Source organism: Verrucomicrobium sp. BvORR034, assembly GCF_000739635.1.
In the GTDB taxonomy this organism is placed as follows: Bacteria; Verrucomicrobiota; Verrucomicrobiia; order Verrucomicrobiales; family Verrucomicrobiaceae; genus Verrucomicrobium.
Window position 1 is genome coordinate 1 of record NZ_BATQ01000075.1, and the last position, 57,671, is coordinate 57,671.

Consider the following 57,671-nt stretch of genomic DNA (forward strand, 5'->3'; position numbering starts at 1 on the left):
GTGGCATTGTGCGGAAGCGGGCAGAGGGCTTTGATTACAACGAGGCCCCCTCCGCTGCATCACCCGACATGGATCGCCGCAGCGACGGTGGTGGCCAGCGTGGCCGCGGTGGCGAGGGTCGTGGCCCCCGTCAAGGTGGCGGTGGCCAGAGACGCGGCAGTGGTGGTGGCGGCGCGGGCGGCCAAGGGCGTGGCCGTGGGCAGGGGCAGGGGCAGGGCGAAGGTCAGGGGCAGCGCGATGGCCAGTCGCGACGTGGTGCGCGGTAGGGGGTGAGGTGGGAATCCACCGATGGATCAACATGATGGCGTGTCGATAGTGCGCCATCATGATTGTGTGAGGTCAGATAAATGGGGGCGCTGAGCCGACAGTCGCGGCCCGAAGGGCCTGTAGAGCCCAGCCCAGGTACGGAGGCCGCGAAGCGGTCGCAGGGCCTGGGTATAGGGGTAGTTGGGAAGTTGCGCCCTGAAAGTGGCGCGAGATTCTTTCTGTCGGCCCCAGGGTTGAGCTTCAGAGGCTTCATCTGAATTTCCGATGCCCGCCATCTGAAAATGCGATTGGAGCATTTCATGAAAAAACGGCACTATGCGTTGTGTGACAACTGCCTCAGTTGATCGCTCTTCAGTGAAGTTCCCCAACACCACCCTTCCTCGCCATGGAATTCTACCACCTCCGCACCTTTCTCACCGTTGCCGAAGAAGGTCATCTCACCCGGGCGGCGGAAAAGCTCATGACCAGCCAGCCGGCGTTGAGCGCTCAACTTCGAGCGTTGGAGGACGAGGTGGGGATGAAGCTTTTCGATCGTACGTCAAAGGGGATGGTCCTAACTTCGGCGGGAAAGGCTTTGCAGGATCAGGCTCGTCGGGTGGTGGATGCCGCCCGGGATTTCAGGGCTCAGGCCGATTCGCTCAGGGACACCATCTCTGGCGAAATGGTGCTGGGGTTGAACAACCGACCGGAGATCCTGCGCCTCATGGAGATTCTGCACGAGCTTACCTCGAATCACCCGGAGTTGCGCTATGAAATGCTCTGCGGCAGCAGCGGTGTCATTCTTCAGGGGCTGGATGAGGGCAGCATTTCCATCGGCTTCTTTGAAGGGGAGTGCAACAATCCCAAGCTCACCTGGCATCAGGTTGATACTGTCGAGCTCTGCCTCGCTGCCCCCGTTGCGTGGGCGGAAGAGCTTTCCAAGCCGGACTGGAAAAAGCTGGAGGCCAAGCCGTGGATTTTTGTCTCCCGCATGTGTTCTTACTTCCTCGCCATCCAGAGCATCTGCAATGAACAGGGCCTGAACATTAGCCCACGTTTTCGTGTGAACGAATGTCTCACGGTTCTGAATTTGGTGGCCGACGGATTGGGCGTTACGCTTACCTCACGCAACCAGATCGATTCACCTGATTTCAAAGGCCGCATCGTCGCCCTTCCTCATTTTCGAGCTTCCGTGCCACTTTGCATCGGTTACCAGACCGCCCGGGCCAATGACCCTGCTGTTGCCGTGGTGCGAGATACTGTCCTGCGTGTTTGGAGCACTGCGCGAAAGGTGCCCATTCCAGAACTGGAGATCATCCATGAGCCTGCGTCCGACGGACCTCCGCCCACGCCACGCCGAGTGACCACCCGCCCTCGCACGCTCAATTCCAACCGCAGACGATCATGATTACCGCCGCGCCCATGCCTTTCGACACCACTTCGAAAGATTTGCTTCAGCGGGGCTCAACTCCGGGGAATCTCCCCAGTGCCAAACGCATCCGTTCCTGGATGCTGGACTCCGCTCAAGGCATCCTTCTCAAGGGCTGGCGGGGGCATGCGTGGGTCACCATGGAAGGCGATCCATGTGATCACTTGCTTGGTCCCGGTATGGAGATCCAGTTCTTTGGGCCAGGATTGCTGGTGGCGGAGGCGCTGGAAGTGACGACCCTGTTTGACTGGACGCTGGAGAGTTGATCGCTTCGGGGCAGTGGCTTCCGGTTTGATGTGGGAGGAATTGTGAAATTGCTTCCTCGAACCCATGGGGATGTGGAAACAACCACGCCCGCGCCCCGCTCACGGCTGCTTCACCACCCGGCCCGCTACCACCTCCCGCTTTCCGCGATCGATCGCGAAGAGGAGCCCCTGACCGGGATGCTGCCAGGCAAAGGCCTGACCGGGGAAGGTGGTGGCAAGGGTTCCTGTCCAGATGAGTTCCGATCCCGCCTCGGGAAAGGCGATCTGGTACAACTCCCTGGCGTCGTGCCCGGTGATGAAGAGCTGTCCCTCGGGGCCAAAACCGCCGCCGGAGCTGCTGTTTCCGCCGAATTTGGCCACTAGAGCGGCCGGGAACACCCAGCCTTCCAGTCGCCTCCACTGGTCGTCAAACTTGATCACCTCGGTGAAGGACGGGTCCTTGCCGGGCTCGGCCCCGGTCTTGGCGTACTGGGCAAAGCAGGCATACCAGAAGCCGTCCTTGAAATCCACCCAAGTCAGCGAGCCGACAAAGTGGCCAAAGCTGTGGCTGCCCACATGCTTGAGGGTGGCGGTGTCCCATATCTCCACGGAGCTGACGGTGGGCACAGAGGGGAAGTTCGAATGCGCGCAATAGAGTTTTCCATCCCGCACGATGCCAGCATTCAAATGCGTGAGGGGGCCGCCTTTCGGACCCTCCCAGCGGGCGACGCGCTCGCCATTGTCCAGACGGTATTTTCCGATCGTCCGGTTGTCGATGACGTAGAAATGGGACTCGTCCACCGCCACCCCCTGCTTGGCCTCGGCAGCGGGGACACGGCGTATTTCCTCAAACTTCCAGGGTGTGGCAGGGGGTTCCTGTATCTGTCCCTGACCCTCTGCCACTGCCTGGCCGCACCATGCTGCCACACCAACCATCAGGAGGTGGAAAGACCATCGGGTGAGTGCTGTTGATCGGAGCATGGTGCAGCGGGTCTGAGAGGCCAGAGAGTGACCTTGGATTACTTGCGATCCTCTTTGGAGTAGGCCTCCCATGCGGACTCAATACCGGCGGATTTGGCGTCGCCTTTGTGGAAGATCAGGCGGTGACGGAGCTTGAGATGCTCGTCCTTCTTCAGCTCCACCGTGCCGTCTGGCTGGGTCTTGTCGAGGCTCTGGGTGCCAAATGGGTTCGCGGTAAAGAGACCGTAGTCACGCACGTGCCAGGGGGTGGGGTAGCGGAAGCTGGAAGGGTGGTTGAGCATGGCCACGCCAAGAGTTTCCCCTTCGACAGGTCCGGAGTAGTCGCACCATTTCGCACGCTTGGCCCATGCGTCGGTGTCCTTGATGCCCTCGCTGTTGATGATGGTGCCGCCCGGGGTGCCCTGGCCGTTCTTCACCGCCATGCTGGTGGGAACGCGGATGCTGAAGCCGGAGTCTTTCTTGTCACCCAGTTTCACCGGTCCCTCGGAGGCGATGAAATCAATGTCAAAGTCAATCACCCGGGTATCGGAAGTGACGCTGAAGGTGATGGTGTGTTGCTCTTCCATGAGCTTCTTGCCATTCACATCCAGGATGTCACTCACCGCGGTCACCACGGCGGATTTGTCACCACCTTTGATTTCCTTGTACTCGCGGTGTTTGATCGCGCCCAGTGCCGCCAGGCGGGCTTTCGCCTTGTCTGCCTGCTTGGGGTTCTTGAGCTGTTCTTCAAAGGTGGCTTTCTCTGCCCAGGTGTCGAATCCTGCGGTGTCCTCCAGACCGAAGCAGATGCCGCGATGGTGAGGGTGGTCATGCTGCTCCCCGTCCACTGTTTTCATCGGATAGGAACGGGTCATCTGCTTTCCCGTGGGGCCGAACACCGGGGCCAGGTAGGGTTTGTTTCCCTGATCCACCACGTACTCGGCAAAAGGCTTGCCCTCGTGCTGGATGACCAGGCCGCCGGACCCAGTCTTCTGGATGGTGAACGAGGTATCGGCCGCAGAGAGTCCACCGGCCAGCGACAGCGCGATGGCGAGTGAAAGCGAGAGGGCAGGGGATGAAGGGAGAAACCTGGGACGCATGCTCACTCTACGTGGAAAATGCTCTGAGTTTGCAGCCGGATGGAAGATGCCGCACCGAACTCCATGAGAGAAGATTCACAAAGGTCAGAAGCGATCACAAAACGACCACGACTGCGCGAGGCGGCCGTGGTCGTCGAAGGGTGACAGTTCTGTGCGGCCTATTCCGCGCGGCCCCCGCGGGGCACCACCACGCTGCGGGTCTGGGGGCGGGCCATGATGCCACCTTTGGAGGGCATCTTGGAGGCGATCTCCTCCTTGGCGCGCTGGATGTCCTTCCAGAGCTCGCGGGCTTCGGGGGAGTTCTCCGGCAGAGCCGCGAGGCGGGCATACCGGTGGTCCAGATCTTCCTTGTAGCTGTGCAGGGTGGAGAGCCGGTTTTCGAGGTCGGCAATCTCCTGGCGCATCTCGTCCTGGACGTTCTCGAGCTGGGCGCGGTGCTGGGCGGCATGGCGCTCGGCGTCCTGGTTGATGACGCGCATCTCCTCGAACCGCTGGCGTTCCGCCTGTTGCGCAGATTGGAGGTCTTGCAGCGCCTGTTTGAGCGGACCCTCCTGCTTGCGCAGGGTGTCGAGCCGCTCCTGGGAAGTCTGCTCGATGGCCTGGGTTTGTTTCAGGCGGGCCTGGGCATCCACCGTTTCCTGCTCAAATTTGCGCAGGCGGGCCACCAACTCATTGGACTGCTGTTCAGACTGCTTGATGCGGGCGAGCATCTCGGCGTGCTTCACCTCCGCCCCTTCGAGCCGGCGGTTGTGCTGAACAAACTCCTCATGTTTGGCCGTGATTTCGTGGAGCTGCTTGTTGGCAGAAGCGAGGGCGTCGCGGGAGGCTTGCAGCTGCTTGTCCAGTGCCAGTCCTTCAGCACGCTGGCGCTGTTTGGCGGCCTCAGACTGCTGCATGAGCGTCTGGAGCGCCTTCTGCTGGGCGGTGAGGGCGGCGTCAGTGCCTTTCTCATCCTGGCGCAACATGTCCAGCCGCTTCTCCAGCGTGTTGTACTCAGCCTTGCGTTCGTCGAACTTGCAGTTCAGCGTCTGCAGGGCGGCGTGGGCCTCCTCGGCCTGCTTGAGCTGCTGGCGGGCAAGGGAGAGTTTTTCCTCGGTCCCGGAGAGGGTCACGATGCGCTGCTCCAGATCCTTGCGGCGGAGTTCGGCATTCGTGTACTTCGTCTCTGAAGTCTTGATCTGGTCCTCGCGGGCCTGTACCAGCACCTGCAGCTCTGCGGCACGGGCCTTGGCCGTGGCGGCCTCGTGCGTGAGGCTCTGCACCTGGGCGTCCAGCTGCTGGCGCTGCACATTGAGCGATTCGATCTCGCTGATCCGGGAGTCGCGGGTGGCATTGAGCCGCTGCACTTCCACCTGGGCATCCGTCTGCTGGGCGGCCAGTGCCTGCAGAGCCAGCTTGAGGTTCTGCTGGAGGGATTCGGACTGCTCCAGGGACTTGCTCACCATGGCGAGGTTGTTCTCGCGCTGGCGCACCATGTTCACGCTCTCCTGGTGCCGCTTGTCCAGATCGGCCAGGCTGGCCTGACGTGCCTTGACCTCAGCATCGAGATTGCCATTGTTTTGCTCGAGAGTCTTGCCTTCCAGGCGAAGTTTCTCGTTGTGCGTCCGGGTTTCGTTAAGAGACTGGATCGCGGTGGCCACTTCCTGCTCGCGCAGGGTGATGCTGGTCTGGAGCTCACGTTGTTGTTTCTCCAATCCCACGATGGTGTTCTCCATCCCCTGACGCTTCGTTTCCAGGGACCCTATTTGAGAATCCAGGTCTGCGAGGTGGCTCTGGGCGTTGGTGAGGGAGTCGGAGGTGCCGGCCAGTGCCGCTTCCTGCTCACGCAGATGCTGCACGGTGGCTTCAGCTTCTTTGACTTTGGCTTCGACGAGTTTGTGAGCCGAGGTGGAGCGGTGCAGTGCCTCTTCCTGCTCCTGAAGCACGGCCTCAATTTCCACGCGCTGGCGGTCCAAATTTGCAATCGTCTGATCCAGACGTTGTTGCTCCACCTTGTGGTTGGTGATGGTGGCGGCAAGTTCCTGCGCCTCGCTGGTCAGGTCTGCCACCCGTGTCTCCATCGCACTGTGGTCCTCCCGCCGGGCCGCCAGGGAATTGATCGCCAGGTCGTGCTCAGAGCGGAGGTTGACCAGCGCCTGCTGGAGGCGGGTCTCCTCATCCCGGTTGCGGGTCACGCCGTTCTCCGCATCCAGCTTCAGGGACTCTGTCTGGTGAAGCTCTTCACTGGCCCGGGTGACATCAGCCTGCAGACGGGTGATCTGCAGTTCCGTCTCGACCCGGCTGTTCTCCAGTTCTTCCATCTCCTGCTGGAGAAGGTCGCGCCGCGTTTGCAGCTTGGCCACGTCACCCCGCAACTCTTCGCGAATCGAATCCGCTTCCTTGTTCTCGGCAAGGACTCGGGCCAGTTGTTGTTTCTGCTCCATCAGCCGTTCCAGCTCGGCCCTCGCCTGCTGTACTTCCGTCTGGGCCGTGTGGTTCTGCTGTTCAAAGCCCACCAGCGTCTGCTGCAGGGACTGGCGCTGGGTCTCGAATGACGTGATGGCCATCGTCAGCGTGGAGAGCTGATCCTGCGCGTGAGCGATGGAGTCGTTCGTGGTAAGCAGCAGATGCTGCCGCTCATCGAATTCTGCTACGGCAGTCTGCAATTCCGCAAGTTGCTCCTCCGCCGCGACAATGGCGGCTTGGGTCTCGGACAACTGCTGGTCGTTCCGCGAAATCTGGGCCTGGGTGGCAGTCTGTTTCTGCTCCAGCTCCTGAATGGTGGTCTGCAGCGCAGCGCGTTGATTCTCCCAGCCGGAGAGGTCCTTGCGGACAGCTTCGAGGCGCCCCTGGCTTTCCATGAGGCTTTGGTTGGTCTGGGCGAGGAGCCGTTGTTTCTCCTCCAGGTCGGCCACATCTGCCGCGAGTTGTATTTTGCGGGCCTCGCTGTCTTGGAAGAAGGAGTGCAGACCGGTGATCTGCATCTCGCGCTCCTTCACACTCGTCAGAAGTTCTGTGTGTTTGAGCTCGAACCCTCCTACGGCCTGCTCCAGGGTCGTCAGCTTGGTCTGCCAGCCGGTCACTTCGCCGTGGGCAGTTTCCAGATCATTCTGGGCTTTTTTAAGAGCAACGGTCACTTCTTGCAGCTTTTGTTGCTGGGATTCAAGCGACTGGCTTGTACTCTGTAATTCCTGCAACCGGAGTTCCGCGTTCTGCAATTCGGCCTGCGTGCGGGTCAGGCGCTCCTCGTTCTCTTGAATGTCCTGCACGAGGGTGGCATGACGCCCCTCTGCACCGCTGATGGTCTCATGCAGGGTCTGACGTAGAGATTCACGCTCCGCCGTCTCGTTGCGGACGATGTCGAGGTCACTTTGGGCGGATTGAAGCGCCTGGGTGATCTCGATCAGCTTCTGCTGCTGGGCTTCCACTCCAAGGGTCGTGCTTTGCAGCTCCTGAAGGCGCTGCTCCACGGTTTCAAGATCCGCTTGAGCGCGGCTGAAGGCGCTTTCCTTCTCACCGATCTGCTGTTGCAGCGTCTGGTGGTGGCTTTCCACCTTGGTCACGCTCTCTTGCAGTGCCTGGCGCTGTGTCTCCCAGCCGGCAAGTTCAGCCCGCACGATCTCCAGCTCAGCTTGGGCTTCGGTCAGATCTTCACGGGATTTTTTGAGGGCACTTTCCTGCTCCGCTTGTGTGCTGAGGGCGAGGGTCAGCTCCGCAAGGCGAGCTTGCGCCTGCTGGATCTCGCTCTGCGTGCTGGTCAGGCTCTCTGACGCCTGGCGCGCCTTTTGTTCAAGATCGGCGACCGTGGCCTGGCGGGCATCCAGTTCCGCGAGTGTTTGTTGGACCTCGCTCTTGCGCCCTTCGGCCGTGGTGATCTCTGCCAGCAGTCCTTCAAGCCGGGACTGACCTTCGCGAATGGCAATCTGGGTGTCAGACAGCGCTTGCTGTTGTTGTTCCTGGGACTGGACGGCGTCCTTCAGTTCCTGAAGACGCTTTTCCGCGTCGGCGATGCCAGCACCTTTGGCCTCGCGCTGTTGCTCCAGACCATTGATCTCCAGTTGCAGCCGTTGCTGCTGGGCTCGTTGCTCACTGAGGGAGGCCTCCAGCTTTTGTGCCGTGGCGGCATGACTTTCCTGTAGCTCCCGGGCAGAGTGGTCCTGCAGTTCACGCATCTGCACCTGTAGCGCATTGAGTCTGGCGGCCGCTTCTGCCCCCTGGCGTTGCAGTTGCTCCAGTTGCCCAATCTTCTGCTGCTCCTGTGCTTCCAGGGACTTCAGCCGCTGGATCACGTGTTCCTGTTTGGAGTGGATCTCCAAATGGAAGGGCTCTTGGGGTGCGACCTTTTGAGCAGGCTTGAGCGTGGTGCCAAGAGGGATGACGGGAGCCGTCTCCTTAACTGGGGGAGGGGGGGTGTTGGACCGCTGCGTGGGAGGGTTCGCACTCTGCGGCATGAAGAACCGGCCGCGCAGGAGACCAAAGGCGAGGTCATCGCCATGATGGAGCATCTGAGACTGAATCCGTTGCCCGTTCACATAGGTGCCAGCTTCGGACCGCAGGTCACGGAGCACGTAGCTGCCCTGGTGCGATGGCTCCAGCACCGCGTGCTTTGAGGAAATGGTGGCGTCGTCTACAACGACATCGTTGTCCTCCGAGCTACCCAAAGTGATGAGGCCCTCCAAGGGCACGTTGATTTCACGTTCATCTTCAAGGACAAATACGAGGGTGGCCATGGCGGAATCGGTGGAGCTGCGGCAGACGTGACTCAATCCGGTGAATTGTACTAGTTTTGCAAATTATCTCACGGGAGAGAGGGAAATGTGAATGGAAGGGGCACGGAGAACTTGCGAATCAGCCGTGGGGGCGCAGCTGTGTCTTAGAGGTGCTTTCGGGACCACCGATCATGGCGGGAAGATCGCCAAAAGTCCAGCACTAGGAAGCGACATGTTGGGTTTATTGAGACGACAGATCCACCTTAGAGCTTATAGCCACGGCAGATCGTCACCTCTCCCCGACGGAGTGTATCGAAAATTGGATTCTGTAGAGAAACTTTCGCGAACTCGAATGCCAGATTTTAGGCATGTTTCATAAATGATTCTCGCAACGGCACGACCTTTTTGTCCAGCTGGTGGGTCGCATGGATGTGGCGCACTGTGCCACTGCGGGCCCGCATGAGAATGGAGTGCGTCTCGGCACGGTGTCCGATGAGCTTCACACCCGGCAGGAGGGAGCTGTCGCTGATGCCTGTGGCGCAGAAGAGGGCGCTTTCGCCCATGACGAGGTCCTCCACAAAGAAGACCTTTGTCAGCTCCTCGCGAGTCACGAGCTCGGCCACCTCGGCATGGTGCTCCTGGTTGTGAAACCACATGCGCAGCTGCATGTCGCCTCCCAGGCACTTCAGGGCTGCGGCGGCGAGCACACCTTCCGGCGAGCCACCCATGCCGATATAGAGATCCACTCCCGAGTCGGGGAGGGAAGGGGCGACCGCCGCTGTGATGTCGCCATCCGAGATCATGCGCATGGCGGCACCTGCCTCGCGGATCTCGCGGAAGATCTCGCCGTGCCGGGGCCGGTCCATGGTCACGACGACCAGATCGCTGACGCGCTTCCCCAGCACCTCAGCCACAAAGCTGAGCACCTCTTTAAGAGGCATGTCCAGGAAACTGCGGGTGCCTTGTTCTGCCAGGGCCTTCTTCACGGCAGGACCGTAGGCGATCTTGTGGCAGTAGAAGCTTGGGAGGCTCTTCATCACGTTGGGCGCTCCATCCGGCACCTGGGCGGCGGCCATGACCGAGATGCTGTTGGGCAGGCCCTTGGCGATGTTGGTCGTGCCATCGATCGGGTCCAGGGCAATGTTGAAACGCGGGCTGCCATTGCGCCAGGTGCCGAGCTGCTCCCCGACGAAAATCCCGGGCGCATTGTCCTTGATGCCCTCGCCAATCACGACCTCTCCCCGGATGTCCAGGAGATCGAAAACACCTGCGATGGCGGCGCAGGCCGCGGCATCGGCCTTCTCCTTCTCCCCACGCCCCAGCCAGTGGATGGCCTGGAGGGCCGCGTTCTCCGTGGCACGCACGAATTCGAACTCCAAAATCCGTTCCAGGTCGAGAGAACTACGGAGAGGCGGAAGGTCGGTGGGCTGCATGGGGCGGAAGGAAAGCTGCGGCTGACTAAAGCACAGATGTGCACCGACGCAGATGCCCAATCTCAGCTTTCTTGTCACGCAGAAGCGGGATACCTGATGCGGGCCTCAGAACCTGTGTGGATCAAAATCTCCTGGGGCGGCAGGTGATGTCAGGCAGACTGAGTGAGATGCGGCTTGGCAGGACGATAGCCTGCTACGGTCCTCCCGGCGGTGTGGGGTTGGCTCTGAGTCCTTGGGCGTTCAGCGAAAGCTATTGAACAGCGGGAATGGATATTTGGAATTTCGATTCATCGACCACATCGGGATTCAGTGCCCCATTTGTAACAATATCCAAATTCTCCCACGCCAGTTCTTCCACTGCATTTTCATTGCTCAAGATCTGCGCTCTCGTAACAGGACGCTTCGGCGCGCGACTGGGCGTTCCATTCATTTCCCCTTCGGATACAGGTAGCCAAAACCAGTGATGGAATCAATCATGTTCTCTTTGATGACGATGTCGGGGGCATAGAAACCGATTCGTCCGACTTCCTTGCCATCCTGCAGGTCCTTGGCCGTCTTCAATGATCTCTGCCACACGTTTTCCAACGGCCCGCCCGGTTCGGCTTCCTCACCCCGCTTGATCGTGAATGTGGCGTTGTTTGAGATGACTTGAACTCTCGTAACCGGCATTCCGTGCCAGTTGTCCCCGGAGTATTTGGGATCGTAAGCTTCCCGGACCAGCGTGATGCGAGTCTTCGCCTCGGTGACGACGATCGTGATCACGCTTTCTTCAATGACGACCTTTTTGACCTTCAAGAGGGTGACATCTGCATCCGAAGCGGCACGAGCCGATGCTGTCAGAAAGACAAGGGCTGCAAGAACGGAGGCTGGCAACAGTTTCATGGGGAAAGGTTGCTCAACGATGCTCTGCAATTTGTCAGGTGATTGTAAAAATTGTCTGTTCGTCCGGGCGCGTCGAGAAAGGAACGCAGGGATTGCAGCCGCGACGCTCTCACTGGAGTAGCTTTAACGCGGGGCTACGCGGATTGGCTATTTGATCGACCAAGCCTGGTGAAGGTAGATCGTGTAGGCACCAAAACCTTCGTCAACGACAATGCCTTCGATGCGGAGTCGATTGCCTTTCTTCAGCGACGATGCTGTGGTGGTGGCGCTGATAAGGTGGGCGTGGGCGTGGATGGGATTGGCGGGGTGCGCCGAATCACCTGCTTCCTTTGGGGACACGATCTCCACAAGCGGAACCTCCCGCTCGATGGTGACGACAACATCGAGCAGTACGAATTGTCCGATGATCTTGTCTATCGCGTCTGGAGACCCCTCCATTTGAAGTAGCTGTGATGCCGTCAAATGGACCTTCGTGGGAAACTGAAGATCAACCTTATCGGATGCGGGTTCTCCCAAAGCAACGACGTGGGGCACCATCAGAAGGATAAGGACCAGGAGCGGCTTCATAGTGCTTGCCGCGGATGAGTTTGACCACGGATATGAACAATTTACTCATTGTCTTTTACCACGCCAACTCCTTCGTCGACTTTGAGACCGTTGGCCACGATGTTGTCGCGGACCCGGTTGTCGCGGCCGCCTTCAAGCCGGAGGGAGAGGGTGCCTTTTTTGGCTTCTCCCTCACGATCATCACGAATGACACAACCCGAGACCAGTGTGCGGGTGCAATCCTTCAACCAGAGCCCGATATTATCGCAGTCGAAGATGCTACAGTCCGTGACGGTAAAGCGGTCGCACTTCTCCAGCAGGACGGCGGCTGGCTTTTGCCAGACTCCCTTCACCAGAAGTCCGTTCAGCTTGCAGTCGGCTGAGTTGCGGAAGGTCAGGCCATTCAGATCCTTGGACCAGTTCCCATTCACCACGTAGCGGGGATTTCGGTCGAAGTCGTTGGGCCCCACCACCACGCACTGGCTGTTTTCCACCAGGAGGTCGTGTTCAAAGCCTTCCCAAAAGGTGTTGCCCGTGATGTTCACTCCGCGGGCATTGTCCAGATGGATGTTCACCATCACATCACTGAAGACATTGCCCGTGATGGTGATGTGTCCTTCCTGGGTGGGGGTGTTGTTTTTGAGGCTGGTGACGCCCTTGCCCAGTACCCGGATGTTGGCGCTGCCGGGTGACTTGCTGTTGTGCTGGATGGTGCAGCCGGTGATGGCCACCTCGTCCGTGCTGCCTTCGGAGGAGTCGATCAAGATGTTGGCCGTGGGCGCGGTGTCCGCGGTCATGTTGCTCTCGATGTCGCAGGTGCCGATATGGACATTGCGCACCTCGCCGCCTTTGAAGACGATGCCGCCCTGGGCGTTGTAGCTGATGTGGCTGCCCACGATGTTGGACTGGTGCAGATTCACATGATCGTAGAAGATCCCGCAGCCGGTGTTGTGATAGATGTGGCAGTTGGCAATCAGGACATTGCGGTTGCGCGTCGTGAGCCGGATGCCATGGCGCACGCGATGGATGTTGGTCTCGCTCACGGTGAGTTGCATGACTCCCGTGGCCTGAATGCCATGGGCCTCGGCATGGGTGCCCGTGAAGCCGACCCCCCGCACGATGGGCATGCGTTGGTTTTGCCAGACATTTTCCTGGAAGCTTTTGGGATCTGCGGAGCCCGTCAGGTGAGTGCCGACAAAGTGAAGTGCTGGCCCGCCCGCCGTCATGACCAGACTGCCCGTGCCATCGCTGACGAGCGAGGTGAATCCGGTCTTATCCAGATCCACCGTGATGGTTTTGGTCAGACGGTAGTTGCCCTTGGGCAGCACGATCGAGCCCAGCCCGCTGTCCACCGCCTTCTGAATGGCAGCAGTGTCGTCGGCCTTGCCATCACCCACCGCTCCGAAATCACGCACCGTCTTGCCACCCTCCGCCTGGAGGAAGGGAGCGACCGCCAGCAGGATCAGACTGGTGATCAAGAGACGAAAAGAGGGGACAGTGTGCGGCAGCTTCATGGGGCGGGTGATGGAGAGCCTGTACCTACGGAGAATGCAGGGGAGTGTTGCATGCGATAGGGGACGGTACTGGTATTTTTGTCATCACTGGAAGAGTCGCCATCTCAAGTTCCGGTCTTGTCATGCGGTGGAGGAACAGCTTATGCTCGCGAGCATGAAGACGCTTTCGGCAGGTGGTGTATTGGCAGCAGTGCTCTCATGCATGGGCATGGTTCCGATCCATGCATTGGAGGTTGAGACGGACTTTGACGGAGCGTCGGTGAGAGTGCTGGGCCTGGATGCCGCCACTCAGGAAGTCAGGTTTATGCCGGGTGGACAGGCGGAACGTGGCTGGCCCTGCTGGTGGTACTTCCGGGTTGCCGGTGTGAAACAGGACCAGCCGCTGACGTTGAAGTTGTCGGGAAGTGATGCAGTGGTGGCCAAAGGGGCTGGCGGACCTTTGACGAAGCCCCTTTCCTCATCGTGGGCCATGCCTGTGCGTGCGGCATGGTCGATCGATGGCAAGACCTGGCTGCAAACGGAGCCAGGCAAGAAGGGGGCCGACGGCCAGATGGAGTATCAGATTCCGGTGGCCACGGCTTCAGCCAATGGGCGAGTTCTGGTCGCGTGGGGACCTCCGTATTCTCCGGCCAAGGCAGAGGAGTGGGTGCGGCAGACCGGCTCAGAGCATCGGGTGGCAGAGGAGATGGAGCTCTGCCGTTCCCGTGAGGGACGTCGCGTGCCCATGCTGAGGATCAGTGAGGGGGACCGGGTGCCGGAGCGGCGCTTCGGCGTGTGGGTGCACGCCCGCCAGCATGCCTGGGAGTCCGGATCCAGCTGGGTTTGCCAGGGGTTCGTGGAGTGGGTCATGAGTGCCGACGTTGGCGCCGCCTGGCTGAGGCAGAATGCCGAGATTTACGTGGTACCCGTGATGGATGTGGACAACGCCGCCACTGGGAACGGGGGCAAGGATGCGCTGCCGCAGGATCACAACCGCGACTGGAGCGAGAAACCCAACTGGAATGAGGTGGCCGCCGCCCAAAAGATCCTCAAGGGACTGGCTGCAGAGGGAAGACTGGATGTGTTCCTGGATCTGCACAACCCGGCTCCCGGAGATTTGAAGGCCTTCTTCTACGCTCCTGCCTTGGAGTTGCTCAAACCGGAAGCGAAGGCTTTCCAGGCGGATTTCCTGAAACTCGCCAGAAAGGAGATCGAACCCGTGATGCCCATGCTGGCAGAGCCCAAGATCACGGCTTCATCATACCACCCCCTGTGGCGGCAGATCAGCGGCAACTGGGTGCAGGCCAACGGCAATGCGAAGACTGTGGCACTGTGTCTGGAGACCCCCTGGAATACGGCGGCCAGCACCACGGAGGGGTATCGAAACGTAGGGGCGGCTCTTGCAAAGGCGCTCCGGGCCCATCTCCAGGAGCGTGGTCAGTAGTGGCTACCTCAGCTCAGTACTTGTCCAGCTCCTGGGCGCGGAACAGCTCCTCTTTGGTCATCTCGTGCGGAGTATGGCGGTGCTGGTAGGTGATGCCCACAACGAAGACGACCACATCCGCCACGAGAAAGAACATGGCGATGATCAAGGCATTGCGCTTGATGACCTCATCCAGCCGCTTGTTGCGATTCACGGAAATTTCCTCCGCCCGGCTGAATCGCGACTGATAGAGGCGGCGCCAGCCCCTGGGATCGCGGGCGATGCTGAAGGTCCAAAGGAACAGCCCCGTGAAAACAATGCACGCAAGCTGATAGGCGAGGGGGAAATTCTCCACCTCGCCACCCGGGACTACTGCCAGCACCGCCTCATTCAACATTTTCAATTTTCAATCGAGCAGAAAGAAAGTTCCAGCATGAACTTTCTATCAACGAGATGAAAATTGGTCCTCATCCGGGCTGCCACCCAGAGTCACGGACACCTGGGCGTCATTGGCGGCCAGGTGAGTGAGGCAGTGATAGACGTCCTCCACATCGGCCTGTAGCGGGGCGGCAATGGCGGTGGCGGTGCCGCTGCCTGCCTTGGTAAGCTGTTCACGCACCTGGGAGAGTAGGGTGAGGAACACCCCAGCGGCCTTTTTGCCCGCCTCGACGCCCGGCTGATGGTAGGCATTGATGTTTACCAGGCTGGCATAGAAGGAGACCGCGCGGTCATAGAGGGCGATGATGGCTCCCACGGTGAAGGGGGTCACCTCAGGAATGCTGATGGTCACGGACTCACGCCCGTTCTCAAACAAGGCCTTCCGCGTGCCACGCAGGAAGCCCTGCAGGAAGTCACTGCAACGGGTGCCTGGTTCCACTTCGACCTGAGCTGCGTCTGAGCCCTTGCGCACTTCGATGAAGGTGGCGAAGAAGTTGTTCACCCCATCGCGAAGCTGCTGCACATACGCGTGCTGGTCGGTGGAGCCCTTGTTGCCGTACACCGCAATGCCCTGATTGACCTTGTTGCCATCCAGATCCAGTTCCTTGCCCAGCGACTCCATGACGAGCTGCTGGAGGTACTTGCTCAGCAGGACCAGACGGTCCTTGTAGGGAAGGATGACCATGTCCTTGGCGCCCTTGCCGCCGCCGGCGTGGTGCCACATCAGAGCCAGCAGCATGGAGACGTTCTGCGCCACCGGGAGGGAGCGGGTCTTCTCATCCATGGCAGCAGCGCCAGCCAGGAGGGAGTCGATGTCCACGCCCTGCAGGGCCATGGGCACGAGGCCCACGGTGTGCATCACGGAGGTGCGACCGCCCACCCAGTCGGTCATCGGGAAGATCTTCAGCCAGTTGTTCTGCGTGGCGTAGGCTTCCAGCTTGCTGCTGATGTTGTTGGCGGCGGTGCCGGTGACAGCGACCGCGTGCTTGGAAAAATTCAACCCAGCTCGCTCATAGGCGGCCCGCGCTTCAAGCATGCCATTGCGGGTTTCTGGCGTGCCACCGGACTTGGAGATCACCACGGTGAGCGTCTCGGCAAGACCTTCTCCGATCTCGCTGAACACGCGCTGGATGCCTTCCGGGTCGGTGTTGTCAAAGAACCAGGTCTGCAGCGGGGCGGTCCAGGAGTCCACCAGGGCGTCACGCATGAACTGCGGACCCAGGGCGGAGCCGCCGATGCCGATCACGAGCAGCTTTGTGAACTTTCCGCCTTTTTCTGTGGTGATCTCGCCAGCGTGGATCTTGGCGGCGAAGGCTTTGCTCTCGGCGATGTCGTCTTCGATGCCTTTTTGCAACTCCGGGGTGGGGGCGAGTTTGGCATTGCGGAGCCAGTAGTGCCCCACCATGCGACCTTCGTCGGGATTGACGATTTCACCCGCCTCCAGCTTCTTCATGTCGGCCACCGCCCGATCTGTCAGGGGAGCCATTTTGGTGAAGAAGTCATCGCCGAAGTTCATTCGGCTGATGTCGAGCGTGATGCCCAGGTCAGAATAGCGGACGAAGTTGGATTGAAAACGCTGCCAGAGACTCATTGGGGCCGATGTAAGCAGGATTGCAACCGGGTGCAAGGGCGAATGGAAGCACTGCTTGACCCCGGAAGGCATCTGGTGAGAATTGGAGCATGAAAGCACTCTTCTTTGCGCTTCTGCTCACCACCCTCACCGCCATGTCTGCCTTTGCTGATGCCCCCTACCGCCATGTTGTCTTGTTCAAGTTCAAAGACACTGCTTCCAAAGAGCAAATCAAGGCAGTGGAAGAAGCATTCCGCGAGCTGCCGAAGCAGGTGAACACCATCACCGACTTTGAATGGGGCACCAACGTGAGCCCGGAAGGCAAGGACGAAGGCTTTACCCATTGTTTCTTCGTGACTTTCAAGGACAAAGCGGGCCTGGAGGTGTACCTGCCCCACCCGGCGCACAAGGAGTTTGGCAGCAAACTCAAGGGCCTCATCGACAAGGTGTTGGTGGTGGATTTTGTCGCGCAGAAGTAACCTGAATCTCCGGCGGTATCGACGCCGTCAGGTTTGAGCATTTGGAGGCGGGTCCGAAAGGCCCGCCTTCTTTGTGACTTTGTGTGCGAATGGAGGAACTGGAGCAGGCGGGAGCGAGTCAAGAAAGACTCCTTCATTGCCCGGATGAAATGATTTCATGCGGGAGGGGAAGGCGGCTCGGCAGTTTGAGAAGAATCAGCCGCGAAGTTGCCTCATGGTTACTACGTCGGGGCCTGAATGCTGAGAAGTCGGATTGGCCGACAGTTCAGGATTGATGTCCTGACGAAGAATCTGGACCAGACGGATGAGATCCTCCTCGGTGATGTCCACAAAGGAGTCGAGTGTCCGGAGGGCCTGCACGATCTGTTCGTGAGTGGGGGCTGGTGTCGCGACGATGGTATCGTCCCTTAGAAGGGTCGTGGGGGACGGCACGGTCACGGCGGGACGGTTGAACAGCGCGGGGTAGCGCCGCCAGGCGAACAGCGCGTTGAACAGAATGGCAATGGTGACCATGGTCACGGCATTCGCCAGGACGGGAAAGAAAACAAACTTGTATCCGAGTGCTTGAACGGCCGGACCGCCCAGCACCGCCGTCAGAGCGGTGGCACCGCCTGGTGGATGGATGCACTTGAAGACATGCATCGCCAGAATGGCCAATGCCACAGCCGCGGCTGCGGCCGCATAGTGATTGGGGATCGACCGGGCGCACAGCACGCCGAAGAAGGCGGAGAATCCGTGTCCGGCAATCACAGGCCACGGCTGGGAGAGGGATCCATGCGGCACGGCAAAGAGGAGCACTGCGCTCGCCCCCATGGAGGCAATGACCGCCGCTGCACCGGAGAGATGGAGCGTTGATTCCGTGATGATGAGCAGGAGGATAATGGAAATAAATCCGCCCGCGGCGGAGACGGCTTTCTCCCGTGGGCTGACTGGGTTGAGCTCGACACCAAGGAATGCTTTGAAGAATGACATGGGGAGTTGAGGAAAAGAAAGAGAGTCGGGTGAAGGGTCCTCGTGAACCCTGATTTGCCGGTAGCCGTATGTGCGGCTCAGGCGGCGGGTGAGTTTGTCCCGGGAGGTGATCCTTGCTTCCAGCAGGCACTGCGGAGAAGTCCCCACTCAAACACCCGCTCACCCTGAAGGTGAAAGCCCGTCTGGCGAATCAGCGGATCGGGACAAGTCAGGCTGCGGGCCGGAAGCCTTGTGACCGTACGGAAGAACCAGTACATCAATCCCAGAATAAGACGGCTCCGGAACCGCCGCCAGCCGGCGGGGGCCTCCTGAAAGTCGGCCACCAGCCATAGTCCAGCCGGGGTGGCAGAGGAGGCGATGGATGGCACAAGTTGCTGGAGTTGCTCTGGACGAAAACAGTCCAGGAAGAAGTGGGTGACGATCAAGTCGTACGTCTTGCGGGGCGGTTGCCACGCCAGGGCATCGGTGTGAATGAAGGTGACCCGGTCCGGTGTCAACTTATGGCGTTGCAGCGCCTTCCGGGCCTGCTCAATCATCCCGGCACTGGCATCAAGGTAGGTGACATGAGTTTTAGGAAACTTCTTCAAGCACTCCACCAGGAACCGGCCATGACCTTCGCCCAGCATGAGGACATGCTGGGGTGTGGGCACCTTCTCCAGGAAGGCGCAGCGGCAGCGGTGGAGTTTGCGGCCTGCGAGGAGGTTTTCCATCCATCGGTAGGCCGGGGCCAGGGTGTCAAAACTCATGGTCAGGGAGTGGGCGGGCCCGGGGCAGCCACCGCGAGCGGTGCCACCAGAGGCCGGCCAGGAGGGCGCCTGCGGAGTAGGCAATGACATCTCGGTAGTCGCTGCCCGAGTGGGGCATGAACCGGGGGCCGATGAACTCGCAGAAGATCGACCAGAGCACGAGGTGAAAGACAATCTCCCCTCCCGTGGGCAGGGCATGAGCCTCCCGCAGCCCGAGCCGCTGGTGCAGCCAGAGAACGGGAGGGAGGGCGCAAGGGATCACCCAGAGATCATTGAAGTGATACTGGATGAACTCAACGCTGACGTTGGGTTTGATGAGCCAACGGTTGACCGCATAGGCGGTGCACCCGGCCAGGAAGAGGGGATCGAGGAGGTAGCGGAAGCGGGGCATTGCTCCAGTCTTTACAGGAGCGCGAGCATGGTCCAGCCAGTGACAGCGGCGATGATCAGTTTGATGAGGAGGGCTTTGATGAGAAGCATGGTATCTGTGGGTGGGGGGTGGAGCGTGGTTTGACTGAAAAAGGGGAAAGGGTTGGAGGCTGTCAGTTGGCGGACTGGCGGCTGGAGAGGTGATGCTCTTCCTCATGCAGCCGCTGGCGGGCGGAAAGGATGGCGGACCGGCCCAGGTAGCCAATGGCGTGATCCGGACGAAGCCGGTCCACCACCGGCATGCGGCCGATGTTGTGGGCCAGCATACGGTTCAGGGCATCGTAGAGCGGCTCGTCAGGATAGGTGACGGTGAGCGGGCGGGAACCGGCCTCGCCCGCAGTAAGGCCGGGATTCTCCGTTGCATCCGGGAGGGCACGGAGAAGATCCCCGCGGGTGACGATGCCAGAGAGCCGGCGCTCCTGGTCGAAGACGAAGGTGGCCTGATGTCCGGCCAGCACGGGGTCTCCGCTGGCGATGCGTTCAGCGAGGTCTGTGAGCTTCATATGGGCTGGCACAGAAGGCACCTGCGGATCCATAACATCCTTTACGCGGGCCAGCTCAAAGGGGTCGATGCTGTACTCACAGGTGATGTGCTGGCCGCGGCGGGCCAGCTTCTCTGTGAGAATGGAGCGGCGCAGCCAGAGGACCGTCACGGCAAAGGCCGCGATGCTGCCAGCCAGGAGGGCGGGCAGGACATTGTAGTCATGAGTGAGCTCCACGGCGAACACCATGGCCGTGAGGGGCGCCCGCATGGTGCCACCCATCATGGCGGTAAGGCCGACCAGCGCCCACAAGGACAGGTCACCGCCCGGAATCCACTGGCCGAGGAAGGCTCCGAGAGCGCTCCCCAGAATGAGGAGCGGGGCGAGCACACCGCCAGAGGTGCCGGAGCCCAGGGCAACGGCCCAGACGAGGGCCTTGATGATGGCCAGGGTGATGAGGACCTGACCCACAAGTTCTCCCCGAAGCATCTGGTGAATGACGCCATAACCCACCCCGAGGACGCGGGGTTCGATGAGCCCACCGATGCCGACAAAAACGGCGCCGATGGCGGGCCACCACATCCAGTGGACCGGCACCTTCTTGAAGGCATCTTCCGCCGCATAGACCATGCTCGTGACCACACCGGAACCGAGGCCGACGAGCAGCCCCAGGAGGCTGGCGTAGCCGATCTCTGCGCCACTGACGCTGGCATGGGCCGCGACGGGGAACACAGGCCCGGCACCAAGCAGGAGAGGACGGAGGGCGGTGGCCGCGACAGCAGCGATGGCCACGGGGATGAGGCTGCGGGGCCGCCATTCAAAGAGCAGCAACTCGACTGCGAGCAGTACGGCGGCCACCGGAGTGCCGAAGATGGCGGTCATGCCTGCGGCAGATCCGGCCACGAGGAGGGTTTTGCGCTCTGCGGCGCTGAGGTGGAACTGTTGGGCCAGGATGGAGCCCAAGGCGCCGCCGGTCATGATGATGGGGCCTTCAGCTCCGAAGGGGCCGCCTGTGCCGATGGAGATGGCTGCTGAAATAGGTTTGAGCAACGCGACCTTCGGCTGAATGCGGCTGCGACCGAGCAAGATGGCCTCCAAAGCCTCAGGGATGCCGTGGCCACGGATTTTCTCTGAGCCGTACCGGGCCATGAGACCGATGATGAGCGCCCCCACGACAGGCACCACGATGACAAATGCCCCCCAATGGTGGCCCTCGGGTGTGGCATCTGCGGACGACCAGGTGAGATGGAAGCTCAGATTGGTGACGGTGCTAATGAGCCAGACCAGAATCTTGGCAACCACGGTGCTGACAGCCGCTGCCACCACGGCCAGACCGGAGAGGATCAATACCCGGCGGGAGATGCGATAGTCCGCGAGGGGGGCGCCTGGGGCAGGCAGTCCCTTGCCCAGGGCAGAGGCGGAGGAGGGGCTGGGCAACTGGGTTGCAGAATGGGGCATGCGCAGAATATATGTATCGCAGTACGATATATGTCAACAAGCGCTGGAATTGTTCCAGCCTGCGGTGCATCGTGGGGCCCCCATGGCAGCGTCAAAACTCACCAAACGCGAATATGAAACGCTGGCGGCTTTTCGGTTCTCGCTGAGGCAGTTCCTGCGTTTCAGCGAAGAGGCGGCCAAGTCAGAGGGGATAACCCCCCAGCAGCATCAGGCCCTGCTGGCGCTCAAAGGATTCCCGGGGCGGGAGTGTGCCAAGATCGGTGAACTGGCGGAGCGTCTGCAGGTGCAGCACCACAGTGCGGTGGGGCTGGTGGACCGCCTTGAGGCGGATGGGATGGTGACGCGCGAACCCTCGGCGGAAGACCGGCGCCAGGTCTTCATTCATCTCACCCCGCGCGGGGAGGAGTTGCTGGAGAAGCTGGCCTCGGTGCACCGTGAGCAACTCAGGCGCATTGGGCCTGAGTTGCGCCAGATCCTTGGCTACTTGAGCGACCATAAAGAACCGCCGCTCAAGCTGCCGTAGTGATTATTTCCTGGATGCTTCGACCAGCTGAATTGCATCGAGGATCACAAATCCCTCTGTCTGCGCATTGGAGATCGTGATGGTGGTTTCCTGGGTACCGTCACCTGTCAGATCCACCTGACCAACGCTGCGAAAGGCACCGCCCTGATCGAGAGGTTGCGTTTCATCCACGGTCAGCCGGGTTTCTGCGCCTCCGGACTTGATGATCACCGGCACCTTGGTGGCTCGAGTGGCATGCGGGGAGTAGGCCATGCGCAGATCGTAGCGACCGGACTTGGGCAGTTTCACCCGGAAGATCGCCGTGGATTGACCGTCGCCGCGGCGGTTGTCATGCAGATACCCGCGCCCGACATGGGGCTTGAAGCTGCTGGACCGGTCCCAGTTGCCGGTCAACTCCGCCTGGGAGTCATCCAGCACCACACCTGGCAACGTGGCCGGGTCGATGCTCACGGGATTCACGGGTGCTGGCGGGAGGGGAGGCAGGACCGGCAGTTCCAGCACCTGGCCCTGGGCCAGCAAGCGCTCGCGCAACTGGGCATACGGCAGATCTTGGGCCGGGGCCTTGCTCCGGGAGACCAGGGCGGCGGCCACCCCGGCGCTGTGACCGATCGTCATCCAGGTCGGTTCTACACGGATCGAGGAAATTGCGACGTGGGTGCAGGACAGTGCCACGGGCACAAGAAGATTCGTGCATTCTACCTTCTGGGGGAGGATGCTGCGGTAGGGGATGTGGAAGGCGGGGCCATGACGCCGGCCTTCCAGGCGCACCGGGAAGATGGTGCCCTCATTGATGACACCTCCATCCGGCAGGGCGACGCGCTGGCAGTCGTGGGAGTCGATCGGGAACGAGGAGACGGCGATGGCGTCGTCCTTGGCTGGCTTCTCCTGAATGTCGGCCTGCGTGAGGAAATAGATCCCCTTCATGCGGCGACCTTCCCGAACATAGAGCTGGGGCGACCAGTGGCCATAGTCGGCGAACTCGTCTTTGCAAAGACCCAGCTCTGCCAGCTGGCGGCGCTGCGCCTCCGGTACCGAGGGATCGGTGGTGAGGAACTTGTACAGCTCCAGGGTGTATTGTTTGTGAGCCTCCCAGATCTTCTCGCGCTCTCCGGGGCCGGCTTCACTCCAGCCATTGCAGGCTCCGACGAGGCCCATGGAGAACTGTTTGCCAATGCCGTTGTTGGCATCAAACTTTTCACCGGGCAGGGGATAGAGGTCCCAGAGGATGGGGGGATTCTTTACGTTCTGGAAATAGCGGCGTACGACCTCGAACCGCGCCGGATCGTAGTTGGCCGGTTCAGGAAATGGCACGCGGTTGGCGGGGTTGCCGGTGAGGCAGAGGCGGAAGCTGTACACCATCACGTTCCCGTCCCCTTCCTCTTCAGGTCCGGCATCGGTGGTGGTGATGAGGGGCAGGGCCTTGCCCTGGTCATTGAGACCGGAGATGGGCATTTTGGCCTTCGGGTACTGCTTGCCAGCCAGGCTTTCCCCGTAGGCCTTGCGGCCCTCACGACCGATGGTCCAGGCCACGCCAGCGGCTGCCATGAGGTCGCCTTCATAGGTGGCATCGATGTAGGTCTTGCCCTTGAAGGTGCCATCGGAGGTGGTGATTTCGCGGATGGTGGCTCCGTCCTTGTTCACCTTGGCAAGCTGCCTCCTCGTCAGCACCTGCACGCCGGCTTCTTTCAGCATTTGATGGGTCACGCGTGCGGCGACGCTGGGTTCATAGGTCCATACGGACTGGTCCTTCACCATCACATCGTACATGAGAGCGATGCCGCGGTCCTTGTAGTCCTTCTCCACCCGGAGGTGCCATTCTTCAAACAGACCCTTCAGCGTGCTGCGCACCGTCTGGTTGGAGTCGCTGAAGCTGAGCCCTCCGGTGTTCACTCCGCCGACGTGGGCGGTGGGTTCGAGGAGGATCACTTTTGCGCCCTCGCGGGCGGCTCCGATGGCGGCGCAGAATCCGCCGGGCGTGGCCCCGTACACGATGACATCCGCCTCGGTGGTGGAGTCGGCAGCGTGAAGGGAGGGGAATACCGCCCCGGGGACGGTCAATGCGAGTAAAAGAAGCGGCAGGAGTTTCATGATGCGGCGTGAATGCAGGAATAAAGGCAATCCGCACCGCTTTTGGACATCCGGCGCCGGAAGAATTATCCGCCTGTGCGCAATGCGGCGAAGGGATCCTCCACTTTGCGGGGCAGCAGTTCGTTCACCCGCTCGCGATCTACGGGGGTGAGCTTTTTGACCGTGGTGCCGTACACAGAAAGCAGGACATACTCGCCGGTGCGGTCGGAATAGAGCCAGCGATCACACTCCGGGCTGGTGCCGACGATGTCCACCTTGTGAGTCCAGGGGCGGCTCAGGCCGTTGGGATCCAGAGAAGGAGTGGCACGGGAGAAGCAGTCCAGAAGCTCGCGTACCGCTGCGGGATCACTGACGGTGCCGCACTTCTCGGAATTGGTGTTGAGCACCCGGAATTCTACGACGCCTTCCGCCTGCCAGGCCTTCTTTGAGGCGCAGCCGGCCAGTAAGACCAGACTGGCAAAGACTGGAAAGAGACGAGCGAGCGTGGGGCTCAGAACAAGACGGGAACGCATCAGGCCACGCTAACACTCCCGTCAAGGTAAACCGTATGGTCCTACGGGCTGAGTTTTTTCAGCGCCTCCCGCGCCTTGGAGTCTCCATTTGATGCGGCTTTCTGATACCAGGCGATGGCTTGGCTCATGTCAGGCACCACGCCCAGCCCGAATCGGTACGCATCGCCCAGTTGCCGTTGGGCCTCGGTGTCACCCTGGCTGGCTGCCAGACGGTACCAGGCTGTGGACTGGGAGCGGTCAGATTCCTCATAAGCAGCGCTGTATCGGAGGTTGTCGCCGAGCTTGCGCTGCGCCACGGGATCATTGTCCGCCGTGGCCTGCTGGTAGAGACCTTCAAACTGCGCGGGCAGACGTGCGGGACGCGGGGGGAGCGATGATGAAAATGAGCGACTATCACCTGACGAGGAGGTGCCTGATCCAAAAAAGGGGCGTTGCAGCCGGCTCTTGAGGCCCGCCTGGGTGAAGCTCCAGAAGATCATCAACGCCATCACGCCGCCAATGCCTACCACCCAGGGAACGGTCAGGCGGAAGGGTTTGTTCTGCTCTGGTGCGGCCCGGGCGGTTGTCGTGGGAGGTGAGGGGACGAAGCCAGAGGGGGCGCCGCCCGAAGGGCGGGGGAACGAAACTCCTGACGAGGAAGAGCCCGCGCGTTCTTGGCCGACAGGGGAAAAAGTAGGACTGGCCGCGACCAATGGGGCGCGAGGCAACCGGAGGCGGGGCCCCAGGATACGTGGCGGGACTTGCTCCACCTTGGGCTCTGCCAGCACAGGCGCAGCGGGGAGCGTCAGCCTGGGGGCAGTTATCGAGGGCGACTTTTCCTCTCCCGGCGGGCGGAGCAGAAACTGATAGGCCTCATTGATGCGAATCGTCTGGTCCATGGCCTCTGCCAGCGCCGCCTCGTCATCGGCGAAATGACTGGGGTGCCAGAAAGTCAGGGCGGTGTGATAGGCCGTCTCCAATTGCTCCCGTGTGAACGGGGGAGCGAGGTCAAGTGCTGCGTGGGCCTCACCCGGCGACATCCTGGGACTATGACTGAGGATGGGCAAAAAAACAATGGGGAGTGTGTGAAGCGGACGCGGATCGATGGGGTTTTGGGTAAAATTTACCAATGGAAGTAAATGCGCGCAGCCGCCGGTGGTGACTGGCTATGCTGGCTGACTTCACGGCATGAGGGCGCAGGCCCTGCCAGCTTGCGCGTTGCTTTCCTGTCTCTTCCATGATCCTTCCTCGTCTCCTCTTTGCATTGGCTGCCATGATGGTGCTTTCCTCCAAGGTGGCTGCCGATGTGACGCTGGCCGGAACGGCATGGTACAACGGAAGCACCACCGCGATTTCCCCCAACCCGGGGACGGTCGGCCATTGGGTTCCAACGAACCAGGGCAACATCACGGGCCTGACTTTCACCCCAGGGGTGCGCAATCAGTTTGGGAGCAATTCCGGTATGGTGTACCTGCAGAATCTCATTTTGCCAAACTCGCCGGCTACCGGGGGTAGTGCCACCTATGTCACAGTCATTGATCTGGCGACTCATTTGGTGGTGGGGTCGTCATTGAATCAGGTCGGTGCGGGGCAGGACACGTCCCTGACCACCGCGACACCGTACCGGTTTGACAGTCTGGCGTTGGACAGCAGTGGCAGCTATGCCCTGGTGTTCACCTCCACTCCGGGCACCGCAGGGCTGTTGGTCAGCGGAGTTCCGGGCTCGACGGGATTGCAGCTTGCCACGGGTACGGATCTGGATCCGAGTGCCGGCGGAACGCTGAATGTGGCAACCGCCCGATGGGGTGGGGTGGTTAATACTGGGGTGAGCGGGACAGACCTGATGCCCGGCACCGGAGTCTATACTCCAGGGGTACCGACACCCGGTCAGTACGTGAACTATGAGCAGTGGTATACCGCCACCTTCACCTCGACCGAACAACATCTCACCACTCTGGACGCCCCCACCGGGCAGACTATCACGCAGGCGAGTGCTTTTGGTGCTGCCGGCGGATTCCGGAAGACCGGGGGCGGCACTTATGTGCTGAACCAGGCCAACACCAGTTCCGGTGATGTGATCGTGGAGCAGGGGACGCTGCGGCTGGTTCTGGCTGCAAACGGCACCACCTCCTCCCGGGTGGGTGGCACTGGCGCAACCATCATGCTCAACAACTACGGAGCACAGTTGCAGAGTTCAAATGAGTTCTCAGGCGCCACTCTGCAACTGGAGTTTGGTGGAGGAGGGAGTGCGCTTGCCATCGCGGACAATAACATCGAAGGCGTAGGGACCATTCGCAAGACCGGAACAGGGCAGGTGTCGATGACGGGCACGAACGGGTTTCGAGGAAATCTTGTGATTGAAAGCGGCACCGTGGCCTTCAACAGTGCCGGGGCGGCGGCGGGTGAGTTTCACGTGCAGATCACGGATGCGGCAGCGAGCCTTGCGCTCGGAGAGTATTTTGTGGACAAGGTGGCGGTGATTGCCTCCCTGTCTGGCACCGGGGCGGTACGTGCGAATTTTGGCAATACCGGGGCGGTCAATCAGCTCAAGACCCTGGAAGTGCGGCAGGACATTGACACCGAGTTTTCCGGCGTATTTCAGAACAACGGTGGGCGGAATCTGGCGGTGATCAAGTCCGGCGCCGGGATCCTCAAGTTCAGCGGGGCCAATGTCTATCAGGGGACGACCAAGGTGAATGGAGGCTGGTTGGTGATCAATGGGGACCAGAGTGGCGCGACGGGGGCTGTGACGGTGAACGCAGGCGGGAGCCTTGGGGGAGTTGGCCAGGTAGGCGGGCTCACCACCGTAGCCAGCGGAGGCAGGCTGGCGGCGGGTGACTATGGGGCGGCCAATACCATTGGTACCCTCTCGCTGAAGGCGGGACTTGTTCTGCAAACGGGTTCAGAGGTGGTCTTCGAGCTGTCGGGCGCAACCGGGACCACGGCAGACCTGCTGACGATTGCACCCGGGGTGCTCAATGGCACTCCCGGCAACCATGACCATCTGGAAATCACGGGAAGCCTTGCCCTCGGTGACGGAGCCGTGGTCAAGGTGGTGCTGAAGGACTACACCGCAAGCTGGGGTGATGTGTTCAATCTGGCAGACTGGTCGGCTGCAGGTGGCGCGATCAACCAGGGCTTTGACCCGCTGGTGGACATGGACTTCACCGGTGCCCAGCTTGCAAGCGGCTGGTACTGGGCGACGGACAGGTTTCTCTCCGATGGGGTCATCTATGTTGCCCCCGAGCCTTCGCGATGGTTGTTGTTGATGATGGCGGTGCTGGCTTGTGCCTGCATCCGACGTCGTTGATGGCATGGAAGAATTGGCCCCGGCCATCGGTACCCCCTCTCATCCTGACCAACGGGACACATGACGATCATGAAACACTGCCACTCACCCTTCAGCCTGATCGCTTTTGCCGCTGGCTGGCTCTGTGCATCCTCAGCGGGGAAAGGGGCGGAGGCACCATTCCGTGTGGAAAGGAAGGTGGTGCTCACCAGCCAGCCCGGAAGTTATTTCACCCAATCCCGGGCGGCGTTGATTCCAGGCACACCGCCGAGGATGCTGATCACCACCCAGGAGACGGAGCCAGAGGGAGCTCATGGTTACCGTGACGTCTATCAAGTGGAGTCCCCGGACGGGGGGCTCACGTGGGGGGCCGTGAAGACCGTGGATAGCTTGCGCCGGACCGCTCAGGCAGACGGGTATGAAGTGGTCATGGGCGACGCCTGGCCACAGTGGCATGCGCAGTCCCGCAAACTACTGGTCACGGGAAAGACCTTCAACTTTCGCGGAGGACTGACAGAAGACCGGAACCGGGAGCGGGTTTCGTATGCGGTCTATGATCCGGCGGGCGGTGGATGGTCGGGTCTGAAGCTGATGGAAATGCCGACGACCGACCATGCGGGCAAGCCTATCCTGCAGCCCAATGCGGGCTGCAACCAGCCCGTCTATCTCCCAGATGGAGATGTCCTGCTTCCCGTGCGCTATGGGCGGAAGGCGGGTAGTCAAAACTATACGACCATCGTGACGAGGTGTTCGTTTGACGGCACCAACCTTGTCTACAAGTCGCACGGCTCAGAATTGGGCCTGCCGGATGGAAGGGGCCTGTATGAGCCCTCGCTGGCCTTCTACAAAGGATGGTACTATCTCACCATGAGAGCTGACCGGTCTGCCTATGTCTCCCGAAGCAAGGACGGGCTTGTCTTTGAGGAGCCGGTGAGGGAGTGGACATTTGACGATGGCAAGGTGCTGGGCAGCTACAGCACCCAGCAGCACTGGGTGACGCACGCCGACGGGTTGTACCTGGTCTACACAAGGAAAGGCGCTGACAATGATCACATCTTCCGCCATCGGGCACCGCTATTCATTGCCAAGGTGGATGGGGGAAATCTCCGCGTGCTGCGAGATACGGAGCAGGTGCTTTTTCCAGCAGAAGGGGCGGATCTGGGAAACTTTGGCGTGGTGGAGGTGAGCCCGGAGGAAACATGGGTGATCACGTCTGAATCTCCTGGCAAAAAGCAGGCGCAAAATCGGGTTTTGGTGGCCCGTCTCCTTTGGAGGAGCGCCAATTCTGGGGCCGGGCAGCAGGGGCGTTGAGTGTGCCGGAAGGGTAGTTTCCTTTGTGCAATATTTTCCAATGGTGGAAGATGGACGCATTGGAGACGGGTTTTCAGTATTTATATAATGCATACAGACCTGATTGTGGCGAGCCCGACGAGGGCAGCCGGGCGGGTCCCAGTGGTACCAAAACTGTCATGCACTTGTCATTTCCCAAATCCTCCGGTCGAGTGGCTCAGCAAGGCAGGCGCGAGTCCAGGGGGTTCACTCTTGTCGAGGTGAGTCTGGCCATGGGGGTGGTCTCTTTTGGACTGCTGAGTTTGATTTCCCTGCTCACTCTTGCCATGGATGGAGTGCGGGGGGCCAGCTCTGACCTGGTGGGAAGCCAGATTGCCAGCCGGATCATTGGGGAAATGCAGCAATGTCCCTGGGATCAAGTGGCGGCGAGAAACGGGCAGGTCAGCCACTACGATGCGCAGGGAAAGCGGGTGGATGCTGCCGCAGCTTCCGGTGACCTTACTGGTGCGGCACCAAGCACGGGATTTAGCACCTACACGGCACGTCTGGTGGTGGGAGAGGTGCGAAGCTACGGATGCGACATCAGTGTCCTGGTAGTGGCGGCTGCTGACGACCGGGGGACGAAGATGATTCAGGACTACCTCGACGGCAAAAGCCGGGGCGGTCTGGTGACGGTGTACCCTTCGCAACTGGCGAGGCTGGAGAAGTAAGCAACAACGACGGCAACGCACCCCCAGTCTCATGAGTTCTAGGAAAGTATCTGCAGTGCGCCGTTTCAGCAAGGGCTTCACCCTGATTGAGCTGCTGCTGGCCATGACCGTGCTGGCGGTCATCCTGATGACTCTGGCCATGATGATGAACCAGACCACCGGCGCCTGGAGGCAGGCCAGGTCCCAGTTGGAGCAGTTCAGGGAGGCGGAGGCGGCATTTGGCAGCATGGGCCGCCGGATTACCGATGCGGTGCTGAACACTTATACGGACTATGAGTTCCCGGGAGGGGACCGGCGAAAAACGCCCACACGCTATGTGCGTCAGTCTGAGCTGCACTTTGTCTGCGGGCCGGGTGGTCAGGTGGAAGGGGGGCTTGCTCCGTCCTTGCTGGGGGCTCAGGCTGCGCCCGGGCAGGCAGTATTTTTTCAGGGTCCCTTTGGCAGTCATGCGGACGGGGATCTGACCGGGCTCAACACGCTGCTCAATGCCTGGGGTTACTTCGTGGAGTTTGGTGACGACAGGGAGGCGCGGCCTGGCTATCTGGAGGAGGCTGTGGGAGCCCAGCCGCGCCACCGGTTTCGGCTGAAGGAGTTTCAACAAAAAACGGAGGAGTTGAGGGTTTATGCCTCGAACCTGACGGCGGCCAGCCAGGATGTCCTTTTTGACTGGTTTCGTAAACCTGTTTCCTCAGGAAGGGGGGTGCATACCCTGGCTGAAAACGTGATCGCACTGGTGATCCGTCCCATGTCGTCTGACAAGACGCTGGCCGCACCGACCCAGATGGCATCCCACTACTACTACGACACCCGGGCCTATCAGCAGAATGTGGGCACGGCTTTTGAGCAGGCACGTTCCCGGCATCAGTTGCCGCCTCTGCTGGAGATCACCCTGGTGGTGCTGGATGAGAACTCGGCCGCAAGGCTGGAGCAGGAGAACGGCAGCACCATGCCTGACCTGGGCCTGTCACAGTTGTTTCATGACGCGGCCTCGTATGAAAAAGATCTGGACGAACTCGAAGCCACCCTGGTGGCCCGCAAGCTGGGCTACAGGGCTCTCAAAAAGACGATCCGCCTGCGAAATTCGCGCTGGAGTGCGGTGGATTGACGGCTCTGAAGCGAAACCCTCTCCCATGAGATCATCTCCATCCCTTTCGACCTTGACGCTGCGGGGTTTCACCCTGGTGGAGCTGCTGACGGTGATCTGCCTCGTGTTTATGCTGCTGACGCTGGTGAGCGTGGGCACCAGCCATCTCGTGCAGGCGGCAAAGCTCTCCGAGGCGGTGGCTCAGGTGGAGAGCATGTTGAGGCTCGCAGCGCAGCGGGCGGGGATTGAGAACTGTGAGGTGGAGGTGAGGTTTTATGAAATAGATACTGGCGCTGGCGAAGGGATGCGGTTCGCCGCCATGCAGACGATGTGCTATCGCATCGAGACCGACCCCGCCGCAGCAGCGTACATCAGCCCGGGCTCTCCGGGCTTCTCTCCCCAGCCGGTGGCAGTTTCTGAACTGCAGCGGCTGCCCTCTGGTGTCGTTGTTCATGAAGGCCTCTTCAGCACGCTGTTGACTGATCCCTCCAGAGTGCCTGATCCTGCGACAGCAGAGGTGGATGGGCTGCCCAGCCGTGTCCGGCGGGTGAGATTTCTTCCCGGCGGTGGCACAGACCTGGGAGCCGGGAAAAAATGGTGCGTGCTCCTGTGCCGGTCCCAGGATGCAGCTGTGACCTCCCTGCCAGCCAACTACGCCGTGCTCGTGATCGATCCTGAAACCGCGAGATGCAGCCTGTTTCGTCCGCAGTAGCCCCCTCTTTCCTTCACCATGCGCTGTCAAGCCTCCCGCCCTTTTCTATCCAAGCGTCTGCCCCGTGGCGTGGCATTGCTCTCCACCCTGATCGTGCTGGCACTGGTAACAGTGCTGGTGGTGAGCTTCTTTATTGCCTCGCGGTCCATGCGGGAACAGGCCACCTATTCGCTGAGCGATTTCAGGCTGGGCACCTTGCGTGATGTGGCGATCAACGCCTCGATTGAGCAGCTGCGGGAGGCGACCACGCAGGCCGGGGAGATGTGGGCTTCCCAACCGGGGGCCATCCGTACCTACAGCCGCACGACCGGGCAGCCCAGCCAGATTTTCAAGCTCTACAGTCATGAGGTGTCGAGATTGCAAGGTCTGGCCACCATAGTGGATGCCGCGACACTGAATCTGGAGAGCGATGTGCCAGCCAACTGGAAAGCACAAACCTCGGCCTATGTGGACCTCAATGAGCCGGAGGTGTTCTCGGTGGATGGGCAAATGCATTTTCCCATTGTCGATCCGAGGCTTGATGATGGCGGCACCCACGTCCCAGAGGGGTTTGCCTACACGGACAAGCTGGCCTCCTCTGGAACTTCGGTTGCGGGGGTGATCCCATCCGCAGGAGGGACCAGCGCCCAGCAACGGTTGCCGATGCCGGTGCGGTGGATTTACCTGCTACGAGACGGCACCAGAGGGTGGATCAATGGGGCGGGGAAGTTTCAGCCGCTCTCCGGTACGGATGGTCCGAAGGGGAGCAATCCGATTGTGGGACGCATGGCCTGGTGGGTGGATGATGAGTCCGCCAAGATCAACATCAATACCGCCTCCGAAGCCATTCCCTGGGACACGCCGCGCGCGGCCACACCGGAGGATGTGGAATATGCCCGGCAGACCCCAGTGAAGAATGAGGTGCAGCGGTTCAGTGGACATCCTGCGACAACCTGCCTGAGCACGATCTTTTTTCCCAACGAACTTCTGGATCCAGCCACGGCTGAGGGGAGGGGGAAACTGATGCAAATCTACGATCTGGCTCCGCGCATAGGTGGGAGAGAGACAGGGTATCTGGCGGTCGGGACGGCGCGAAGGCAGCCTGTCGCATTTGATGACGATCGTCTCTATGCCACGGTGGATGAGATGCTCTATGCACCAGACCGGAGCCGCCAGCCTCTAATGCAGACCCTCGGAGCCGGGCGATTGCGCCAGCTCAGGTTCCTGCTCACGGCCAACAGCAGCGCTCCCGAGACCACGGCGGCGGGTACGCCCCGCATGAGCCTGTGGCCTGTGTTCCAGAATGATACCGATGCCAACCGAACCGCATACGACCGGCTGCTCACCCATGCCGCAACCATCGCTGGCCGACCTTACTACTTTCGGCGGAACGATGCGAAGACCAGCACCAATGAGTTTGCCGGGACCATGGCCAGCAATGCCAATCTCGAAAGGTACCTGCTCAGCCTCGCCGCCCGCAATGACATGGGGTATGCGAAGTCCTTCATCCAGAAATATGACGGGGATGTTGATGCGACGGGCCGGGAGGTGGAAAACATGGCCGTGGGGCTGGTTAGTTTCCTGGAAACCATCCGGGATACCAATTTGCATGACACCACCATCGCCCCCAGCGGACAGCCGGTGATTCCCTACGGGAATTTTACGGACTTGTTTCGAGGAACCAAGGTGCCGGGTCAGGTTCCCTCCACGAACCCGTCCAACTTCCCCAACGCCCGCGGGCAGCTCAACGACCATGAACTGCGGCTCGGGCCGGTGGGCAGGGAGTTTACGCTTTCTGAATTTGGGGTCGTTTTCAGTTATGCCGCGGAACACAAGTCGGGCGGGGTGAAGGTGAATCCCACCCTGGTGGACAAGCTGCAGCTTCCCGTGGGATACAAGGCGATCCAGGGCGCTGCAATTTTTGAGGGCTTCTGCCCCTCTCAAGGGTACACGATGATCTCGCCTGCAGCAGGCTTGTGTGCGGACTTCACCTTGGTGGGCATCAATGGCAGCCGTCCCTACAGCAAGGTCACGGGCAGCTCTCCGCTGGCAGGCACTGTGTATGCGGGATGGGGACCGTCCGGAAGCGGGTCTGACACAAGCAACCGACGCTGGCTGGGGGGCAGGGACCTGGAGGGGAGCAACGCCATGCCCAGCTCTGGTCTTACCATCCCGAATCTCTATGACAAGACTTGGTGGGTGGGGTGGGGCGGCTCGGGCGGGAGATTCGTGTTTACGGGAAGTGACACGGCAGGGCTGACCAACCCAGGCTCCATCACCAATCTCAAGGACCCCGTGACTGGCCAGGGGGAGATTCCAGCCATCTACACCAGGGGCTATTTCATCATTCCCTCCGCAGATGAGACCATGACGCTGGGCATGCTGGCTGAACCGTCGGGAAAGGAGGCCTTTGTGGAAATAGGCATCTGGGCAAGACGTGATGGCGTGGATCGGACTGACCATTGCAAGTTTGGGAAGTTCCCCCAAGTCGTTCTTCCCGTGCCCCAGCCCCCCTCCAACCTGCGCAAGGCGGATGGATCTCCCATGACCTGGCGGGAGAGGATGGATCAGACGAGAAACGGCAATTTCACTGATCCCGAAGTGATCGATCCAAGTGACACCGTGCGGACACTCGTGGTGCGGCACAATGACTACCGTCTGGCGCTCCTGCGCCGCCGGGAACACATCGGACCGTATGAAAACCGGACCTACACCACCCACCCGGACTACTTTGACAGCAGCAAGCGCCAGGTGCACAGCTTCACCCGGGCCGGTGGGGTGCCTGAGGCGGGGGCGGTCTTCCGGCGGGGTCTGGTCAACACCCCGTATGCCACGGACGTTCAGCCGGATTTTCCCGTGGACCCGGCAGACCCGGTGTTCACCAGTCACCTGGGAGGTTCCTATCCCTACCCGACGGATCCAGAGGTGACCCGTGATTGGAACAATGGCACCGGCATCGTGCCTGATGGAGCCTATTGGATCAAACCCGATGATTTGGCCCGGACCTTTGACGGTGCGGTGCCGCCCTACTTCAATCGCAAGTGGGATGGGGTGAACCTGAGCAATGGTGAAGAGACTATTTCACCGAACCAGCAGATCCCATCTGCAGTGATTTTCGGCGGCATCCCTTCGGCGGCGGGAGACGGAGTTCCATGGACTACTTACTTGTTTCGTCCTGATCTCAATGGCAACCATCTGGGGGCAGCAGGCCGGGGTATCTCGGGACCCCTGGAAGGAGCTCCACCGGACCATCGACTGTTGGACTGGTTCTGGATGCCTGTGGTGCAGCCCTATGCCGTGAGCGAGCCTTTTTCCACGGCCGGGAAAATCAATCTCAACTACCGCCTGGCGCCCTTCAACTACATCACCAGGGCAACAGGACTGCACGCCATTTTCAAGTCGGAGCGGTTGCTGGCCATTCCCACGGATGCGGGCATGCGGTACAAAGACTACGCCGCAACAGCCTCCAACACGGGATGGCGCATGAAGATCGATGCGAAGGAGACGCTCAAACAGTTTGAGAACCGGTTCAACAGCGGCAAGATCTTTCGCTTTGCGAGCGAGATCTGCGAGATGCAACTGGTGCCGGAAGGCCAGACGCTGGGGGGAATGCAGGCTTTCTGGGCAGCGCACAAGCTCACTGGAGACAACACGCTGGAACGGCCCTATGCCGGCATCTACCCGCGGCTGACCACGCAGTCCAATGTCTTCACCATTCATCTGATGGTGCAGACACTCAACAAAGCCCGCTCTACGGCGTTGGATGAATTTGTGGAAGGGCAGGACATGGTGACGGGAACGTATCGGGGCGAGGCCCTGGTGGAGCGTTACATTGACCCCAATGATCCCGATCTGCCTGACGCGGTGGGGGCGGCGCTCGCGAGCACCCCGGCAGCGGCGATTGACGCGTCCTATGCGTGGCGGATCCGGCATGTGAGGCGCTTCGCCCCTTAAAACCCGGCCGCTTTCTGTCGAATATTTGCCAATGGCAGCGTGAACACGCCGGTTCGTGCCGTCATGGTAAGGTGCTTCTCGCTGGTCTGATCTGGCCCATCAAACTGTCTCTGTTTACCGCTTCCCATGTTTAAGAATCTTTATCCTGTCATCCTAGCCGCAACCTTTGTTGCCACGGGATCCATGCATGCCTCAGAAGCCCTGACGGGTCCGGAGCCCAAGGCGGGAGGGCGGAGGGTGGAGCCAGTACTGCCGGTGGTGGATCTTTCCGGCGACACTTCCCGTCATGTCATCATCGCAGCCGGAACGGAGGAGACTTACCAGGGGCATCCTACGACGCTGTTGATGCCAGATGGGAAAACGATGTTTGCGGTGTGGAGCATCGGGCACGGTGGCAACTCAGGTCCGATGGCAAGAAGCGGCGATGGTGGGCTGACGTGGCAAAGAATAGATGACCAACTGCCTGAGGGATATAGGAAACACCGGAACTGCCCCAGCCTGTACCGGATGGTGGACCTGGGCGGCAAGGAGCGGCTTTGGGTGTTTTCCGCAAAGCCCAACATGCCACGGATCGTGAGTGAGGATGGCGGCGTGACCTGGAAGGAGGAGGCTCCCCTGGGGTTTCCCTGTGTGATGACCTTCAGCAGCATGGTGGAGCTCAAGAACGGGCGCTATCTGGGTCTGTATCACAAAGGGCCTGACGGGAAGGACAAGGCTCCTCTGGAGGTGTTGCAAACCGAGAGCAGTGATGGTGGGGGGACATGGTCCAAGCCCAAGGTGGTGGCCAGTGTGGAGGGGAAGAACCCTTGTGAGCCTTTTGTTTTCCGCTCTCCAGATGGGGCAGAACTGTGCTGCCTGATGCGGGAGAACACCCACAAGGGGAGGAGCCTCGTGATGTACAGCAAAGACGAGGGGGCCACCTGGAGCGCCCCGGTGGACACCCCCTGGGGGCTGACAGGCGATCGTCACATGGGCACCTATGCCAAAGACGGGCGGCTGGTGGTCGCCTTCCGTGATGTGGCCCTGCAGAGTCCCACACTGGGTCATTTTGTCGCCTGGGTGGGGCGATATGACGACCTGCGCAACAACAAGGAAGGCAGCGGCTACCGCATCAAGCTCTTGCACAGCCACGCGGGGCGTGACTGTGGGTATCCGGGGCTGGAATGCCTGACTGACGGGACGCTGGTGGCCACCACCTATGTCAAGTATGCGGAGGGTGCCAGGAAACACTCCGTGGTAAGCACGCGGTTCAAGCTTGAGGAAACTGACAAGCTGTTGACGCCTTGATTCCTGGACGAAACGAGACAGCGTGAACCGGTCTGTGATGTCTGGTTCGTGAGTCTGCCTGAGTTGGCGCAAGCATCTCTCCCACCTGTTCCCGACTGTGTCTTTCCCCATCCATTGTGAGTTGGTGGCGACGCGCCGCAGTGGCCGGGCTCCTACCCGTGTGGAGGGCCTGGAAATCGTCCGAATGGCGAGAGGTCATGCTGTGTGGGCAGTGGACGGAGAACCCGTCGAGGTGAAGGAGCACGACGTCATTTTCGTATTGCCGGGCCAGGTCTTCGGCGGGATTGAATCCTCGGAGTCGGTGCCGGTCCGTGCGGAACGCATCCTTGTAAAGCTGGCTGCGAAGCGGGGCAAAGGGTACGGAGCTGCTCTGGGGGAAGCGCTGGGCATGACGGAGACGCACGCGACCCGCATCTGGAGGACGCTGGAGTCTGCGAAGACTCAGAAGGTAAATCTGGGGCTGGACGGATTGCGATTGTGTGGAGAAGTGGTGCGGCAGGCCTCGCAAAAGGGGTGGCTGGCTCAGACCTACATCTCTGCCTGCGTCTTCAAGCTGCTATGCCATCTCTGCCTGGGCTTGGAGGGCAAGGTGACCCGGGAATCCTCGCCCGCAGATTCTGAGCAGCGCGTGGCTGCCTTTTTGCAGGAGTTGGAGGCCCGGAGTGCGGAGCCTTGGACGCTGGAAACCATGGCCCAGGAGTCAGGGCTCAAACGCTCACGCTTTGGCACCATCTGCCGGCAATTGACGGGAGAGAACCCCATTACCTTCTTGAGCAGACTCCGGGTGCGTGCCAGCCGCCGGTTGCTGAGGGAAACCACCTTAAGTGTCACGGATATCGCCATGGAATGTGGATTCAGTTCCAGCCAATACTTCTCCAAAATCTTCCGACGTTATCAAGGCCATGAGCCGACCCACTTCCGCCATCTGGTGGAAGAAGTGCGCAAGGGCAGGGGGATCCATTATCTCAAGAGCGACACCGCACGGACGGCAGCCTACGCTGAAGAGGAAGTGGGGATAGGGGATTTTTTGGTGCAGTGCCGCATTACCCTTGATCAGTTGGGGGGGACGGCTGCTTCTCTGGAACTCGGGGTAGACCGGTTTGGCTTTGACGGGCGGCAGGGGTATTTGTTCTGTGAGGGGGACACGTTTGGTCCGGCCCAGTTCTTCGCACCGACTCACAAGTTCATCCGGGAAGGGGAGTCCTTCTTCTGCACTGTGGAACGCAAGGGCAGCCAGATCACTTTTTCGATCAACGGCCACCTTGTGGCCACCATTGCGGACGATCCCTCCCGCAAGGTGGGGCTGGTAGGGCTTCGGCCGCTGCGCAATGGCATCTCCATCCACTCCTTTCAAGTGGCGGGACGTGAAGTGGCGCTGAAGAGTGTGGATCTGGCGTGACGGAAAGGATCAAGATGCGAGTCTAACCTGCGGCTCGTCGTCATTCACGCGGGGCACCACTACCACGGGACAAGAGGCATGTTTCAGGATGCCGGCGGTGACGCTGCCCACGAAAAGGTTGTAGAGCGCGCCGTGTCCATGAGAGCCCATGATGATCAGGTCGGGGGCCAGTTCGTCCACCTTGTGCCGTACGACATCCAGCACCGGGCCGGTGTCCTCCCGGGTGACGGCATCGAGGCCCGCGCCTTCCAGTTGTTTCCTCAGTCTGTCCAGATCCGCCTGACAGGCTTCCGCTTCCGATTCGGTTCCAGGAGGTGGGGCGAAGTCGACCACCAACGGATCGGGTGGGATGACATGCAGGATGGTGACCCGGCTGTCGAAGGCCCGGGCCAGGAGTTCAGTCTGCTTCATGACGGATTCCGTCAGATCAGAGAAATCCACGAGAACGAGGATGGAATGAATCTGCGTCGTACCCGGGATGAGCCGGTCATCGATGGCAGGGTTCAGGTGGGTGCGTGCTGCAGGCACCACCGTGACGGGGCAGCGCGCATGGTGAAGCACCCCATGAGTGACGTTTCCCAGCAGCACGTCATGAATCGCGGTGTGACGGTGGGTGCCCATGACAATCATCCGGGCGTGTCGTTCCTCCGCGGCGGCCAGAATCTGCTCCGTGGGAGGGCCCTGCATCTGAAGCGTGCTCACATTGCTGTTGAGCCCGGTGATGCGCTCCCGCCATAGTTCCAGCTGTCGTCGGTCCGCCTCTGGATCCACTTCGGCGGCAAATGGGGTGGAGGCCGGGACGGGTTCGTACCCGATATAGGGCGGCTCTGGTGGGATGACGTGGAGCAGCAAGGGGCTCTCACTGGTTGCTTTGGCCATCTGGGTGGCCACTCCGATCACACGAGAGGTGACATCAGAAAAGTCCAACGGTACAAGCATGACACTCATGGCGGCCTCCTTTGGCAGGTTGGTTTCCCATACTACCAAATCGGCCGCCGGAGGTCCATCACGCTTCGCGGGTCACCCGCTCTCTCGTTTTGACGTTCCCGACAAGAATTGCACCCCTCAGCCTCCCGTCAGGTCGTTGACCGTGGTGGAGGAGCTGTTGCTCTTGACCGAGGCCACGCCGTTGTCGCGGGCTCCGGTCGAACTGTACATCTCGCTCTTGCCGATGATCTGGCCATTCTTGGCCTTCAGGACAAAGAACGGTTCCCCGGCAACTGACGTCTTGAGTTCAAAGTTGGCGTCGTCAGCTCCGTGAGCGCGGACGGAGGCAATGCCATCCTGGGCACCCTGTTTGCTGGCGTAGCTCTGGCCGGTGAGGATCACCTGACCGTTGCCAGCCTTGAGATTGAAGGTGAACTGGCCGGACTTGTCCTTTTTCAGGTCGTAGCTCATAGGAGTGAGGAGGGTGAAGCTCAATGCCGAGTCAATGCGGCGAGCATCTCAAAAACGGTTGCCTGGAGCAATGGAAAAATGCAGAGGTTGGTCCAGTCGTCCTGATCGGTTCAGGCAATGGAGGGGAGGCGGATGAAATGCGGTGGGCGCGGCGGAGAGTCGCGGGGAATTTGGACGAACGTTCCCGTGGCGATCTGAGCCGATGGAGACAATCGGACTATGTCGGGTGCGATCCCCGAGAGTAGTCCGGTCGTCCCAACTACTGCACAAAGCTGAACTCGCGGCCGTTGATGAGCGACCAGATGATGTTCCCGTAGGCGCCTTCGCCTTCAGCCGCGAACGCTTTGCGGGCGATGTCCTTTTCCCTGAAGTTGGGATGCCGGTTCAGAATGCTGAGGAAGACGACTTCCACCTTGTCAGGCGGGTTTTTCACCTTCTCCATGTTGCGGGCAATCAGGGAGTCCTTGCTGGTCAGCATTTTCTGGGCGGCTCCGTTCATCATCATGAGCACCTGCGGGGAGCTGCCATCCTTGGACCCGCCGTCGATGGTGAAGCGCTCGGACTGCCCGAATTCACGCAGGAAGTGCCCGGGAGGGGCGGGCTGTTCCAGCTCAGAGGCTCGCATGAGCTTCATGTTGCCGAACACGATGACCTTGGTGGGATCCATGTTCTTGCTGCCGGCATCGGTGAGGGTGGCTCCCATGCGAGCTTCGTTGCGGGCTCCGAGGGAGTTCATCACGCTCACCTTTTGCAGCAGGGTCTGGGCATTCACCGTCGCCAGATTCACATCCATGGAGCGGCCGTACAGGTCTGCATCGGGGTTCTTGACGCTGTCTGGATTGCCCAGAAGCAGCGTCATGTAGGAGTCCCACGCCTGTTCCGCCGTCATGCGGCGCAGTACGGGGCCTTGAAAGAAGTATGGCGCCCCCATCGGCAGTTCAGCCGTCGTGGCCTCGCGCTGATAAGTGCGGGTGTTGAAAACGATGCGCTGGAACTCTTTGAGGTTGAACTTCAGCCGGACCATCTCGGCGGCCAGGTGCTTGATCAGCTCTGGATTGTAGGCTTCATCGGGATTGTCCACATTGAGCACTGAGGGCGTCAGCGCTTTGCCGAAGGCCCGGCCCCAGAGGCGGTTGGCCATGGTCATGGCAAAGCGGGGATTGGAGGGGTGAGTGGCCCAGCGGGCAAAGACTTCACGCGATTTGGCACCCTTGTTGGCGGAGATGGTTGAGGCCAGCAGATAGGCAGGATTTTTGGCGTCTTCCGCGCTCCACATGATGAGCTTGGGGGAGACTTTTTCCCCGGGGCTGCCGTCTTTGTACTTGTAGTCTCCTGGCAGGGTCAGGCGGTTTTCCGTCCGATCCACGACGGCGAATTTGTTGGCATTGATCACATCTCCCAGGAGCCCGCGGTATTGCTCGCCATCCACCCCCTTGCTTTTCATGAGGGCCATGGCCTCCTTGAGGAGGCGTTCGCCGGGATCGCCACCGGGGAAGTCACCAGCACCCATTTCGGTGGCCGTGTTGCCGAAGAAGGCGGCCATTTCGTAGAACTGGCGTTGGGTCCAGTCGGCGAACGGGTGGTCGTGGCACTGGGCGCACGCCACATCGGTGCCGAGAAACAACTGCAGGGTGTAGGAGAGATTGTCCAGCGGCATGCCGGCATCGCGCAGCATGTACCCCGCTGCTCCGTTGCTCCACATCTTGCCGGTGGCGGTGAGCATTTGGTAGGCCATCTGGTCCCAGGCGGCGTTTTCCCGCAGGTTCTGCTTCACCCACTGGCTGTAGGCCGTACCGCGCACGAGGTTGCGTTCAAAGTCGTCTTTGATCCGCAGCATCTCGGCGAAGTAGTTGTACATGTGGCTGACATAGCCCTCGGAATCGAGGAGCTTGTTGATCAGCTTGGCGCGTTTGTCAGCGTCACCGCTCCGGGTGAAGTTGACGGTCTCATCGTAGCTCGGAACGCGACCCACGATGTCTAGAAAAACACGACGGACAAACTGCTCGTCTGAGGCCGCCGGATTGCCCGTGATGGGGGGCTGCACAGTCTTGGGCTCGCCATCTGCGGATTTCCCGGAGACCGGCTGGCTGCGTTTGAGGTTCTCTCTCTGCCAGCCCATCTCCACGAGCTGGTCGATGCGCGCGGAAGCCTGGGCCACCGTGGCGGAGTCGGCCAGGGCAGGGAGTTGACCCATCAAGTTCGCCGCAGGTTTCAGCGTTTTTGCCAGTTGCTGATCTTCCAGAGAGAGCCGGTCCAGTGGGAGGTTGAAGATCGCGCCTGCCGCCGTCTGGATGTACACCGCGCCGTTTTCCAGCTTGATGAAGGTGGCTTCTACTTTTCGGCCTTGATTGTCCGTCCAGACCCGCGGCGCGTTGTCCGCTGCGAAGAGGGTGGCCGACGTCAGAACACAACACGCGAGAGAAACGAGGCGGAACGTCTTCATGACGGTAATAAATCGAAAACGGTGGGGGGCCGGACTTGCGGATGGCATGGAGCCAGTTCTAAAACTCCCTGGCTCCTGTGGAATTAGAGGGAATATCTGGGATGACGGCAAGGCGGAAGTCCATCAGGAGGCAAATGGGATCCGGTGAGCACCCCTGAACTCACTGCCATTTTGGTTCATTTAATTACCCGTAGGCGCCTGGTTGTTTTGGCGAAGGATATGGTGAGCGGGGTGACGTTTTCCAGGGGCTACATTTAGTGTTGTCTGACTATAAGTTTTTCCCAGTGCAGGCTCTGTCTGTAAAATGTTGGCATTCAGGGGTTTGTTGTGGAAGGGCCGCTTTGACAAATGGGCGGATGTTTTGTTCAAAGTATGAGCAAATTTTTATCATCTGGCATCAGTAAACACCCTGACTGTTCTTAGGATTGTCCAGGCCCTCCAGGTGGGGGACAATGAGGTGGCCTAACCACACGGTGGCCCTTGTAGCCAGTACTCACGCCTATGATGAAATCCAGCCTCCTCACTTTGGCCGCGCTTTGCGCGGGTTCCGCCGCCTGCATTGGCACGACAAACACGACAGCCTCGCCGACACAGCGGGTTCAGCGCATCCACAATGTGAGAACCACCGCTTACACACACACCGAGAGCGACCACATCGTGCACGGCACCAAAACTGCCGCGGGCGGAAACCTGAAATACGGGAGTGTTCGCAGCGCTGCTGCGGACTGGTCAGTGTATCCCGTGGGCACAAAGTTCCAAATTGAGGGCGACCCTTGCGTCTATGAGGTGGATGATTACGGCTCCGCGCTTGTGGGCACGGGGACGATCGACATCTACAAGCCTTCCAAGGCTGCCATGGATCAGTGGGGGGTGCGTAATGTAAACATCAAAGTGATTGAGTGGGGCTCTTTCCTGAAGAGCCTCGCTATCATGAAGCCACGCGCTACGAAGGCGTCCCACATCCGGAAAATGATCCAGAAGATCGAGGGCGGACCGCCCAACGTCTGAGGACCATGGCCCCGGTAATGTGAATGACTCTCCGGGGCGTGACTGGGCGGGGCGGCCATCTGGTCGTCCCGCCACGTTTCCATGTCCGGCGCGGAGCTTGTGCCTGGAGAGCTGTTCCTACTGTTCGCCGTCCACCTTCAGCATGGGGGCGGTCAAGGCCTCATAGGTGGCGCGGTCCACAATGAAGGTGTCCGGTTCGTCGTTCATGCGGCCGTGATAGAGCGTGGGCTTTTGGCCGGGAACTGAGGCGGCCGGGGCAAAGGAGAGCATGACCGGGCGCGGCTCGCCACCCGGCTTGTCCATATCTGTTAGCAGAAGCTGGACGGTCAGCGTGGGGTTCTTCAAGGCCTCGATGGCGGCGGTACGGTTGGTGCTCCACTCCACGGCGTCAAAGTTGACGAGCCGGTTCAGCAGCTGATTGGCGGCAGCGGAGTTGATTCTGTCGGTGATGTCCTGTCCCGCCAGGGTGCCGCTCCAGCTGGCATTGATCGATGCGTAGTTGAGCGTGAGAGCGGGGGAAGTGCCCTCCGCCACCACCACCCGTTGCACGGCAAACATGTTGGCACTGAGCACCCGGCCGCTGCGCCATTTCAGCGTTTCAGGCGGGGAGATGCTCAGCATGAATGGGCTCACCTGGACGATGGTGGGCTCACCTCGAAACTTGGCGCTGATCACCCCTTGTTCGCCCTTCCCGAACTGAAGCACGCGGGAGGTCTCCTTGGTGATCCATTCGATTTCCAGGAAAGGCTGATCGAGGCCGTAGGGCTCCAGATTGGCGGTGGCGTTGTCCGTCACAAAAGCGCGCACCTGGGTGCCGTTCAGACCGTCCAGCAAGGCCTGGATGCGCTCCTGATTTCCGGGTTCCAGTTTGCCAAAGCGCTTGAGAGTCCAGCCCCCTGACTCACGATTTAGCACCACCTCCGGTTGTGACTGGCTGCGCAGGCGTACGCCGATGACATTTTCCACGGGAATCCGAGCCAGCTGCTGATCCCGCAGATGATTGGGCTGGAGTCGCCAGAAATCGGCCAGTTTACGCGGAGCAAGGAAGCGACCGGGGCGGTTGGTGACCTCGGCGGGAACTTCTTGGCCCGCCTCCACGGGATGAAGGGTGATCACCACGGGAGCGGGCTGGCCCTCTGCTTCCAGGGTGACCGTCATCAGGGGCAGGGCGGGATTGGCCGTCTTCGCATCGGAGTCGGGCGCAGCATTCAGGCGGACATCCATATTGAGGACCGCCGCCAATATGGCATTCACCCGCTCATCGCTGGCGGCTGTCTGTATCGGCTTGATCAGCTGCCAGGGTTTGCCTTTCTCACGGGTGAACTCAATGGCACCCGTGCCAGCGGTCAGTACAAACCGGTGGATGGTGTCGGGCTGCAACCGGACGAGTTTGATGTCGCGCCAGTCCTCTGCGTTTTTAGAGAGCAGGGCAGGGAGGGTGGACTTGGTGACGTGGAGCAGTTCGTTGCCCTTTTTGTCCGGCTTCTCGCCTGGCTGGGCGGCATAGAAAGACTCCTCAAAGGGTGCCTTGCCGCCAAACCGGCAGCGGGCGAGGTCCTTGCCACCTTCTCCAAGCACGGCCACTTCCAGCGCGGTGGGATTGCCGAGCCCGGTACGCTTGTAGTCTTCCTTGCTCATGTCCTTGCGGGCGACGGTCTCCCGCCATTCGAGGCCGTTGAGCGATTTCAGAAGTTGGGCCACCCATTCTGGATTGGCGCGATCCTGATAAGGGGCGCGCGCCTGCCAGGCGTCGTCCTTGCGTTGCAGCTTCAGCGTTCCATCCTTGGTGGTGATGGAGATGTCCGCCGCCTCTGCCGGAGCGAAGGCAAAAGGGCGGTTCACGCGGGCCAGCCGTTCCGTGGTGGACGGGAGATGGCGCTCGTAGCCGGCGATGTAGGCGATCAGTCCGCCCACAAGGAGGAGAAGGACGAGGGTGGTGGAAAGCTTCATATCAGGCAGGTCAGGTCACGCCCGGCGGAATGTCCAGACGAGGAAGCCCATTCCCAGCACCGCACCGGGCATGAGGATGGCCGTCACCCAGAAGATCTGCTGACGCTGGTCCTGCTTGAGTTCGAGCCGGAACATCTGCTTCCGTTTCGGGGTAATGCCCATGAACCGCTCGCGGTTCAGCATCCAGTTGAGGCTGGAGGAAATAAAGTCCTGATGGGAGGCGAGGCGCGTGGCGGGATCAAGGAGAAGGGCGTTGCCGATCACGACCATGCGGGCGCTGTCCACACGCAGGCGTTCATCGCCCACGGCCCCGCGCTCCACACTGGCGGCCACGTGTACTGGCGGCCGGGTGTCCTCGCGATCCACCATGGGGAGCTGCTGGGTGTATTCGGTCTCGCCCCAGAAACGCTCGGCTGCATCAATCAAGGGCTGCACCTGGATCTGACGGCTGGTCAGCTCCGCGGATTCCGTCTTCAAATCCAGCGACTGCGTCTGTCCGCTGAAGCTGGCGGAGACCTCGGTGAAGGGCTTGCTGATTGGGGAGTCTTGCAGGAAGACCGTTTGCACAGAGAACTGCACCTTCGGGCCGGTGCTGGTGCTTTCCGCGTAGAGCACGCGGTCCTGTCGTGGCGTCACACCCTGTTTGGTCAGGAAGCTCCGGAGGCGGGGAGCCTCGCCATTGGGGTCCAGCAGGACCAGCAGGGCGGCCCGTTTGGTCTGCCAGTAGGCGTCCAGCACCTGCATTTCACGCTCACTCAGATCATAGCGCGCACCCACCAGGATCACCCCGCTGGCATCCTCGGGTATCGACTCCACGTCGGTGAGGTTCAAGGGCATGACTTCAAAGTTCTGCTGCTTCCCGAGGTCGGCCAAGGCGATGTAGGCGAGCTCTGTGCCGCCAGGGCTGACAGCTCCTTTGCCCGCGATGAAGTAGAAACGCCGGACCCGGCCCTCAATGAGTCCCATGATGGCGGAGGTGATGGCGTCCTCCCCCCGGAGATCCACGCTTGGGTTGTCGCGGTCTCCGTTCAGACCGCGGATGATGATTTCATTCTCCGTGATGAAACGGTTGCGGTCGTTGGCTCGAACCAGGATGCCGTTTCCCGTGAGGGCAATGCCATAGGACAACTTCAGCTTTTCCGCATCCTCCAGGTCGCGGGCGGGGTCGATCTCATCCACGCGTACCCGGGACTTTTTGACCTGCCGGTACTCCTCCGCCAGCGCCCGCATGTCCTGCATGATCACGGAGTCGCGATTGAAGATCAGCGTGATCTCCACATCTTTGGAGAGCTTCTTGATATAACCGATGGTGGTGTCGCTCAGCGTGTAGTCTTTGCTGGGGCTCAGGTCCTTTCGGACGTAGTGACGGTAGCTCAGGTAGTTTGCAGCGCCAAACAGCGCGATCACCAGCAGAGTCTGGAAAGCCACATTGATGCCGATGCCCAACCGATGGAGGGGCCGGGCTGCGGGTGGCTGGGGCGGGGTGGTGCCAGGGGGATTGGCGGGCGGGGTGTCCGACATGAAACGTGAGGAAAAGCTGGAGGAGAAAACGCGACCGGTCACAGAGGGCCGGGAGAGGGGGCGGGTGGATCACACCCGCCAGCGGCGGAATTCCAGCACCTGGTGGGTGCCGACAATAAAGAAAAACGCCAGGCTGACGTAGTAGGCGATGGGCCGGGAATCGAGCAGGCCGTAGGTGAAGACGCGGATGTGCTCGACGGTGGCGATGTAGTGGACCAGTTCCACAAACTTCTCTGGAATCCGATTGCCCAAATAGAGGACGAAGACGCCGAGCAGATAATGCATGAGGCTGATGGTGAAGGAGAGCACCGCCGCGACGATCTGGTTCGAGGTAAGGGCGGAGGCAAAACACCCGGCCGCCAGGTTGAAGAGCCCCATCACGAAGATGAGCAGGTAGATGCCATAGAGGCTGCCGTGCGGGATCTCCGTGGCCCCGGCGGTCATGCTTTCGAAGATGAAGAAGTTGGCCAGACTGGGAATCCAGATCAGGCAGTAGAGGACAACAGAGGCGAGGTACTTGGACCACACGACCTGCCACGTTCGCACCGGGGCAGTGAACAGCGTTTCAAAGGTCCCCAGCTTCCGCTCCTCCGCAAAAAGGCGCATGGTCAGCAGGGGGAAGATGAAGAAGTAGGAGAGCCAGAACCACTGGGAGTGGAACGTCCAGCTCACCAGGCTGCCCTGCTGAGGACCGCGTTCGAGGATGGCCACGGCGGCGCGAAAGGAGAAGCCGTTGATAATCATCACCAGGGCGATGACGACATAGGCGACAGGAGAGTAGAAAAAGCTGCGGAGTTCCCGGGTCAGCAGGATGAAGAAGGTGCGCATCGGAAAAGGCGGAGAAAGGGGCGAGAAGGCGGAAGGGAGCTCTGATTAGACGTGCGTCAGCTCGACGAAGACATCTTCCAGGCTGGGCAGTTCACGCCGGAGTTCCCGGATCTGCCACCGGTTCTTGAGCGCGAGATCGAAGATCGCCTCCCGGATGTCGGTGCGGGCTTCGATGCGGAGCGTGAAGTGGCTCCAGTTGCCCTCCTGCCTCTCCGCTGTGATCTTGCGCACGCCAGTTACCTTGGCGAGATGCTCCTCGTACCCGGTGCCGCCGGAGACTTCCAGGTGAAGGTCGCTGGCTGCGCGCAGTTTGCGCACCAGGTTCTGAGGGGTGTCATCGGCGCGCAGTTTGCCCTGGTGAAGGAGCAGGACCCGGTCGCAGGTTTGTTCCACCTGGCTCAGGATGTGGGTGGAAAGGAGAATGGTCTGGCGGCCTTTGAAGGCGAGCAGCAACTCGCGGACATGGCGGATCTGGTTGGGATCGAGGCCGTTGGTAGGCTCGTCCAGGATGAGGAGGGGGGGCTTGCCGACCAGGGCATCAGCGAGCGCCACCCGCTGGCGGAAGCCCTTGGAAAGGTTGGCGATGATCTTGCGGCGGACCTCGGTCAGAGCGCAGGCGTCCATCACCTCGCCCACTCGTTTGCGCAGGAGACTGCCTCCCAGGCCCTTGAGCGCTCCGCGGAACTGCAGGTACTCTTTGACCCGCATGTCCATGTAGAGGGGGGCATTCTCCGGCATGTAGCCCAGGCTGCGCCGGGCATCGATCGACTGGTGGAACACATCAAAACCGTTGACTCTCGCCGTCCCGGAGGTGGGGGAGAGGAACCCGGTCAAGATACGCATGGTGGTGCTTTTGCCTGCCCCGTTGGGGCCGAGAAAGCCGACCACCTCGCCGGGTTCCACCTTGAAGGAGAGACCATCCACGGCGGTCTTGCCTACATAGGACTTGGTGAGGTTTTGGACATCAATCATCAGGAACGTCAACGAAAGCGCAGGTTGGCAGGAGTGACAAGCTTTTGCCGTCAAGGAAGGTTCACCCTCGGGTAGATGGGGGGAAATGGAGGGCAGAGCGGGGCATTTCCGGTCCCACTCTCAAGAATGCGGGCACTTAATTGCGGATTTTTGAAGTTTCCCTCCTTGGCAGCGTACGCGTATCTCCTTCAACAGGGCTGCCAGTTCGCAACCCCGCGAAACAATTGCAATTCAAGTCATATTTCTGCTTTCCCGCAGAGGCTCCCGATACATAGTGTCAGCCCCTGCATTCTTGCCATGAACGCCACTCTCCCCTACCGGGCAAACGTTGACCTGCTCGAAGAGAAATACCTCGCCTGGAAAAACAACAGTCACGATGTCGAGCCCGCCTGGGCCTCCTTCTTTGAAGGGTTCGAACTGGGCATGGCACAAAAAGTGGGAGCAGGGGGGGATGCTGCAAAAGATGCCACAGGCCAGCAGCTTTCTGAAAAAGCGCTGGCTTTCCGCACCAAGGTGACCAATGCCATCCTCGACTTCCGTCGCGTGGGGCACACTGCCGCCTGGGTCAACCCGCTGAGCAAGACCGCCCCGGACCAGCCGCTGCTGAGCCTGACGAGCCTTGGGTTCACGGAAGATGAGCTCGACGAAGAGATCAGCACCCAGTTCTTTGCCAACGGCCGTCGCGTGAAACTGCGCGAGATGCTGGAGACTCTCCGCCGGATCTATTGCGACCGGATCGGATTCGAGTTCATGCACATTCACAACCGCGAGGTGCGTGCGTGGCTGCGGGATCGGATTGAGCGTCGTGTGGAGCAACCGGCTCCGACGGCGGCAGACCAGGAGGAGCTGCTTCGCTGGTTGCTGCAGCCAGAGACCTTTGAGCGCTTCCTGCACAAGCGCTATGTCGGCCAGAAGCGCTTTTCAATCGAAGGTGGCGAAGGCCTGATGGTGGCGCTTGAATCCATTTTTGAAGATCTGCCAAGCTATGGTGGCGAGGAAATCGTCATGGGCATGGCCCACCGTGGCCGTCTGAGCGTGCTGGCGAACTACCTCAAGAAGCCCCTCAAGACCCTCTTCTATGAGTTCTCCGAAAACTACGTGCCCAACATGGTGGCAGGTGACGGGGACGTGAAGTACCACCTTGGCTTCCAGACGAAGCGCCGTACGAAGTCTGGCAACGAGGTCATGATCGATCTGGCGGCGAATCCGAGCCACCTCGAGGCGGTGGATCCCGTCGTGGAAGGCAAGGCCCGCGCCCGTCAGCGCCACCTGGAAGACACGGTGAATCGCAAAAAGGTGCTCCCGGTTCTCATTCACGGGGACGCTGCCTTCGCAGGGCAGGGGATGGTGGCGGAGGTGCTCAACCTCTCCCAGCTTCCCGGCTACCGCACGGGGGGGACCATCCACCTTGTCACGAACAACCAGATTGGCTTCACCACGCTGCCGGCGGATGCCCGCTCGTCTGATTATTGTACGGATATCGCGAAGGTGATCGAAGCCCCGGTGATCCATGTGAACGGTGACTCGCCTGTGGACGTGGCTTTTGCCGCCCGTCTGGCCCTTGAGTTCCGTCAGACTTTCTCCCGCGATGTGGTGCTGGATATTGTGTGCTACCGCCGTCACGGTCACAACGAGACCGACGAGCCGAGCTTCACCACCCCGCATCTGGCCCGGTCGATTGCCGAACATCCCACTCCCGCCACCCTCTACGGGCAGCGTCTTGCCGAGGAAGGTGTGCTCAAAGCAGAGCGCGTGGACGAGCTTCGCAAAGAGCTGGAAGCAGCTCTGGAAGCCGGATTCTCCGAACTGGCGGATGACGAGAAGAAGAAGGGGCACAACCCCTTTGAAGGAAGCACAGCCCAGCCGCAGCCACGTTATACTCATGATGCGGTGGTGACCGGGCTTCCTGCTGAAGGCCTGCGTACCCTGGGCCTCAAGCTGGTGGAGCCCCCGCCAGACTTCCGTCTGCACCCCACCATTGAGAAGCGCTTCCTGGCGGCTCGCAAAAAGGCGCTGGAATCAGGCGCTGGATTTGACTGGGCCCATGCCGAAGCGCTGGCCTTTGGAACCCTGCTGGCGGATGGCACGGGGGTGCGTCTCAGCGGGCAGGACTGCCGCCGTGGCACCTTCAGCCAGCGCCACTGCGTGCTGTATGACAACTCCACCCGCGAGCGCTACATCCCGCTGCAAAATATCCAGCCGGAGCAGGGGCGCTTCTGCGTTTACAACTCCCTCCTTTCCGAGGCGGCGGTGCTTGGCTTCGACTACGGTTACTCTCTGCTGGCTCCCAACGTTCTCATCTGCTGGGAAGCCCAGTTCGGTGACTTCGTGAACGGTGCCCAGGTCATCATCGACCAGTTTATCGCCAGTGCAGAAAGCAAGTGGGGCCAGCCCAGCAGCATCGTCATGCTGCTTCCGCACGGCTTCGAAGGTCAGGGTCCAGAGCACAGCAGCGGCCGCCTGGAGCGTTTCCTGCAACTCTGTGCCGGCTGCAACATGCAGGTGGCCAACCTCACGACCCCTGCCCAGTACTTCCACATCCTTCGTCGTCAGATGAAGCGGCCTTTCCGCAAGCCGCTGGTGCTGATGACCCCCAAGAGCCTTCTGCGCCATCCGCAGGCGGTCTCCAAGCTGGAGGACTTCGGCGACGGCACGCACTTCCATGATGTGCTGGATGATGACACGCTGACGACGGACCCGAACCGCATTACCCGCCTCATCTTCTGCTCAGGCAAGGTGTACTACGATCTGCTGGAGTTCCGGAAGGAGAACGAGATCAAGAACGCTGCGATCATCCGCGTCGAGCAGCTCTACCCGCTGAATGTGGGATTGATCGAGAAGATCGCCGCCCGCTACCCCCGTGCTCAGAAGAAATGGATCTGGTGCCAGGAGGAGCCCGAGAACATGGGTGCCTGGACTTTCATCCGCCATCGTCTGGAAGAAATGACCAATCACGTGCTCCGCTATGCCGGCCGTGAACGTGCCTCCAGCCCTGCCGCTGGCTCCAAGGCGATCCACACCCACGAACAGGAGCGCCTGGTGGAAGATGCGTTCAGCGTCTAGTTTCAACCTCTCGTTAATCTCTCCCAGCAACCAGTCAGTCAGCCCAGCACCATGCCCACAGAAATCAAGATACCGACCCTCGGGGAATCCATTGCCAGCGGCCTGCTCTCGAAGTGGCACAAAAAGGATGGCGACGCCGTCAAGGCGGGGGAAATCCTGATCACGCTGGAAACCGACAAGGTGGCCCAGGAGATCGCGGCGGATGTGGACGGCATTTTGCGCATCACCGCCCAGGAGGGCGACGATGTTCCTGTGGGTGCCGTGGTGGGCTCGATTGAAGAAGGTTCCAGTGCGGCCGCTCCTGCACCCAAGGCAGAAGCACCTGCTGCCGCTCCCGCTCCTGCTGAGGCTCCGGCGCCCGCTGCCGCCCCAGAGGCTGCCAAGCCGGCTGCTGCTCCAGCGCCCGCCGCTGCGGAAGCTCCCCAATTGAAGCTGGTGCCCAAGCCAGAGGCCGCTCCTGCTCCAGCCCCCGCGGTGAAGCGTGAGCCCGAAGGTCGCGTGACCCGGAAGCGGATGACTCCGCTGCGCAAGCGCATCGCGGAGCAACTCGTTTCCGCCCAGCGCAACGCTGCTATTCTGACCACCTTCAACGAGTGCGACATGAGCGCCTTGATGAACCTGCGCAAGCAGCTTCAGGATGACTTCGTGAAGAAGCACGGCGTGAAGCTTGGCTTCATGTCCTTCTTCGTGAAGGCGGTGGTGGATGCCCTCAAGGCAGTGCCGCAGATCAACGTGCGGGTGGATGGCGATGAAATCGTCACCAACAACTTTTACGACATCGGCGTCGCCATCGGCACCGAACGCGGACTCATCGTCCCCATCCTGCGTGATGCGGACAAGAAGAGCTTTGCCGACATCGAGCGCGACATCCTTGACTATGCGGCCAAGGCCAAGCAGGGCAAAATCCAAATCGACGATCTCACCGGTGGTGTCTTCACCGTCAGCAACGGCGGTGTCTACGGCTCGCTCTTGAGCACGCCGATTCTGAATCCCCCGCAAAGCGGTATTCTGGGCATGCACACCATCCAGCAGCGCCCGATGGCCGTGGACGGCCAGGTCGTCATCCGCCCGATGATGTACCTCGCTCTCAGCTACGACCACCGCGTGGTGGACGGCAAGGAGGCTGTGACCTTCCTCATCCGCATCAAGGAGTGCATTGAGAATCCTGCCCGCCTCTTGGTGGGTGCCTAAGGGAAGATTCTGCGACCATTTACGAAACGGGCAGCTCCGAATGGGGCTGCCCGTTTTTCGTTGATGCCGTCAGGGAAATGGGAATGCGGGGGATCGGGTCCCGCAGTATGGAGAATGCCCGTGTTGGAAATTCGGATCAAGGGACGATTGGGGCGTGAGCGGGGCTGGGAACCCCCGCCTCCTTTATGCACGAACAAACTGCGAGGGACTTGGCCAGGGAGTAAAGGAGGTGGGGATTCACTTCCAAGCAGTTAAAGTTGCATGCGCCGCCATTTGCTCTTGAGTGCTCTGGAACTGCAGAGCCCGATTGACGATGACGAAAAACTTCGCCCACCCCCTCTCGACCTCGCTTCTCCTTCTGACCGCGTGTTCCGCCTCGCTGCTGGGCCAGGTGACCAGTCCGCCAGGAATGGTGGTTCCGCCGCCGTCAAAACTGATTGAGCCAGGATTGGAAAATGCGGTCAAGTGGACGTGGCGGGTGGTGCCTCCTGCAGATGATCGCTGGGGCCGTCTCATGGCAGAGATCCGGGCAGCTTCTGCCCCCGCCGTCAGTCCAAATGGCTCGGGCACCCCTGGTGTTCCCGGAGCGCCGGGCGAGGCTGCGCCCGCCATGTCTCCACCCCGTCCGCAGGAGTACACGGTGGAGAAAGGGGATGCGATTGCGAAAATCGCCCGAAAGTTCAGCATGTCTTCTGATCAATTGAAGACGGCCAATGGCCTGACATCGGACGTGATCCGGATTGGCCAGACTCTGAAGATTCCCACGCTGGAGGAGTTGAAGGCCATGGTGCCGCCCCCGCCTCCCAAGCCGGCGGAAGGCACAGCTGAGGCAAAGAAAGGTGGCAAACCTGCCGCTCCCAAGCCGATGCCGGTGTATGGGCTGCAGGCCCAGCAGGAGTATGTGAACGTCCTGCTCCAGGTTTACATGGACCGGGAGGGCTTCTCCTGTGGATACATTGACGGCAAGTCCGGCCCGGTCTTCCAGAAGCTGGTGGAGCTCTTTTTGACATCTCACGATGGACTGACGGACCAGACATCGCTCGTGGAGCGAGCCCGCTCGGTGTTGGGAGACCCCTTTACCACGTATCAACTGCGGCCAGATGATCTCCGTTTCATCATGGCGGGCCCCACGGGCGTAGGAACAACGGCCGCAGCTCCCAAACGACCCGCTGCTTCTGGCAAATCAGGGGCAAAGGGACCGGTGGAACCTGATCTCACCTATCGGGACCTTGTTGGACCTCCTTTGTTGCTGTACCGGAGTGCGTGGGAACTGGTGGCGGAGCGCTTCCACTGCGATGAGGGCTTCCTTCGGCGGATGAACTCCAAGATCAAAAGCACGCCGGTGGTGGGGACCACTTTCAGGGTGCCGAACGTCTTTCCGTTTGAGATCGAGCACGCCATGGAGGGCAGCTTGCAGCCGATTGCAGACACGTCGGAGCCAGTGACGGCCTCGATCATCGCGCTTACCCGCTTGCAGATTTACAAAGGAGGCCGGCTTGTGTCGGTGATGCCGGTGGCATCCGCGCGTCCCGGTCTCCGCGGTCGCAACTTCTGGACGGTGCTGGATGCCATCCCGGCGCCCCGCCTAGCCACTCTACAGGAAGATCGGGACCCACCTAAAGCGCCGGCCTCGCCTGTGATTTCGATTGGGGCAGCCTCCATCCCCACGCCGGAAGCCGCACCGCCGAAGGCCAAGCTGGAGGAAGAGCAGTTTCTGGGTTCCGGCCCCAACAATCCAGTAGGGGTGGTGTGGATCAATCTGGCCCGCGGCAAAGGCGCAGAGCCGCTGCCGTTTGGACTGCATGGCACGAGCATCCCCGCGAAGATGAACTCTCAGGAAGGGTTGGGTGGGTTCCGCCTCACCAACTGGGACATCGTCCGGGCGGTCAAGCTGATGCCGGCGGGCACCCAGCTTGAGTGGAAGGAGAATTGAGGTGAGGGGAACTATTTCCCGTTGCTCCGGCGGCACCAACTCAGGGCAAGGCGGCCCAGCCAGTGGCTGCGCAGTTTTTTCACCAGATTGAGGTCGTCCCCTGAGCGGGCGAGTTTTGCCTCCAACCTTCCAATCTCGGCCGCCAGCTTGTCCTTCTCCTTGCCAAACGATTCCACCTGTTTCTGCTGGATGCGGTTGGTGACGTGAAGTGCCTCTACGTCGCGTACGGCCACGGCGAGCTGGCGGAGGTACACCAGCGCCGCCTTTCGTTCCGCATCTGCCTGCGTCAGAAGATCGTGACCGTGACGGATTGGCAGCTGCTGCCAGGTGTGGACCACCTTCTCGTGAAGGGCTGACAGACGGTCGATGGCCTGATTGAGGGGGCATTGCGCGCGAGCTATCTCCGTGGCCGCCTTCGCGGCCTCCGGGTCATAGGCGGCAAGGCAACTCTGCAAGATGGAGGCGTCAAAGCCCGGATCGGCACGCTTCGGTGAAAAATTCTGACGCTGCAGCTTCTGGAAATTGTCGGCACGGGCCCAGCCGATGCAGCTTTGGTAATTGGCAATAACCACGGCACATCCACTGGCCATGGCCTCCAGGGCGGAACGACCTGAGCCCAGCACGATATCGTAGCGTGGGAGTGCCAGCTCCGGCGTACGCCGGTCTGTCTCTGTCCAGTCGGCCGTGGTTTCCAGCCGGATCTGATGGTGCTCGAAGGCGGGGCGCAGTTTCGCCACCACTCCCGGCTCCCCGAGACCGCCGCCGAACATGAGGGCTCGTTCTGGTTTGGCGGAGGGAGTGCGGGTGCCTTGAAATCGATGGGTATCCACCCAGTTGGGGACGGTGGTGATCTGATCCTCTTCCAACCCAAGATTGATCCGCGTGCTGTCAGCCAGATCCTGGCACATGGAGATGTAGTGCAGGATGCGAGGGTGGACCGGCGGGCGTTCCACCCACGGCACCCCGCCGTGGATGTGATAGACTGCAGGAGTCTCCGGAAACGCCAGCAGGGCGGTCATGGCATCCAGGTGGTGCTGGGCGTGGATGAGATCTGGCTTGAAAGGGCAGGCATCTGGCTGGGTCAGAACAGGGATGCTGGAGGCGCTCAGCAGCTCGGCGACCTCACCCAAGGTGGAGCTGTATGCGGCCACCTCGTGTCCACGAAGTTGTAGCGCACGAGCTATTTCATAAACCACCAGTTCCGTGCCAGCACGGGCCGAGAGGGAATGGTTGGTGATGAGAATGCGCATGAGGACTCCGGTCAGTGGGCGAATGCTTCAACAACGTGATCCAGGAGGGGCTGGACCTTTGGGTGGGCGATGGCCAGCACCACATCGCCGGGCACAAGGCGAGGGGGGACTGACTGCGTCCATGACTCCACGGCGCCGACGCGATGCGTGGGAGTGGCGCGTGCCACAAGCATGCCATGCACTGTATCAGAAAAGCCTGGATTGACCGGGGCACACAGCACCGGCTTGAAGACATCCGCCAGCAGCACCAGGTCAAACTGGCTCATCGCCACGGAGAGCTCAGAGTCCTTGCCTGGCAGGCCATTCACGATGAAGGGCTGGTAGAGCAGAACCAGGCGGCGGTCAGGATACCGAAGGCGGAAATTCTCCTGCACCAGCAGGAGGCTTTCCGGAAGATAAGCCAGATCACGGTAGAGATCGATGCCGCGGCGCGACCCAACCAGATCCTGGCGCCCCTGCACACCCTGAAAGGTGGAGAGATGGGTGGCGGAGTGCGCCAGGGGCACCCCGTGGTGTTCGGCTGCAACGGCTGCCATCGCAGCATTCAACGCATTGTGGCGTCCGGTGATGGGTAAGAAAAATTCGGTCCTGTCCAAGGTGAAGTAGATGCCGTTCACCTCCTGGTTCCAATTCGAGATTCGAATGTCAGCGCTTTCCTCGAATCCCACCCGTTGCCGTTTGCAGGGGGCCATTTCAGCCACCTGTCGGGTCAGGGGGCCATCGTCACCTGTCAGCAGCAGACCATTGGCTGGCATCTGGCAGATGAGCGTGCGGAAGTGGCCCAAGGATGACTCATCCCCTTGATGGTACTCGGGATGGTCTGGATACACATTGGTGAGGAGGACGGTGGAGGGTCGGTAGTAGGCGAACTTGGGGCTGTGATCCCAGAAGAGAGTCTCGTAGTCATCCCCTTCGATGACATTCAGTCCTTGTCCTGGGAAGCGCCCCGGCGGCATCACGTTCTTGGGCACGCCACCGATGAGATAGCCTGGAGAGAGCCCTTCCTGCTCCAGGATCCATGCCAACATGGTGGTTGTGGTAGTTTTGCCCTTGGTCCCGGCCACGACGAGATTTTTCTTCCCGTGAAGGAAGTGTTCCAGGAGGAACTGCGGCAACGAATAGTAGGGAATCTGTCCCGCGAGCACCGCCTCCACCTCCAGGTTTCCACGGGAGTACTGCCGACTGATCACCACCTTGGCCGCGCCGATCAAGTGGTCAGGGTGAAATTCCCGGCGAAAGGATATGCCTTCTGCCTCCAACAGAGCCACAGGTTCGCCATAGGCGGTGGGTTCATCCGAACCGGTGATGGGGATTCCGGCGCGATGAAGGGCCACGGCGAGACTGGACATGCCTTTGCCGCAGATGCCTATGAAATGAACAGGCCCGGTGATGGCGTGGAACGGGGGAGTTCCCGAATCGATGGACGAGATCGGGCCGTTGCTCATGCTTCAGTGTGGCAGGTCGCTGGGGTTTCGACAATAACCATTTTCATCGACAGGTGTGACGAAACGATGAGCGGGCCGTCATCGGGCCTGCAGGGAGAAATATCGGAGAATGAGTGACGCATGGTTGCTTGTCTGAATCGAATTTTACAGCCGGCGGCACGCGGGACTTTCCACCTATGAGATATTGGAGAAAATACAACCACGGACATGTGTCCGCCTTGGTGATGGCAGGCCTGTGCCCACGGCGGGAGCATTCAGGTTGTTTCCCTTATTTTGGTTGAGAGATGGAGCATGGGTCTTTTGGTCTGTGCTGCTCTAAGGGAATGCGGCTTACACCCTGAACTGACGCCAACTGCCATGCCATCTGATGTCGGGGCAATCCACCCAAAAGGTGTAACAGAAAAAAACAATTCGCAGGTTTGCGGCTGGGCATACCCCTTTGAGATGACGCAGCTGCGTACAAGGGGCAGCGATGGAGGAGTAGTTTCCTTTGCTGCACGTAAGGAAAATGAGTAGAGCTCCGAAGAGCAGGCATAAATAGTGTCCGATGGAAAGCAAATCTCGTAGTGTTTGCCCTGCGAGTTCGCGGTGGTTTAGTTGCCGACCATGCAGCACAAGAACATCGATGACATCGCCACAGGGATTTCACGAATCTGGTCCCGGCGAACTGTCGTGGCCCTTGCTCTGGCTGCATCTGGTTCCCTTGCGCTCCGGGCCGCCAGCGAGAGCGATGTGGAAGTCCGGGCGGATCTAAAGGTCCCGTTTGAGCAACAGCATGTGAAAGGGGTGATCGTCATCTTTGACCCCGCCACCGGCAAGGTCCTGACCAACGATTCTGAGCGGG

General features: G+C 60.5%; 44 protein-coding genes and 1 pseudogene (1 of these 45 running past the window's edge). 19 read left to right on the top strand and 26 right to left on the bottom strand.

The window, feature by feature from the left end; all coding sequences use genetic code 11:
* The 3 genes and pseudogenes from BV034_RS13055 to BV034_RS13065 all read left to right on the top strand — a co-directional run.
* A pseudogene (locus tag BV034_RS13055) lies at positions 1-266 on the top strand (ATP-dependent helicase); the annotation flags it as partial.
* Between the two features lie 386 nt (positions 267-652).
* Positions 653-1,654 carry a LysR family transcriptional regulator gene (locus BV034_RS13060; RefSeq protein ID WP_050027454.1) on the top strand — a complete coding sequence of 334 codons (1,002 nt, stop codon included), beginning with the start codon at positions 653-655 and terminating at the stop codon, positions 1,652-1,654.
* A 14-nt stretch (positions 1,655-1,668) separates the two neighbouring features.
* The gene (locus BV034_RS13065) at positions 1,669-1,941 is read left to right on the top strand and encodes a hypothetical protein (protein WP_265592949.1); all 273 of its coding nucleotides are present in this window, start codon (positions 1,669-1,671) and stop codon (positions 1,939-1,941) included.
* A gap of 99 nt (positions 1,942-2,040) precedes the next feature.
* Here the strand turns inward: BV034_RS13065 and BV034_RS13070 are convergent, their stop codons facing one another.
* The 8 genes from BV034_RS13070 to BV034_RS13100 all read right to left on the bottom strand — a co-directional run bounded on the left by BV034_RS13070 (position 2,041) and on the right by BV034_RS13100 (position 13,043).
* Entirely contained in the window at positions 2,041-2,901 is an 861-nt protein-coding gene (locus tag BV034_RS13070; RefSeq protein WP_265592950.1) for a hypothetical protein, read from the bottom strand.
* 38 nt (positions 2,902-2,939) lie between these two features.
* Entirely contained in the window at positions 2,940-3,980 is a 1,041-nt protein-coding gene (locus tag BV034_RS13075) for a PmoA family protein (RefSeq protein ID WP_050027457.1), read from the bottom strand.
* A gap of 158 nt (positions 3,981-4,138) precedes the next feature.
* Positions 4,139-8,689 carry an FHA domain-containing protein gene (locus BV034_RS13080; RefSeq protein WP_050027458.1) on the bottom strand — a complete coding sequence of 1,517 codons (4,551 nt, stop codon included), beginning with the start codon at positions 8,687-8,689 and terminating at the stop codon, positions 4,139-4,141.
* Positions 8,690-9,030: 341 nt separating this feature from the next.
* Positions 9,031-10,101 (bottom strand): class II fructose-bisphosphatase, encoded by a 1,071-nt coding sequence (glpX, locus tag BV034_RS13085; RefSeq protein ID WP_050027459.1) that lies wholly within the window; start codon positions 10,099-10,101, stop codon positions 9,031-9,033.
* 250 nt (positions 10,102-10,351) lie between these two features.
* A complete protein-coding gene (locus tag BV034_RS36000; protein ID WP_265592951.1) occupies positions 10,352-10,531 on the bottom strand; it encodes a hypothetical protein in 180 nt (59 codons plus the stop codon).
* Positions 10,528-10,983, bottom strand: coding sequence for a hypothetical protein (locus BV034_RS13090; RefSeq protein WP_050027460.1), 456 nt, complete (start codon positions 10,981-10,983; stop codon positions 10,528-10,530). The genes BV034_RS36000 and BV034_RS13090 overlap by 4 nt, the downstream gene beginning before the upstream one ends.
* A 147-nt stretch (positions 10,984-11,130) precedes the next feature.
* Positions 11,131-11,550: a hypothetical protein gene (locus BV034_RS13095; protein WP_050027461.1), complete on the bottom strand. Its 420-nt coding sequence runs from the start codon at positions 11,548-11,550 to the stop codon at positions 11,131-11,133.
* A 41-nt stretch (positions 11,551-11,591) separates the two neighbouring features.
* Positions 11,592-13,043, bottom strand: a complete 1,452-nt coding sequence (locus BV034_RS13100) for a right-handed parallel beta-helix repeat-containing protein (protein ID WP_050027462.1) — start codon at positions 13,041-13,043, stop codon at positions 11,592-11,594.
* A 208-nt stretch (positions 13,044-13,251) separates the two neighbouring features.
* Between BV034_RS13100 and BV034_RS13105 the strand changes: the two genes are divergently transcribed.
* A complete protein-coding gene (locus BV034_RS13105) occupies positions 13,252-14,466 on the top strand; it encodes a M14 family zinc carboxypeptidase (protein ID WP_265592952.1) in 1,215 nt (404 codons plus the stop codon).
* 13 nt (positions 14,467-14,479) lie between these two features.
* Here the strand turns inward: BV034_RS13105 and BV034_RS13110 are convergent, their stop codons facing one another.
* Together BV034_RS13110 and BV034_RS13115 are read right to left on the bottom strand one after the other, a co-directional pair.
* Positions 14,480-14,848 (bottom strand): hypothetical protein, encoded by a 369-nt coding sequence (locus tag BV034_RS13110; protein WP_265592953.1) that lies wholly within the window; start codon positions 14,846-14,848, stop codon positions 14,480-14,482.
* Positions 14,849-14,890: 42 nt separating this feature from the next.
* On the bottom strand, positions 14,891-16,474 hold the full coding sequence (locus BV034_RS13115) for a glucose-6-phosphate isomerase (protein ID WP_050027465.1): 1,584 nt from the start codon (positions 16,472-16,474) through the stop codon (positions 14,891-14,893).
* 89 nt (positions 16,475-16,563) lie between these two features.
* On the opposite strand from BV034_RS13115, the gene BV034_RS13120 reads away from it, so the two are divergent.
* Positions 16,564-16,932, top strand: coding sequence for a Dabb family protein (locus BV034_RS13120; protein ID WP_009962960.1), 369 nt, complete (start codon positions 16,564-16,566; stop codon positions 16,930-16,932).
* 195 nt (positions 16,933-17,127) lie between these two features.
* Here the strand turns inward: BV034_RS13120 and BV034_RS13125 are convergent, their stop codons facing one another.
* From BV034_RS13125 to BV034_RS13140, 4 genes are all read right to left on the bottom strand, one after another.
* Entirely contained in the window at positions 17,128-17,904 is a 777-nt protein-coding gene (locus BV034_RS13125; RefSeq protein ID WP_063768775.1) for an HPP family protein, read from the bottom strand.
* Positions 17,905-17,981: 77 nt separating this feature from the next.
* Positions 17,982-18,650 carry a class I SAM-dependent methyltransferase gene (locus tag BV034_RS13130; RefSeq protein WP_050027466.1) on the bottom strand — a complete coding sequence of 223 codons (669 nt, stop codon included), beginning with the start codon at positions 18,648-18,650 and terminating at the stop codon, positions 17,982-17,984.
* Positions 18,640-19,041 (bottom strand): hypothetical protein, encoded by a 402-nt coding sequence (locus BV034_RS36005; RefSeq protein ID WP_050027467.1) that lies wholly within the window; start codon positions 19,039-19,041, stop codon positions 18,640-18,642. Before BV034_RS36005 ends, BV034_RS13130 begins: the two co-directional genes overlap by 11 nt.
* Positions 19,042-19,192: 151 nt before the next feature.
* Positions 19,193-21,019, bottom strand: a complete 1,827-nt coding sequence (locus BV034_RS13140) for a chloride channel protein (RefSeq protein ID WP_265592954.1) — start codon at positions 21,017-21,019, stop codon at positions 19,193-19,195.
* Between the two features lie 82 nt (positions 21,020-21,101).
* Between BV034_RS13140 and BV034_RS13145 the strand changes: the two genes are divergently transcribed.
* The gene (locus BV034_RS13145) at positions 21,102-21,542 is read left to right on the top strand and encodes a MarR family transcriptional regulator (RefSeq protein ID WP_050027468.1); all 441 of its coding nucleotides are present in this window, start codon (positions 21,102-21,104) and stop codon (positions 21,540-21,542) included.
* Between the two features lie 3 nt (positions 21,543-21,545).
* On the opposite strand, the gene BV034_RS13150 is transcribed toward BV034_RS13145, so the two are convergent.
* From BV034_RS13150 to BV034_RS13160, 3 genes are all read right to left on the bottom strand, one after another.
* On the bottom strand, positions 21,546-23,630 hold the full coding sequence (locus BV034_RS13150) for an FAD-dependent oxidoreductase (protein WP_050027469.1): 2,085 nt from the start codon (positions 23,628-23,630) through the stop codon (positions 21,546-21,548).
* 65 nt (positions 23,631-23,695) lie between these two features.
* Positions 23,696-24,142, bottom strand: a complete 447-nt coding sequence (locus tag BV034_RS13155; RefSeq protein ID WP_050027470.1) for a hypothetical protein — start codon at positions 24,140-24,142, stop codon at positions 23,696-23,698.
* 41 nt (positions 24,143-24,183) lie between these two features.
* The gene (locus BV034_RS13160; protein WP_265592955.1) at positions 24,184-25,101 is read right to left on the bottom strand and encodes a tetratricopeptide repeat protein; all 918 of its coding nucleotides are present in this window, start codon (positions 25,099-25,101) and stop codon (positions 24,184-24,186) included.
* A 257-nt stretch (positions 25,102-25,358) separates the two neighbouring features.
* Here BV034_RS13160 and BV034_RS13165 point away from each other — a divergent pair, with 257 nt between their 5' ends.
* The 8 genes from BV034_RS13165 to BV034_RS13200 all read left to right on the top strand — a co-directional run bounded on the left by BV034_RS13165 (position 25,359) and on the right by BV034_RS13200 (position 37,825).
* A complete protein-coding gene (locus tag BV034_RS13165) occupies positions 25,359-27,431 on the top strand; it encodes an autotransporter-associated beta strand repeat-containing protein (protein WP_050027472.1) in 2,073 nt (690 codons plus the stop codon).
* A gap of 69 nt (positions 27,432-27,500) precedes the next feature.
* Positions 27,501-28,721, top strand: coding sequence for a sialidase family protein (locus BV034_RS13170; RefSeq protein WP_265592956.1), 1,221 nt, complete (start codon positions 27,501-27,503; stop codon positions 28,719-28,721).
* Positions 28,722-28,972: 251 nt separating this feature from the next.
* Positions 28,973-29,410 carry a hypothetical protein gene (locus BV034_RS13175; RefSeq protein ID WP_050027474.1) on the top strand — a complete coding sequence of 146 codons (438 nt, stop codon included), beginning with the start codon at positions 28,973-28,975 and terminating at the stop codon, positions 29,408-29,410.
* 31 nt (positions 29,411-29,441) lie between these two features.
* Positions 29,442-30,515 (top strand): Verru_Chthon cassette protein C, encoded by a 1,074-nt coding sequence (gene vccC, locus BV034_RS13180; protein WP_081887781.1) that lies wholly within the window; start codon positions 29,442-29,444, stop codon positions 30,513-30,515.
* A 25-nt stretch (positions 30,516-30,540) separates the two neighbouring features.
* Positions 30,541-31,206 carry a Verru_Chthon cassette protein D gene (gene vccD, locus BV034_RS13185; protein WP_265592957.1) on the top strand — a complete coding sequence of 222 codons (666 nt, stop codon included), beginning with the start codon at positions 30,541-30,543 and terminating at the stop codon, positions 31,204-31,206.
* Positions 31,207-31,224: 18 nt separating this feature from the next.
* Positions 31,225-35,139 (top strand): Verru_Chthon cassette protein A, encoded by a 3,915-nt coding sequence (gene vccA / locus BV034_RS13190; RefSeq protein WP_050027477.1) that lies wholly within the window; start codon positions 31,225-31,227, stop codon positions 35,137-35,139.
* Positions 35,140-35,322: 183 nt separating this feature from the next.
* Positions 35,323-36,426, top strand: a complete 1,104-nt coding sequence (locus tag BV034_RS13195; protein WP_050027515.1) for a sialidase family protein — start codon at positions 35,323-35,325, stop codon at positions 36,424-36,426.
* Between the two features lie 97 nt (positions 36,427-36,523).
* Positions 36,524-37,825, top strand: a complete 1,302-nt coding sequence (locus tag BV034_RS13200; protein WP_265592959.1) for an AraC family transcriptional regulator — start codon at positions 36,524-36,526, stop codon at positions 37,823-37,825.
* 9 nt (positions 37,826-37,834) lie between these two features.
* Here BV034_RS13200 and BV034_RS13205 read toward each other — a convergent pair whose 3' ends face one another.
* From BV034_RS13205 to BV034_RS13215, 3 genes are all read right to left on the bottom strand, one after another.
* The gene (locus BV034_RS13205) at positions 37,835-38,764 is read right to left on the bottom strand and encodes a universal stress protein (protein WP_265592960.1); all 930 of its coding nucleotides are present in this window, start codon (positions 38,762-38,764) and stop codon (positions 37,835-37,837) included.
* 126 nt (positions 38,765-38,890) lie between these two features.
* Positions 38,891-39,223: a YegP family protein gene (locus BV034_RS13210; protein ID WP_050027480.1), complete on the bottom strand. Its 333-nt coding sequence runs from the start codon at positions 39,221-39,223 to the stop codon at positions 38,891-38,893.
* Between the two features lie 259 nt (positions 39,224-39,482).
* Complete coding sequence (locus tag BV034_RS13215) at positions 39,483-41,666, bottom strand: DUF1549 domain-containing protein (RefSeq protein WP_050027481.1); 2,184 nt, start codon at positions 41,664-41,666, stop codon at positions 39,483-39,485.
* 501 nt (positions 41,667-42,167) lie between these two features.
* Here BV034_RS13215 and BV034_RS13220 point away from each other — a divergent pair.
* Positions 42,168-42,674 (top strand): 3D domain-containing protein, encoded by a 507-nt coding sequence (locus tag BV034_RS13220; RefSeq protein ID WP_050027482.1) that lies wholly within the window; start codon positions 42,168-42,170, stop codon positions 42,672-42,674.
* A 117-nt stretch (positions 42,675-42,791) separates the two neighbouring features.
* Here BV034_RS13220 and BV034_RS13225 read toward each other — a convergent pair whose 3' ends face one another.
* The 4 genes from BV034_RS13225 to BV034_RS13240 all read right to left on the bottom strand — a co-directional run bounded on the left by BV034_RS13225 (position 42,792) and on the right by BV034_RS13240 (position 47,945).
* On the bottom strand, positions 42,792-44,624 hold the full coding sequence (locus BV034_RS13225; protein WP_050027483.1) for a DUF4340 domain-containing protein: 1,833 nt from the start codon (positions 44,622-44,624) through the stop codon (positions 42,792-42,794).
* A 15-nt stretch (positions 44,625-44,639) separates the two neighbouring features.
* Positions 44,640-46,145: a GldG family protein gene (locus BV034_RS13230; RefSeq protein ID WP_050027484.1), complete on the bottom strand. Its 1,506-nt coding sequence runs from the start codon at positions 46,143-46,145 to the stop codon at positions 44,640-44,642.
* 69 nt (positions 46,146-46,214) lie between these two features.
* Positions 46,215-46,973, bottom strand: coding sequence for an ABC transporter permease (locus tag BV034_RS13235; RefSeq protein WP_050027485.1), 759 nt, complete (start codon positions 46,971-46,973; stop codon positions 46,215-46,217).
* Positions 46,974-47,018: 45 nt separating this feature from the next.
* Complete coding sequence (locus BV034_RS13240; RefSeq protein WP_050027486.1) at positions 47,019-47,945, bottom strand: ABC transporter ATP-binding protein; 927 nt, start codon at positions 47,943-47,945, stop codon at positions 47,019-47,021.
* A gap of 297 nt (positions 47,946-48,242) precedes the next feature.
* Here BV034_RS13240 and BV034_RS13245 point away from each other — a divergent pair, with 297 nt between their 5' ends.
* The 3 genes from BV034_RS13245 to BV034_RS13255 all read left to right on the top strand — a co-directional run bounded on the left by BV034_RS13245 (position 48,243) and on the right by BV034_RS13255 (position 54,132).
* Complete coding sequence (locus tag BV034_RS13245) at positions 48,243-51,008, top strand: 2-oxoglutarate dehydrogenase E1 component (protein WP_050027487.1); 2,766 nt, start codon at positions 48,243-48,245, stop codon at positions 51,006-51,008.
* 51 nt (positions 51,009-51,059) lie between these two features.
* Positions 51,060-52,199, top strand: a complete 1,140-nt coding sequence (gene sucB / locus BV034_RS13250; RefSeq protein WP_050027488.1) for a dihydrolipoyllysine-residue succinyltransferase — start codon at positions 51,060-51,062, stop codon at positions 52,197-52,199.
* 313 nt (positions 52,200-52,512) lie between these two features.
* Complete coding sequence (locus BV034_RS13255) at positions 52,513-54,132, top strand: LysM peptidoglycan-binding domain-containing protein (protein ID WP_050027489.1); 1,620 nt, start codon at positions 52,513-52,515, stop codon at positions 54,130-54,132.
* A gap of 11 nt (positions 54,133-54,143) precedes the next feature.
* Here BV034_RS13255 and BV034_RS13260 read toward each other — a convergent pair whose 3' ends face one another.
* Complete coding sequence (locus tag BV034_RS13260; protein WP_050027490.1) at positions 54,144-55,382, bottom strand: glycosyltransferase; 1,239 nt, start codon at positions 55,380-55,382, stop codon at positions 54,144-54,146.
* Between the two features lie 11 nt (positions 55,383-55,393).
* Positions 55,394-56,827, bottom strand: a complete 1,434-nt coding sequence (locus BV034_RS13265) for a Mur ligase family protein (protein ID WP_050027491.1) — start codon at positions 56,825-56,827, stop codon at positions 55,394-55,396.
* 606 nt (positions 56,828-57,433) lie between these two features.
* Here BV034_RS13265 and blaOXA point away from each other — a divergent pair.
* A protein-coding gene (blaOXA, locus tag BV034_RS13270) for a class D beta-lactamase (RefSeq protein ID WP_081887783.1) crosses the window boundary here: on the top strand, positions 57,434-57,671 show its 5' portion. Its footprint extends 635 nt past the window's final position; the window shows 238 of its 873 coding nt (coding positions 1-238); its start codon is at positions 57,434-57,436; its stop codon lies off the right edge, out of view.

Bases quoted from the DNA above. Each gene is read 5' to 3' on its own strand.
- BV034_RS13060 (WP_050027454.1), top strand. From the start codon at position 653: ATGGAATTCTACCACCTCCGCACCTTTCTCACCGTTGCCGAAGAAGGT.
- BV034_RS13065 (WP_265592949.1), top strand. From the start codon at position 1,669: ATGCCTTTCGACACCACTTCGAAAGATTTGCTTCAGCGGGGCTCAACT.
- BV034_RS13070 (WP_265592950.1), bottom strand. From the start codon at position 2,901: ATGCTCCGATCAACAGCACTCACCCGATGGTCTTTCCACCTCCTGATG.
- BV034_RS13075 (WP_050027457.1), bottom strand. From the start codon at position 3,980: ATGCGTCCCAGGTTTCTCCCTTCATCCCCTGCCCTCTCGCTTTCACTC.
- BV034_RS13080 (WP_050027458.1), bottom strand. From the start codon at position 8,689: ATGGCCACCCTCGTATTTGTCCTTGAAGATGAACGTGAAATCAACGTG.
- glpX (WP_050027459.1), bottom strand. From the start codon at position 10,101: ATGCAGCCCACCGACCTTCCGCCTCTCCGTAGTTCTCTCGACCTGGAA.
- BV034_RS36000 (WP_265592951.1), bottom strand. From the start codon at position 10,531: ATGAATGGAACGCCCAGTCGCGCGCCGAAGCGTCCTGTTACGAGAGCG.
- BV034_RS13090 (WP_050027460.1), bottom strand. From the start codon at position 10,983: ATGAAACTGTTGCCAGCCTCCGTTCTTGCAGCCCTTGTCTTTCTGACA.
- BV034_RS13095 (WP_050027461.1), bottom strand. From the start codon at position 11,550: ATGAAGCCGCTCCTGGTCCTTATCCTTCTGATGGTGCCCCACGTCGTT.
- BV034_RS13100 (WP_050027462.1), bottom strand. From the start codon at position 13,043: ATGAAGCTGCCGCACACTGTCCCCTCTTTTCGTCTCTTGATCACCAGT.
- BV034_RS13105 (WP_265592952.1), top strand. From the start codon at position 13,252: ATGGTTCCGATCCATGCATTGGAGGTTGAGACGGACTTTGACGGAGCG.
- BV034_RS13115 (WP_050027465.1), bottom strand. From the start codon at position 16,474: ATGAGTCTCTGGCAGCGTTTTCAATCCAACTTCGTCCGCTATTCTGAC.
- BV034_RS13120 (WP_009962960.1), top strand. From the start codon at position 16,564: ATGAAAGCACTCTTCTTTGCGCTTCTGCTCACCACCCTCACCGCCATG.
- BV034_RS13125 (WP_063768775.1), bottom strand. From the start codon at position 17,904: ATGTCATTCTTCAAAGCATTCCTTGGTGTCGAGCTCAACCCAGTCAGC.
- BV034_RS13130 (WP_050027466.1), bottom strand. From the start codon at position 18,650: ATGAGTTTTGACACCCTGGCCCCGGCCTACCGATGGATGGAAAACCTC.
- BV034_RS36005 (WP_050027467.1), bottom strand. From the start codon at position 19,041: ATGCCCCGCTTCCGCTACCTCCTCGATCCCCTCTTCCTGGCCGGGTGC.
- BV034_RS13140 (WP_265592954.1), bottom strand. From the start codon at position 21,019: ATGCCCCATTCTGCAACCCAGTTGCCCAGCCCCTCCTCCGCCTCTGCC.
- BV034_RS13145 (WP_050027468.1), top strand. From the start codon at position 21,102: ATGGCAGCGTCAAAACTCACCAAACGCGAATATGAAACGCTGGCGGCT.
- BV034_RS13150 (WP_050027469.1), bottom strand. From the start codon at position 23,630: ATGAAACTCCTGCCGCTTCTTTTACTCGCATTGACCGTCCCCGGGGCG.
- BV034_RS13155 (WP_050027470.1), bottom strand. From the start codon at position 24,142: ATGCGTTCCCGTCTTGTTCTGAGCCCCACGCTCGCTCGTCTCTTTCCA.
- BV034_RS13165 (WP_050027472.1), top strand. From the start codon at position 25,359: ATGATCCTTCCTCGTCTCCTCTTTGCATTGGCTGCCATGATGGTGCTT.
- BV034_RS13170 (WP_265592956.1), top strand. From the start codon at position 27,501: ATGAAACACTGCCACTCACCCTTCAGCCTGATCGCTTTTGCCGCTGGC.
- BV034_RS13175 (WP_050027474.1), top strand. From the start codon at position 28,973: ATGGGGGTGGTCTCTTTTGGACTGCTGAGTTTGATTTCCCTGCTCACT.
- vccC (WP_081887781.1), top strand. From the start codon at position 29,442: ATGAGTTCTAGGAAAGTATCTGCAGTGCGCCGTTTCAGCAAGGGCTTC.
- vccD (WP_265592957.1), top strand. From the start codon at position 30,541: ATGAGATCATCTCCATCCCTTTCGACCTTGACGCTGCGGGGTTTCACC.
- vccA (WP_050027477.1), top strand. From the start codon at position 31,225: ATGCGCTGTCAAGCCTCCCGCCCTTTTCTATCCAAGCGTCTGCCCCGT.
- BV034_RS13195 (WP_050027515.1), top strand. From the start codon at position 35,323: ATGCATGCCTCAGAAGCCCTGACGGGTCCGGAGCCCAAGGCGGGAGGG.
- BV034_RS13205 (WP_265592960.1), bottom strand. From the start codon at position 38,764: ATGCTTGTACCGTTGGACTTTTCTGATGTCACCTCTCGTGTGATCGGA.
- BV034_RS13210 (WP_050027480.1), bottom strand. From the start codon at position 39,223: ATGAGCTACGACCTGAAAAAGGACAAGTCCGGCCAGTTCACCTTCAAT.
- BV034_RS13215 (WP_050027481.1), bottom strand. From the start codon at position 41,666: ATGAAGACGTTCCGCCTCGTTTCTCTCGCGTGTTGTGTTCTGACGTCG.
- BV034_RS13220 (WP_050027482.1), top strand. From the start codon at position 42,168: ATGATGAAATCCAGCCTCCTCACTTTGGCCGCGCTTTGCGCGGGTTCC.
- BV034_RS13225 (WP_050027483.1), bottom strand. From the start codon at position 44,624: ATGAAGCTTTCCACCACCCTCGTCCTTCTCCTCCTTGTGGGCGGACTG.
- BV034_RS13230 (WP_050027484.1), bottom strand. From the start codon at position 46,145: ATGTCGGACACCCCGCCCGCCAATCCCCCTGGCACCACCCCGCCCCAG.
- BV034_RS13235 (WP_050027485.1), bottom strand. From the start codon at position 46,973: ATGCGCACCTTCTTCATCCTGCTGACCCGGGAACTCCGCAGCTTTTTC.
- BV034_RS13240 (WP_050027486.1), bottom strand. From the start codon at position 47,945: ATGATTGATGTCCAAAACCTCACCAAGTCCTATGTAGGCAAGACCGCC.
- BV034_RS13245 (WP_050027487.1), top strand. From the start codon at position 48,243: ATGAACGCCACTCTCCCCTACCGGGCAAACGTTGACCTGCTCGAAGAG.
- sucB (WP_050027488.1), top strand. From the start codon at position 51,060: ATGCCCACAGAAATCAAGATACCGACCCTCGGGGAATCCATTGCCAGC.
- BV034_RS13255 (WP_050027489.1), top strand. From the start codon at position 52,513: ATGACGAAAAACTTCGCCCACCCCCTCTCGACCTCGCTTCTCCTTCTG.
- BV034_RS13260 (WP_050027490.1), bottom strand. From the start codon at position 55,382: ATGCGCATTCTCATCACCAACCATTCCCTCTCGGCCCGTGCTGGCACG.
- BV034_RS13265 (WP_050027491.1), bottom strand. From the start codon at position 56,827: ATGAGCAACGGCCCGATCTCGTCCATCGATTCGGGAACTCCCCCGTTC.